This window comes from Aeromonas sp. Lyrl_2 (assembly GCF_051948815.1).
GTDB classification, from domain to species: Bacteria; Pseudomonadota; Gammaproteobacteria; order Enterobacterales; family Aeromonadaceae; genus Aeromonas; species Aeromonas veronii.
This window is the reverse complement of record NZ_JAYJLJ010000025.1, coordinates 1-53,229: the sequence shown is the minus strand read 5'-3', so window position 1 is coordinate 53,229 and position 53,229 is coordinate 1. Positions and strand designations below refer to the sequence as shown.

Annotated in this window: 49 protein-coding genes and 1 rRNA gene; 13 read left to right on the top strand and 37 right to left on the bottom strand. The window is 60.8% G+C overall.

From position 1 onward, the window contains the following. The 3 genes from VF684_RS18305 to trhA form a co-directional block, all read right to left on the bottom strand. Positions 1-852, bottom strand: an 852-nt coding sequence (locus VF684_RS18305; RefSeq protein WP_376899749.1) for a retention module-containing protein, incomplete at its 3' end; no start/stop codon positions are given. A gap of 231 nt (positions 853-1,083) precedes the next feature. Continuing rightward, positions 1,084-2,745, bottom strand: coding sequence for a putative transporter (locus VF684_RS18300; protein ID WP_005335335.1), 1,662 nt, complete (start codon positions 2,743-2,745; stop codon positions 1,084-1,086). A 127-nt stretch (positions 2,746-2,872) separates the two neighbouring features. Further along, a complete protein-coding gene (gene trhA / locus VF684_RS18295; protein ID WP_139441650.1) occupies positions 2,873-3,508 on the bottom strand; it encodes a PAQR family membrane homeostasis protein TrhA in 636 nt (211 codons plus the stop codon). 175 nt (positions 3,509-3,683) lie between these two features. Here trhA and VF684_RS18290 point away from each other — a divergent pair, with 175 nt between their 5' ends. From VF684_RS18290 to VF684_RS18280, 3 genes are all read left to right on the top strand, one after another. Further along, positions 3,684-5,207 (top strand): pyridoxal-dependent decarboxylase, encoded by a 1,524-nt coding sequence (locus VF684_RS18290; protein WP_440174356.1) that lies wholly within the window; start codon positions 3,684-3,686, stop codon positions 5,205-5,207. A 90-nt stretch (positions 5,208-5,297) separates the two neighbouring features. Further along, a complete protein-coding gene (locus VF684_RS18285) occupies positions 5,298-5,861 on the top strand; it encodes a septation protein A (protein ID WP_139441646.1) in 564 nt (187 codons plus the stop codon). Positions 5,862-5,885: 24 nt separating this feature from the next. Continuing rightward, positions 5,886-6,182 (top strand): YciI family protein, encoded by a 297-nt coding sequence (locus VF684_RS18280; RefSeq protein ID WP_005362668.1) that lies wholly within the window; start codon positions 5,886-5,888, stop codon positions 6,180-6,182. A gap of 79 nt (positions 6,183-6,261) precedes the next feature. Here the strand turns inward: VF684_RS18280 and cysQ are convergent, their stop codons facing one another. From cysQ to rpoE, 11 genes are all read right to left on the bottom strand, one after another. Further along, on the bottom strand, positions 6,262-7,029 hold the full coding sequence (cysQ, locus tag VF684_RS18275) for a 3'(2'),5'-bisphosphate nucleotidase CysQ (RefSeq protein WP_139731095.1): 768 nt from the start codon (positions 7,027-7,029) through the stop codon (positions 6,262-6,264). A gap of 191 nt (positions 7,030-7,220) precedes the next feature. Beyond that, entirely contained in the window at positions 7,221-7,958 is a 738-nt protein-coding gene (gene pdxJ, locus VF684_RS18270) for a pyridoxine 5'-phosphate synthase (protein ID WP_139731094.1), read from the bottom strand. A gap of 84 nt (positions 7,959-8,042) precedes the next feature. After that, positions 8,043-8,753: a DNA repair protein RecO gene (gene recO, locus VF684_RS18265; protein WP_201998833.1), complete on the bottom strand. Its 711-nt coding sequence runs from the start codon at positions 8,751-8,753 to the stop codon at positions 8,043-8,045. After that, a complete protein-coding gene (gene era, locus VF684_RS18260; RefSeq protein WP_042053921.1) occupies positions 8,754-9,653 on the bottom strand; it encodes a GTPase Era in 900 nt (299 codons plus the stop codon). Continuing rightward, positions 9,650-10,321: a ribonuclease III gene (gene rnc, locus VF684_RS18255; RefSeq protein WP_005335394.1), complete on the bottom strand. Its 672-nt coding sequence runs from the start codon at positions 10,319-10,321 to the stop codon at positions 9,650-9,652. Before rnc ends, era begins: the two co-directional genes overlap by 4 nt. Then, positions 10,322-11,245, bottom strand: coding sequence for a signal peptidase I (lepB, locus tag VF684_RS18250; protein ID WP_182938141.1), 924 nt, complete (start codon positions 11,243-11,245; stop codon positions 10,322-10,324). Positions 11,246-11,248: 3 nt separating this feature from the next. After that, positions 11,249-13,042 carry a translation elongation factor 4 gene (lepA, locus tag VF684_RS18245; protein WP_005335396.1) on the bottom strand — a complete coding sequence of 598 codons (1,794 nt, stop codon included), beginning with the start codon at positions 13,040-13,042 and terminating at the stop codon, positions 11,249-11,251. A 116-nt stretch (positions 13,043-13,158) separates the two neighbouring features. Continuing rightward, positions 13,159-13,620, bottom strand: coding sequence for a SoxR reducing system RseC family protein (locus VF684_RS18240; protein ID WP_139731097.1), 462 nt, complete (start codon positions 13,618-13,620; stop codon positions 13,159-13,161). Positions 13,621-13,720: 100 nt separating this feature from the next. Next, positions 13,721-14,701, bottom strand: a complete 981-nt coding sequence (locus VF684_RS18235) for a MucB/RseB C-terminal domain-containing protein (RefSeq protein WP_139441642.1) — start codon at positions 14,699-14,701, stop codon at positions 13,721-13,723. Positions 14,702-14,722: 21 nt separating this feature from the next. Beyond that, positions 14,723-15,325, bottom strand: a complete 603-nt coding sequence (locus tag VF684_RS18230; protein WP_139441640.1) for an RseA family anti-sigma factor — start codon at positions 15,323-15,325, stop codon at positions 14,723-14,725. Positions 15,326-15,347: 22 nt separating this feature from the next. Then, positions 15,348-15,929, bottom strand: coding sequence for an RNA polymerase sigma factor RpoE (gene rpoE / locus VF684_RS18225; protein WP_005335411.1), 582 nt, complete (start codon positions 15,927-15,929; stop codon positions 15,348-15,350). A 182-nt stretch (positions 15,930-16,111) separates the two neighbouring features. On the opposite strand from rpoE, the gene nadB reads away from it, so the two are divergent. Further along, positions 16,112-17,719 carry an L-aspartate oxidase gene (nadB, locus tag VF684_RS18220; protein WP_139441639.1) on the top strand — a complete coding sequence of 536 codons (1,608 nt, stop codon included), beginning with the start codon at positions 16,112-16,114 and terminating at the stop codon, positions 17,717-17,719. Positions 17,720-17,873: 154 nt separating this feature from the next. Here nadB and VF684_RS18215 read toward each other — a convergent pair whose 3' ends face one another. Next, positions 17,874-18,266 carry a protein YgfX gene (locus VF684_RS18215; protein ID WP_139441637.1) on the bottom strand — a complete coding sequence of 131 codons (393 nt, stop codon included), beginning with the start codon at positions 18,264-18,266 and terminating at the stop codon, positions 17,874-17,876. Positions 18,267-18,285: 19 nt separating this feature from the next. Next, the gene (locus VF684_RS18210) at positions 18,286-18,555 is read right to left on the bottom strand and encodes an FAD assembly factor SdhE (protein ID WP_005335417.1); all 270 of its coding nucleotides are present in this window, start codon (positions 18,553-18,555) and stop codon (positions 18,286-18,288) included. Positions 18,556-18,666: 111 nt separating this feature from the next. On the opposite strand from VF684_RS18210, the gene ygfZ reads away from it, so the two are divergent. Next, entirely contained in the window at positions 18,667-19,575 is a 909-nt protein-coding gene (gene ygfZ / locus VF684_RS18205) for a tRNA-modifying protein YgfZ (protein ID WP_162516143.1), read from the top strand. A gap of 6 nt (positions 19,576-19,581) precedes the next feature. Here the strand turns inward: ygfZ and VF684_RS18200 are convergent, their stop codons facing one another. Continuing rightward, the gene (locus VF684_RS18200; RefSeq protein WP_139441635.1) at positions 19,582-20,463 is read right to left on the bottom strand and encodes a LysR family transcriptional regulator; all 882 of its coding nucleotides are present in this window, start codon (positions 20,461-20,463) and stop codon (positions 19,582-19,584) included. A 125-nt stretch (positions 20,464-20,588) separates the two neighbouring features. On the opposite strand from VF684_RS18200, the gene VF684_RS18195 reads away from it, so the two are divergent. After that, the gene (locus VF684_RS18195; protein WP_139441633.1) at positions 20,589-21,035 is read left to right on the top strand and encodes a PACE efflux transporter; all 447 of its coding nucleotides are present in this window, start codon (positions 20,589-20,591) and stop codon (positions 21,033-21,035) included. A 162-nt stretch (positions 21,036-21,197) separates the two neighbouring features. Here the strand turns inward: VF684_RS18195 and VF684_RS18190 are convergent, their stop codons facing one another. Continuing rightward, entirely contained in the window at positions 21,198-21,554 is a 357-nt protein-coding gene (locus VF684_RS18190; protein ID WP_069529227.1) for a hypothetical protein, read from the bottom strand. A gap of 244 nt (positions 21,555-21,798) precedes the next feature. Between VF684_RS18190 and cutA the strand changes: the two genes are divergently transcribed. The 4 genes from cutA to VF684_RS18170 all read left to right on the top strand — a co-directional run bounded on the left by cutA (position 21,799) and on the right by VF684_RS18170 (position 24,877). Continuing rightward, positions 21,799-22,116: a divalent-cation tolerance protein CutA gene (cutA, locus tag VF684_RS18185; protein WP_058056979.1), complete on the top strand. Its 318-nt coding sequence runs from the start codon at positions 21,799-21,801 to the stop codon at positions 22,114-22,116. Beyond that, positions 22,113-23,912, top strand: coding sequence for a protein-disulfide reductase DsbD (locus tag VF684_RS18180; protein WP_139441632.1), 1,800 nt, complete (start codon positions 22,113-22,115; stop codon positions 23,910-23,912). The genes cutA and VF684_RS18180 overlap by 4 nt, the downstream gene beginning before the upstream one ends. After that, entirely contained in the window at positions 23,902-24,393 is a 492-nt protein-coding gene (locus VF684_RS18175) for a GNAT family N-acetyltransferase (protein WP_139441630.1), read from the top strand. Before VF684_RS18180 ends, VF684_RS18175 begins: the two co-directional genes overlap by 11 nt. A gap of 70 nt (positions 24,394-24,463) precedes the next feature. Then, on the top strand, positions 24,464-24,877 hold the full coding sequence (locus VF684_RS18170; protein WP_139441628.1) for a hypothetical protein: 414 nt from the start codon (positions 24,464-24,466) through the stop codon (positions 24,875-24,877). Positions 24,878-24,931: 54 nt separating this feature from the next. Here the strand turns inward: VF684_RS18170 and VF684_RS18165 are convergent, their stop codons facing one another. From VF684_RS18165 to VF684_RS18115, 11 genes are all read right to left on the bottom strand, one after another. Continuing rightward, positions 24,932-25,522 carry a hypothetical protein gene (locus VF684_RS18165; protein WP_139441626.1) on the bottom strand — a complete coding sequence of 197 codons (591 nt, stop codon included), beginning with the start codon at positions 25,520-25,522 and terminating at the stop codon, positions 24,932-24,934. Between the two features lie 238 nt (positions 25,523-25,760). Continuing rightward, on the bottom strand, positions 25,761-27,065 hold the full coding sequence (locus VF684_RS18160; RefSeq protein ID WP_139441624.1) for an NAD(P)/FAD-dependent oxidoreductase: 1,305 nt from the start codon (positions 27,063-27,065) through the stop codon (positions 25,761-25,763). Between the two features lie 159 nt (positions 27,066-27,224). Then, positions 27,225-28,304, bottom strand: a complete 1,080-nt coding sequence (fbaA, locus tag VF684_RS18155) for a class II fructose-bisphosphate aldolase (RefSeq protein ID WP_005340963.1) — start codon at positions 28,302-28,304, stop codon at positions 27,225-27,227. Between the two features lie 115 nt (positions 28,305-28,419). Further along, complete coding sequence (locus VF684_RS18150) at positions 28,420-29,583, bottom strand: phosphoglycerate kinase (protein WP_005335436.1); 1,164 nt, start codon at positions 29,581-29,583, stop codon at positions 28,420-28,422. 61 nt (positions 29,584-29,644) lie between these two features. Next, on the bottom strand, positions 29,645-30,655 hold the full coding sequence (epd, locus tag VF684_RS18145; RefSeq protein WP_236382557.1) for an erythrose-4-phosphate dehydrogenase: 1,011 nt from the start codon (positions 30,653-30,655) through the stop codon (positions 29,645-29,647). A gap of 63 nt (positions 30,656-30,718) precedes the next feature. Further along, positions 30,719-31,645: an ROK family protein gene (locus VF684_RS18140; protein WP_376899737.1), complete on the bottom strand. Its 927-nt coding sequence runs from the start codon at positions 31,643-31,645 to the stop codon at positions 30,719-30,721. A 111-nt stretch (positions 31,646-31,756) separates the two neighbouring features. Further along, positions 31,757-32,824, bottom strand: coding sequence for a uroporphyrinogen decarboxylase (gene hemE / locus VF684_RS18135; protein ID WP_376899735.1), 1,068 nt, complete (start codon positions 32,822-32,824; stop codon positions 31,757-31,759). Positions 32,825-32,966: 142 nt separating this feature from the next. Then, positions 32,967-33,746, bottom strand: coding sequence for an NAD(+) diphosphatase (gene nudC, locus VF684_RS18130; RefSeq protein WP_376899733.1), 780 nt, complete (start codon positions 33,744-33,746; stop codon positions 32,967-32,969). Positions 33,747-33,946: 200 nt separating this feature from the next. Next, positions 33,947-37,111: a bifunctional proline dehydrogenase/L-glutamate gamma-semialdehyde dehydrogenase PutA gene (putA, locus tag VF684_RS18125; RefSeq protein ID WP_376899731.1), complete on the bottom strand. Its 3,165-nt coding sequence runs from the start codon at positions 37,109-37,111 to the stop codon at positions 33,947-33,949. A gap of 314 nt (positions 37,112-37,425) precedes the next feature. Continuing rightward, on the bottom strand, positions 37,426-38,031 hold the full coding sequence (locus VF684_RS18120; protein WP_139441613.1) for a TIGR04211 family SH3 domain-containing protein: 606 nt from the start codon (positions 38,029-38,031) through the stop codon (positions 37,426-37,428). Between the two features lie 146 nt (positions 38,032-38,177). Continuing rightward, the gene (locus tag VF684_RS18115; protein WP_005354446.1) at positions 38,178-38,930 is read right to left on the bottom strand and encodes a potassium channel family protein; all 753 of its coding nucleotides are present in this window, start codon (positions 38,928-38,930) and stop codon (positions 38,178-38,180) included. A gap of 101 nt (positions 38,931-39,031) precedes the next feature. On the opposite strand from VF684_RS18115, the gene VF684_RS18110 reads away from it, so the two are divergent. The 3 genes from VF684_RS18110 (at position 39,032) to glnE (ending at position 43,845) form a co-directional block, all read left to right on the top strand. After that, positions 39,032-40,282 carry a methyl-accepting chemotaxis protein gene (locus VF684_RS18110; RefSeq protein ID WP_005335445.1) on the top strand — a complete coding sequence of 417 codons (1,251 nt, stop codon included), beginning with the start codon at positions 39,032-39,034 and terminating at the stop codon, positions 40,280-40,282. A gap of 83 nt (positions 40,283-40,365) precedes the next feature. Beyond that, the gene (locus VF684_RS18105; RefSeq protein ID WP_064339507.1) at positions 40,366-40,812 is read left to right on the top strand and encodes a GNAT family N-acetyltransferase; all 447 of its coding nucleotides are present in this window, start codon (positions 40,366-40,368) and stop codon (positions 40,810-40,812) included. Between the two features lie 159 nt (positions 40,813-40,971). Then, entirely contained in the window at positions 40,972-43,845 is a 2,874-nt protein-coding gene (gene glnE / locus VF684_RS18100) for a bifunctional [glutamate--ammonia ligase]-adenylyl-L-tyrosine phosphorylase/[glutamate--ammonia-ligase] adenylyltransferase (protein ID WP_139731089.1), read from the top strand. An 88-nt stretch (positions 43,846-43,933) separates the two neighbouring features. Here the strand turns inward: glnE and VF684_RS18095 are convergent, their stop codons facing one another. The 8 genes from VF684_RS18095 to rrf form a co-directional block, all read right to left on the bottom strand. Continuing rightward, positions 43,934-44,464 carry a GNAT family N-acetyltransferase gene (locus VF684_RS18095; RefSeq protein WP_041210649.1) on the bottom strand — a complete coding sequence of 177 codons (531 nt, stop codon included), beginning with the start codon at positions 44,462-44,464 and terminating at the stop codon, positions 43,934-43,936. A 95-nt stretch (positions 44,465-44,559) separates the two neighbouring features. Beyond that, positions 44,560-46,761, bottom strand: coding sequence for a glycoside hydrolase (locus VF684_RS18090; RefSeq protein WP_139731088.1), 2,202 nt, complete (start codon positions 46,759-46,761; stop codon positions 44,560-44,562). A gap of 258 nt (positions 46,762-47,019) precedes the next feature. Continuing rightward, complete coding sequence (locus VF684_RS18085) at positions 47,020-47,853, bottom strand: DUF2861 family protein (protein ID WP_139731087.1); 834 nt, start codon at positions 47,851-47,853, stop codon at positions 47,020-47,022. Then, on the bottom strand, positions 47,850-48,497 hold the full coding sequence (locus VF684_RS18080) for a response regulator transcription factor (protein ID WP_139731086.1): 648 nt from the start codon (positions 48,495-48,497) through the stop codon (positions 47,850-47,852). The genes VF684_RS18085 and VF684_RS18080 overlap by 4 nt, the downstream gene beginning before the upstream one ends. Beyond that, the gene (locus tag VF684_RS18075; RefSeq protein ID WP_201998843.1) at positions 48,494-49,882 is read right to left on the bottom strand and encodes an ATP-binding protein; all 1,389 of its coding nucleotides are present in this window, start codon (positions 49,880-49,882) and stop codon (positions 48,494-48,496) included. The genes VF684_RS18080 and VF684_RS18075 overlap by 4 nt, the downstream gene beginning before the upstream one ends. A 145-nt stretch (positions 49,883-50,027) precedes the next feature. After that, complete coding sequence (locus tag VF684_RS18070; protein WP_139731084.1) at positions 50,028-52,190, bottom strand: AsmA family protein; 2,163 nt, start codon at positions 52,188-52,190, stop codon at positions 50,028-50,030. 133 nt (positions 52,191-52,323) lie between these two features. After that, the gene (locus VF684_RS18065; RefSeq protein ID WP_120415486.1) at positions 52,324-52,830 is read right to left on the bottom strand and encodes an NUDIX domain-containing protein; all 507 of its coding nucleotides are present in this window, start codon (positions 52,828-52,830) and stop codon (positions 52,324-52,326) included. Between the two features lie 183 nt (positions 52,831-53,013). Continuing rightward, positions 53,014-53,128 (bottom strand): 5S ribosomal RNA (gene rrf / locus VF684_RS18060). Positions 53,129-53,229 lie beyond the last annotated feature (101 nt).

Genomic DNA, 53,229 nt, shown 5'->3' with positions numbered 1-53,229 from the left:
ATCGTTGGTATCGTCAGTGATCGTGAGGCTCACCGCTGGTGCCGTGGCGTCAACGCTGCCGCCGTCGGTAGCACTACCGGAATTCCCCGCAGGATCGGTCACCGTGGCGGTAACGGTATAAGAACCCTCGGCCAAAGGAGTAACCACATCCACGGTGAAGGTACCGCTGGGTGTGACGATAGCGGTCAGGGTTTGTTGATTACCGTTTGCATCGGTGACCAGCAGGGTGACGATGCTGCCAACAGGAGCATCTGTGGTTCCGGTCAGGGTCGGAGTGGTGTCATTGGTATTGTCTGGCGCGACGACGGAAATGGTAGGGGGCGTAAGGTCAAATACTTCATCTTCGCCAGCAGCACCAAGCGGCGGCTCACCATTGGCGTTGTAGGTGGTATCGAAGGTGGCCTCTGCGATGGTTTCGGAACCGGTACGGTCGATGGTGACAAAACCGCCGTTGCCACTGGCACCGGCGACACCACCAATACCGCCACCACCGGCAGCAGGCGCACCGCCTGCGGCAGATGCTTCAAAGGCCTGGGTCGGATCAGCGCCACCCAAGATCGCCTGTTGCAGGGCATTGATATCATCAGGAGTGCCGGCTGCACCATTTTGCGCCAGCTGGGGGACATCCCCCTCTTCGGCAGGCTCACTCTGTTCGCTGGCCGGTTGCACAGTGAACGACTGTCCGCCCCCCATGAAACTGGCGCCATCCGGCGACATGATCACAGCCCCTTTCGGCAGCACATCCCCTTCAGCCAACAGCTTCCGGCTGCCATCTGCGGCAACCAGATAAATTTGTCCTTTAAGTTGGGTTACGGTTACGCCCTGTTCCAAGGTAACGGCATTGGTAATCATGTTCTCTCCTGAATCCTGATTTGAATGCAACAAGCCACATCTTACTGTGCATACACATGGCAAAAATAACCAGCTCGAAAATTCGAAAGGATAGGGAGATTTGAGGCTGAACTGTTCAGCCAGACAGAAGTGTGTAAAACGAGGTTGTGAGAATAGCAAAAACCAAAATTATCAATAGATTACAGAGTAATGACAGGAGCATGACAAGGCATGCTCCCGTCAGGATGAACCCTATGCTCCCGCCCAGAGGATGATAGCCAGCAGCTGTGGCGAGATGATCCGCAGGAACATCACCAGCGGGTAGACAGTGGCGTATGAGAGCGCACTGGCGCCACTGGTCGGGTGCATGGCGTTGGCAAAGGCCAGCGCGGGAGGATCTGTCATGGAGCCGGCCAGCAAGCCGCACAGGGTCAGATAGTTCATCTTGCCATAGAGGCGCGCCAGCACACCGACCACCAGCAGCGGGATCAGGGTGATCGCCATGCCGTAGAGCATCCAGGCTGGGCCATCACCATTGATCAGGGTATCGACGAAACCGGCACCGGACTTGAAGCCGACCACAGCCAGAAACAGCACGATGCCGATCTCCCGCAGCGCCAGGTTGGCACTGGGGGGCATGAACCAGTAGAGCTTGCCGATGCTGCCAATCCGCGACAGGATCAGCGCCACCACCAACGGCCCGCCCGCCAGACCCAGCTTGAGGGCGGCCGGGAAACCGGGCAGATAGAAGGGGATGGAGCCGAGCAATACGCCAAGGCCAATCCCGATAAATACCGGCAACATCTGCACCTGCTGCAGCTTTTGCTGCACGTTGCCGACCACATTGGTCACGGCCTCGATGGCGTCGAGACGGCCAACCAGGTTGAGGATGTCACCAAACTGCAGGCTGGTCTGGCTGGTCGGCACCAGTTCGATACCGGCACGGTTGAGACGGGAGATCACCACGTCATAGCGTTGTTTGATGTCCAGATCGCGGATCTTCTTGCCAAGAACCTGCTCGTTGGTCACCACAACCCGCTCGACTCGCAGATCGGTGCCGCGGGTCGAGAGCGAGGTCTCCACCTCCTCCCCCAATACCAGCAACACCTTGTGCAGCGCGTGGCGCTCACCCACCAGGTGCAGCAAGTCACCCAGTTCGATACGGGATTCCGGCCGTGGCACCATCAGCTCATCGCCCCGTTTGAGCCGTGAACAGATGACATCAGACTCGTCGAGACTCGGGATCTCGCTCAGCATCAGGCCGTGCATGTTGGGGTTGCGCACCGCGATGTTGATGGTCTGCAAGCTCTCCTTGGTTTTACCGGTTTGTAGCTCGAACTGGGCGGCTTCATCGTCGATCTTGATGCGAAAGAAGACCCTAACCAGCCACATGGTGAGCAAAATGCCACAGATACCAAACGGATAGGCAACCGCATAGCCCATTCCCATCAGGCCGGTCGAACCGGGCGCGGCGCCCAGCTCGGCCAGGATCTGCTGGCCCGCACCGAGGGATGGCGTATTGGTGACGGCACCGGAGAAGACCCCCAGAATGACCGGCAACGGCACATCGAAAAATTGATGCAAGCCTGCGGCCACCACGCAGCCAAGGATGACCAGCAAAGCGGCAAAGGCGTTGAGTTTGAGACCCGAACTGCGCAATGACGAGAAGAAACCCGGCCCAACCTGGATGCCGATGGTATAGACAAACAGGATCAGGCCAAATTCTTGAATAAAGTGAAGCGTTTGTGCATCCAGCGCGAGATCGGAGGCGCCTGCAAAGTGACCCACTATGATGCCGCCGAACAGCACCCCCCCTATTCCCAAGCCAACGCCATAGACTCGCCAGTTTCCCAGCCAGAGTCCTAGCACTGCCACCAGCGACAACATGCTGATGGAAAGCGCGATTTCACTCATTTCGTGCATCCTTTGCGAATTGAACTGGCCCTAGCTTGTCAGCAAACGCTGATGCCAACTGTGTGATACCGCACGAATTTATCCTTTTACGCGCTAAAAATACCAATTAAGGGCTAGTTGCAAGACGTTAGGCGACGTAGCCGTAAATGGCCATAAAGTGACAAACGCTGCCACCCAGCACAAAGAGATGCCAGATGGCGTGGTTATAGGGGATCTGCTTGGCCACATAAAAAATGACCCCGAGACTGTAGATAAGGCCACCAAGCCCGAGCAGCAGCAGCCCCTCACCGGCCAGATGGATATAGAGCTGATAGATGACCACCAGCGACAGCCAGCCCAGCATCAGGTAGGTAAAGAGCGACAACTTCTTGAAGCGGTTGATAAACACCAGCTTGAACACCACACCAGCCAGCGCCAGGGCCCAGATCACCACCATCAAGCCCTTCGCCAGCGGCGTGTCGAGCGCCACCAGCAGAAAGGGGGTATAGGTGCCGGCAATCAGCAGATAGATGGCGCAGTGATCAAACACCTTGCACCAGCGTCTGGCCCGCCCTGACCCCATGCTGTGGTAGAGGGTCGAGGCGAGATAGAGCAGCACCAGACTGCCGCCATAAAGGCTGTAGCTCACCAGCGCCTGCGCACCCTGTCCCCATCCCTTGATGAGCAACAGCACCAGCCCGACAATCCCCAGCAACAATCCCGCACCGTGACTCAGCCGGTTTGCCAGCTCCTCCCGGGGGGAGTAATCCATCACACCACTCATAACATCGACTCCACAATAACTGTGGCTCACTCTACCCAGCGCCATTTCGGAGTACAAGTGTTCGCTTAAAAAATGGAGTGGCTGTCACCTGCCAACCTTTGGTGTATGCTCTGCCGCCGATGCCCGAAAAAAGCGGCATAGACACCTACCCCGGTGACCTGGTCTGGAGAACCTGATGAAGTTGACTGAGCTGTTTGCACAAGCGGATCCCGCCTTTGGCGAGGCGATGAACACCTTGCTGGAGAGCTTCCACCACTCCGACGACAGTCAGGCCCCCTATCAGCGCGACCTGTTCACCCACCAGCTCGATCAATCCCGCATGCCTGCAGTCGGCCAATCTATCGAGGAGTATCTGGCGCGGCTGGCTACTCTGGTGCCCGGCGCCTCGCACCTCACATCGCCACGCTACATGGGCCATATGACGGCGCCACTGCCGGCCTATACCGCCGAGCTGTCGCGCCTGCTGGTGATGCTGAACCAGAATCCGATGAAGATGGAGTCCTCCCGCCTGCTCAGCTTTCTGGAGCGAGAGGTGCTGGCCAAGCTGCACCGCCTCATCTATGGCAGGGACGATGTCTTCTACGGCGAGCAGATGCATGCCAAGGATGCCGCTCTAGGTGTCATGACCAGCGGCGGCACCATCGCCAACGTCACGGCGCTGTGGCTGGCCCGCAACCGCGCCTGCGGCGACAACCTGTTCGCCCTCTATGAGCAGGGCTATCGCGGCGCCGTCATTCTGGGTTCCCGGCTGATGCACTACTCCTTCGACAAAGGGATGGATCTGCTGGGACTGGGCGCCCGCAGTGTCTGGCGCCTTGAGACTGACGAACAGAACCGGCTCAGTCTGGCTGCGCTGGAGCAGGCGCTGCTCCAGTGCAAGGAACAGAAATTGAAAGTGCTGGCATTGGTCGGCGTGGCAGGCAGTACCGACTTTGGCTCCATCGACCCCCTGCCTGAGCTGGCCGCCATCGCCGAGCGCGAGCAGATCCACTTCCACGTGGATGCCGCCTGGGGTGGCCCGACCCTCTTCTCCCCCCGCTATCAAGGTCTTCTGGCCGGCATTGAGCAAGCCGACACCGTCACCCTCGATGGCCACAAGCAACTGCTGGTGCCGCTTGGTACCGGCATGCTGCTCTGCCGCCAGCCCGACCTGATGATGGCAGTCAAACGAGAGGCGCCCTACGCCATTCGCGCCACCTCGTTCGATCAGGGTCGCTTTACCCTGGAGGGCACCCGCCCGGCCAATGCCCTCTATCTGGATGCCGCTTTCCAACTCTTCGGCCAGCAAAGCTACGCCGAGCTTATCGAAGCCAACTACGACCGCGCCCGGCTGATGGCAGATCTCATCGAAAGTGACCCCGCCTTCGAGCTGATGTCGGCACCGGTGATGAACCTGCTCTCCTACCGCTGCATCCCGCCCCATCTGCAGGGCAAGGTGCTGGACGAAGCGGCCAACGAGCAGATCAACGACTTCAACGTAGCCCTGCAAAAAGCCCAGCGCGCCGAGGGGCACAGCTTTGTCTCCCGCACCCAGCGGGCGGTGGTACACTACGGCGCCCAACCGCTCACCCTGCTGCGCGCCGTGCTGCTCAACCCTCTGATTGAAGAGCGCCATATCCGAGACCTGTTGGCCGACCAGCAGCGACTGGGGATCTCCATTGCACGCCAACTGTTTGGCGACAGCACGGAACCGGCGTAAAAATGAGCGGTCTTATTCATTTGCCGTTGTCCGCCATGCAGGTAGACTGGGCGAAATTTGCAGGCCATTTTTGAGGACTAGGCGCCAACAATGAAGCAATTTATTGAATTTATTCCACTTATCGTTTTCTTCGCGGTCTACAAGTTCTACGACATCTACATGGCTACCGGCGCCCTGGTGGTGGTCACCGGTCTGCAGCTCGCCTATAGCTGGATCCGCTATCGCAAAGTCGAGAAGATGCAGCTCTTTACCTTCCTGCTGGTCGGCTTCTTCGGCGGCCTCACGGTTTTCTTCCACGATGACACCTTCATCAAGTGGAAAGTGACTGTCATCAACGTGCTGTTCGCACTAGGTCTGCTCATCAGCCGCTACGGCTTTGGCAAGAACCTGATCAAACAGATGCTGGCCAAGGAGCTGCAAGCGCCCGATGCAGTCTGGGACACAGTCAATCTCGGCTGGGTCGGCTTCTTTACCGTCTGCGGCCTGCTCAACCTCTACGTGGCGTTTAACCTGCCGCAGGAGATGTGGGTCAACTTCAAGGTGTTCGGCCTGCTGGGGATGACGCTGGTCTTTACCCTGCTGAGCGGCGTCTATCTCTATCGCCACATCCCTGTCGAGCAGTTGTCCCAGCAAAAAGACGAACCCAAAGAATAACCCTCATCAGAAAAGGATCCTCTCATGTGGTATCTCATCTACTCCGAAGATGTCCCCGATAGCCTGCCACTGCGCAAGCAAGTTCGCCCTGCCCATCTGGCTCGCCTGCAAGCCCTGCAGGATGAAGGGCGCCTGCTGACCGCCGGTCCTAATCCTGCCATCGATGCCGAGGATCCGGCCGATGCAGGCTTTACCGGCAGCACCGTCATCGCCGAGTTTGCCTCGCAAGCGGACGCCCAAGCCTGGGCCGATGCCGACCCTTATGTGACCGCCGGTGTTTACGCCAAGGTCACCATCAAGCCGTTCAAAAAGGTCTTCTGACCCGAAGCGAATAGCGAAATAAAAAAGGCCGGACTGGAAGTTCATTCCAGTCCGGCCTTTTTGCATCCCGATATCTCGTTTATGCCTTGGCGACAAACCAGGGATTGAGGATATCGAGCTTGTTGTAGGCAAGGGGTGTGCCATCGAGCTGGGTGACGCTGCCACCCGCCCCCTCCAGCACAGCCTGCGCCGCACCGGTGTCCCACTCGCAGGTGGGAGCGAGGCGCGGATAGAGCTCGGCGCCCCCCTCGGCAATAATGCAGAACTTGAGGGAGCTGCCCATGGAGACCAGCTCGAGCTCGCCAAAAGGAGCCAAGAAATCGAGGGTCTCCTGCGACAGGTGGTTGCGACTGCCCACCACTCGCCACGCCTCGCCTTCACGATGAGGCCGGGTCTGGATGGACTCGCACTTGCCATCGGCGATGCGCCAGGCGCCTACTCCTTTGCCGCCATACCAGAGCTTGTCCAGCACCGGCGCATAAACCAGCCCCCAGCGCGGCATACCCTCTTCAATCAGTGCGATATTGACGGTGAACTCGCCGTTGCGGGAGACAAACTCCTTGGTGCCATCGAGGGGATCCACCAGCCAGTAGCGGGACCAGCTGTGGCGCGCCGCCATCACCTCGGACCCCGACTCCTCGGACAATACAGGGATGTCGGGAGTCAGCCGTGCCAACCCCTGAACGATCACCTCATGAGCCCCCTTGTCGGCCGCGGTCAGCGGACTCTCGTCGCTCTTGTACTCCACCGCAAAGGGCTGGCTGTAGATGGCCATGATGGCCGCTCCCGCCGCGCGGGCGACAGGTTCAAGTTCGGTGATATCGGGGTGGTACAGGGGATGGTCCATAACAATCTCGTCCAGCTCGCAGGGTCAACCAGTGTAACCCTTTTGACATCAATTGCTTATAGCCGATTGTGCTGGGTTATTACGGCGCGGGAGTCGCCATCGCTTGAACAGGGCCAAAAACAACAAGGGACGCCGTGGCGTCCCTTGTTGTTTTTGGCGGCCGGTCTCAGGCCGCGGGCCTATTTTGCAACTCAGATCCCCTGACGGGCTTCCTGCATCAGCAGGCGCATGTCGCTCACGGCTTTGGCCAGACCATCGAAGGCGGCGCGGCCGATGATGGAGTGGCCGATGTTGAGCTCATAGAGCTCGGGGATGGCGGCGATGGCCTTGACGTTGTGGTAGTGCAGGCCGTGGCCGGCATTGACCTTGAGCCCCTTGCCAGCAGCATAGGAGGCACCGGCGGCGATGCGCTTGAACTCGGCGTTGCGCTCGGCATCGGTGGTGGCATCGGCGTAACGGCCGGTGTGGATCTCGATAAAAGGGGCGCCACTCTCGGCGGCCGCATCGATCTGGATGGGATCGGCATCGATAAAGAGCGAAACCTGAGCCCCCACCGCGGAGAGACGGGCAACGGCGTCAGTCACCTTGTCCAACTGGCCGGCCACGTCCAGACCGCCTTCGGTGGTCACTTCGGTGCGCTTCTCCGGCACCAGACAGACGAAGTGGGGCTTGATGCGGCAGGCGATGCCGATCATCTCTTCGGTCACTGCCATCTCCAGGTTCATTCTGGTCTGGATAGTCTGGCGCAGGATCTCCACATCGCGGTCGGTGATGTGGCGACGATCTTCACGCAGATGCACGGTAATGCCATCGGCACCGGCCTGCTCGGCCACGAACGCGGCCTGTACCGGATCCGGATACTGGGTGCCACGGGCGTTGCGCAGAGTCGCGATATGGTCGATGTTCACACCCAGATAGATTTCACTCATTGAGAACTCCTTGAAAGGCTTCATCTGTTGACTGCGCGGTCAGCGAATCCCCCCGCGCCAATATCCGTATGTCTGTAATCTGTGTCAGCCTTGCATGCTGGCTTTGCGTTTTAAAAACAGCTCCCGGCTCTTTAGCTGGCGCTTGCCCAGATAGGGTTGCAACGCCAATCGGCTGAAACGTTTGGCCGCCTGCAGCAAGGGAGGGGTATCGAAACGTCCCTCGGCAAAGGCGAGCAAGTGGGCACCGAGAAACAGGGTACGGGGATCCGGCGCCCGCTCGCAAGCAACAAAGCCCAATTCCCGCTCGAAGCCATAGAGCAGGGTTGGCTCGATGGGCGACTCATCGTCCGCCGTGTATTCGAAATCGACCGCATAACCCAGCGCCTGCAGCAGCAGAAACTCGAAGCGGCGCAGCGGCAGCTCAGGCGTCTCGCCGTCGGCCAGCGCCATGATGGCACGAGCATAGGCATCGAATACTTCGGGGAACGGGGTGTGCGCTTCCAGCAGGTAGTAAACCAGCTCGTTGAGATAGAGGCCGTAGAAGAGGCGATCGCCGCCGAGACGCAGGGAGTGATCCGGGCATTCGACCTGGGTGAGGTTCTTGAGATCAGCCTTGCCGCGCCAGGCGATGGTGAGCAGGGTAAAGGGTTGCAGCAGCCCCTTGAGAGGGGAGCGTGGCCCGCGAGAACCGCGAGCCACCAGAGTAAATCGGCCACTATCCTGGGTGAAGACCTCGACCAGCTGGCTGGTCTCCCGATAGGGCCGACTATGGATGACGAAAGCCGGGGTCAGCAATCAGTCGTCGCCATACCCGAGGCTGCGCAGGGCGCGCTCATCATCGGCCCAGCCCGACTTGACCTTGACCCACAGCTCCAGGTGCACCTTGTTCTGGAACAGACGTTCCATATCGAGGCGCGCCTCGGTGCCGATGGTTTTGATCTTCTCGCCCTTGTTGCCGATGACCATCTTCTTCTGGCCATCGCGCTCGACCAGGATGAGGCCGTGGATGTGGTAGAGACCGTTCTCTTCCACCTTGAAGCGTTCGATCTCCACCGTCACCGAGTAGGGCAGCTCCTCACCGGTGAAGCGCATCAGCTTCTCGCGGATGATTTCGGAGGCCATAAAGCGGGAGGAGCGGTCGGTAACGTAATCTTCCGGGAAGAAATGGACGTTTTCCGGCAGCAGATCCTTGGCCCACTCGCGGATCTTCTCCACGTTGGTGCCCTTTTCGGCACTGATGGGCAGAATATGGGCGAAGTTCATCTGTTGGCCCAGCCACTCGAGGTGGGGCAGCAGATCTTCTTTCTCTTTGACGTTGTCGATCTTGTTGACCGCCAGCACCACAGGGCACTTGAGATTGCGCAGCTTGCCCAGCACCATCTCGTCGTCTTTGGTCCAGTGGGTACCGTCGACCATGAACACCACCATGGCCACATCACCCAGCGAACTGGTAGCGGCACGGTTCATCAGGCGGTTGATGGCCCGTTTCTCTTCAATGTGCAGACCCGGGGTATCCACATAGATGGTCTGGTAGTTCTCCTCGGTATCGATCCCCAAAATCCGGTGACGGGTGGTCTGGGGCTTCTTCGAGGTGATGCTGACCTTCTGGCCAAGTAGCTTGTTGAGCAGGGTGGACTTGCCCACATTCGGGCGGCCCACGATGGCAACAAAGCCGCAGTAGGTGGTATCTGTCATGACAGTTTTTCCAATGCTTGCTGCGCAGCGGCCTGTTCGGCCTTGCGACGGCTGGTGCCGACCCCGACGAGGGGACCATCCAGACCTTCCACGTCACACTGGACGGTGAACTCCTGGTTGTGGGCCTCGCCCTTGACGTTGGTCACAGTGTAGGTCGGCAGGGATTTGCGGCTTCCCTGCAAAATTTCTTGCAGACGGGTCTTGGGATCTTTCTGCTCGATGCCCGGCTTGATCTCTTCCAGGCGGCTGGCATACCAGCTCAGCAGCAGTGTCCGCACCGTCTCAAGATTGGTATCCAGATAGACGGCACCGATCACCGCCTCGACCGTGTCGGCCAGAATGGATTCGCGGCGAAAACCGCCGCTCTTGAGTTCGCCGGGGCCGAGGATCAGGTGATCACCAAGGTCAAACTCCCGGCCCAGTTCGGCCAGGGTCTTCTCGCGCACCAAGGTGGCGCGCATCCGGCTGAGATCCCCTTCCGCCGCTTGCGGGAAGCGGTGGAACAGATCGTCGGCAATCACCAGACTCAAAATCGAGTCACCCAGAAATTCCAGTCTTTCATTGTGACGGGAACCGGCGCTGCGGTGAGTCAGCGCCCGGGTCAGTAGTTCCAGATCCGCAAAGACATGCCCGAGACGGGACTGCAGTCTGTTCATCTTGATATTCATTTACTTGATTCCGCCAATGCGGTTGAAGCGCACACCTGTCGGTATCCAACTTGGCAGCAGGGAGCCTTCTTCGCGCTCGAATTCAAAACTTATCCAGATAGCGACCGCCTTGCCGACCAGATTCTGCTCGGGCACAAAGCCCCAGAAGCGGCTGTCGGTGCTGTTGTCGCGGTTGTCGCCCATCACGAAATACTGGCCTTCCGGTACCACCCACTCGTCGGGGTAGGTGCCGGGCTGGCGATAGTAACGGCCAACCATGTCGGGCATCAGCGGATTACGCAGGGTCTCGTGGGAGACATCACCCAACTGCTCGGTATAGCGGTCAAGGGGGATCCCCATCTGGGTAAATTCGCCTCTTTGTTCAAACTTGACGTCGAGCTTCTTGAAGCCCGGGCACGTTTTCCCTTCCTGCTCTTCGCACTTGGGCCGGATCATCAGCTCCTTGTTGCGATAGATAACCCGATCACCCGGCATGCCGACCACCCGCTTGATGTAGTCAACGCGCGGTTCAAGGGGATACTTGAATACCACCACGTCGCCACGCTTGGGCTCGCCAGTCTCGAGGAACTTGGTGTTGGTCACCGGGTCCCGCAGACCATAGGCAAATTTTTCCACCAGGATGAAGTCGCCCACCAGCAGGGTGGGCATCATGGAACCTGACGGGATCTGGAACGGTTCAAAAATGAACGAACGCAGGATCAGCACAAAGGTGATGACCGGGAAGACCCCGGCGGTCTGCTCAATCCAGACCGGCACGGGGGCCACCTTGGCCAGGGTCTTCTCATCCAGGTGGGCACCGCCATGGGCACGAGCCACGGCAATCTTGGCGGCGCGCTGCTTGGACCAAATCATCTTGTCCAGACACCAGATAACACCGGTGATCGCGCAGACCACCACCAGGATCAGGGAAAACGTGCTTGCCATCTATTAATCCTTTCCGACGTGGAGAATCGCGAGGAAGGCTTCCTGCGGCACGTCGACACGGCCGAGGGACTTCATCCGCTTCTTACCTTCTTTCTGCTTGTTCAGCAGTTTTTTCTTACGACTCACGTCACCACCGTAACACTTGGCGGTTACGTCTTTACGCAAAGCCTTGACGGTGCTGCGAGCGATGATCTGGTTGCCGATGGCTGCCTGAATGGCGATATCGAACATCTGGCGCGGGATCAGCTCACGCATCTTCTCCACCACCTGACGACCGCGATACTGGGCGTTGTCCTTGTGGGTGATGATAGCCAGGGCATCGACGCGCTCACCGTTGATCATGATATCCAGACGGACCATGTCGGAGGTTTCGAAACGCTTGAAGCCGTAATCCAGCGAGGCGTAACCGCGACTGGTGGATTTCAGACGATCGAAGAAGTCGAGCACCACTTCCGCCATCGGGATTTCATAGGTCAGTGCCACCTGCTTGCCGTGGTAGACCATGTTGGTCTGCACGCCACGCTTCTCGATACAGAGGGTGATCACGTTGCCCATGTACTCCTGCGGCAGCAGGATGTGACACTCGGCGATCGGCTCGCGCATCTCCTTGATGCTGGTGATGGCAGGCATCTGGGCCGGGCTGTCGATATGGATGGTGGAGCCGTCGGTCAGCTCGATCTCATACACTACGGTCGGCGCCGTGGTGATCAGATCCAGATCGTATTCACGCTCCAGACGCTCCTGAATGATCTCCATGTGCAGCATGCCGAGGAAGCCGCAACGGAAGCCGAAGCCCAGCGCAGTGGAGCTCTCCGGTTCGAAGAACAGGGAGGCATCGTTCAGGGAGAGCTTGTCGAGGGCGTCACGGAACGACTCGTAGTCATCGCTGGAGATAGGGAACAGACCCGCATAAACCTGCGGCTTCACCTTCTTGAAGCCAGCCAGCGCCTTGTCGGCACCGTTCTTGGCCTGAGTCAGGGTATCGCCCACCGGCGCGCCGTGGATGTCCTTGATACCGCAGACAACCCAACCTACCTCGCCGCAACCCAGACCCTGGGTATCCACCTGCTTGGGTGTGAAGATACCGATACGATCGACACCCCACACCTGACCGGTGCTCATCACCTTGATCTTGTCGTTCTTCTTCAGGGAACCGTTCTTGATCCGCACCAAAGAGACAACGCCCAGATAGGAGTCGAACCAGGAGTCGATGATCAGCGCCTGCAGCGGGGCATCCGGGTCACCTTCCGGCGCCGGGATCTTGGCGACGATCTCTTCCAGCACCAGATCAACACCCAGACCAGTCTTGGCGGAGCAGCGCACCGCATCGACCGCGTCGATACCGACGATGTCTTCGATCTCCTCGGCAACCCGCTCGGGTTCTGCGGCCGGCAGGTCAATCTTGTTCAGCACCGGCACCACTTCCAGATCCATTTCCATGGCGGTATAGCAGTTGGCCAGAGTCTGTGCCTCAACCCCCTGGCCGGCATCCACCACCAGCAGCGCCCCTTCACAGGCCGCCAAAGAGCGGGAGACCTCGTAGGAGAAATCCACGTGGCCCGGGGTGTCGATAAAGTTCAGCTGGTAGGTGTTACCGTCTTGTGCCTGGTAGTTCAGGGTCACACTCTGTGCTTTGATGGTAATGCCGCGCTCGCGCTCCAGATCCATGGAGTCAAGCACCTGAGCCTGCATCTCGCGGTCGGACAAGCCACCGCAAGTCTGGATCAGACGGTCCGACAGGGTCGATTTACCGTGGTCGATGTGCGCAATAATCGAAAAGTTACGAATGTGTTTCATCGAGCAAGAGTCACTCAAAATTAGTTAAGGTCAGTTATGGAGGCGCGATTTTACTGGATAACCCGGCTGACGGCCATTCTTTAGTCGCCAGCGCCAGTGAAATAGCGCCTGTTCAGTCAGGGGAGGATGCGGACAGGGACGACAACGCCGAGCATCTGCGGGCCGTAGCGCCCCTGATCCAGGCGGTTGGAAAAGTAACGAACCAGTAAAAAGCCCAGCACGCCCCCCAGCAGGCAACAGAGAATGGTAATCCCCTCCCCGCCCGAGAGCAGCGGTGCCAGCCAGAGCTGCCCCAGCAAGGCGCCGGCCAACAGGCAGAAAAGCGGCAGCACATAGACCAGCGCGGCCCCGCGTAGCAGGCTCTCTTGCGGGATGCCGAGCCGAATCTGCTGGCCAACGCTCACCTCGGCAGTCAGCCTGACCCGCAAGCGGGGAGCTTTCAGGGGAAATGCCTTGGCCACGGTGCCGGTACCGCAACCGGATTGCTGCTGGCAGCCGCTGCAGGCAGAGCGCCGTTCGCACTCCACCCAGGCATGATCACCCTCAATGGCTACTACGGTCGCCAGCTCTTCACTCATCTCGTTCACGGCAACACCTCGTGCTCATGCAATGGCTGGATCTGAACACGACTTACAGCCAACGGCAAGCAGCGCACCAGTGTGAGCCCAGAGCATGGACTCACTGCACGGCCTCGTTGCGAGCCAGCGGCTGCACCGACTCCGCAATCCGTTTCGCTGTCTCGGCAGGCACTTCCCCAACCACGGTGATCTCAACCCCCACCTCGTTGACGAAGCTCACCAGCGAGGTGGCGCCCTGGCGGATCAGCTGCTGGCGCACAGCCTGCTTGGGATCCACCCGGGAGACATAGACCGAGAGATCCACCAGCCCGTCGGAGAGCATCATGTAATCCACCGGCATACTGGTGGTCACCAGCTGGTGCCGGTCTTGCGACAGCACCTTGAAGCCATCGGGCAACCAAGTGATCTGCCAGTTCAACTGCTGTTGCGGCGCCGGATAGGCATCCTCCAGCGCCAGCGCCGGAGGCTGCTTGCTGTTGGCCAGCTTCACCAGCCAGGGGGCCGGTTTGCTCTGCAGATCCAGCTCGACACCAAGTACCTGCTCCACCAGATTGCCTTCCCGCTCGACCATGTCGATCCGCAGCAGCAAGTGGCTCTGCTCGTCAATCCAGAGCACGAAACCATATTTATCGGCCTCTTTAGGCACCAGCCTCACCACCTGTGCCACCACACCGGCGACCCGGCTGCGACCGGCCAGCACTGGATCATAGCTCTCCAGCACCTCCGCCAGCGGCATCTTCACCAGGGTCGACCAGATGCCGGGGAAGCGGGCATCCTTTAGGGTGTAGGGATCGTGGCTGTTTTCAAAGAAGGTGTATTCATTCTGGCGCTGGAGATACTCGATCGCCTTGCCGTCAAGGTAACTGAGGTGGGCAACTTCCTTGCCGTTGATGACGGCATGGCTGATCCGGATCGGTTCAAGACGCCCCTGACGGGCCTTGACCATGGACAACTCGAAATTCTGTTGCTGCACGGCACTCTGCATCTGCTGCAACAAGGCCTCGGCCGACTTATCGTCGGCCGAGGCCTTGGCACTGATCAGCAGGAGAGAGGCCAGCAAAATACGGCTGGACTGGCGCACGTTTGTATCCCTGACAATTCGTTATTGTTGGATCTGTCTGTCTTGCAACAGGCGCTGCTGCAACTGGTGGTCACGCAGGAAGGCGTTAATCCGCTCCCGCTGCTCCTGCATCTGCTGTTCGGTCAGCCCCTGCTGACGGGCACGGGCGCCATCCTGTTGCGGATAGTGAACACTCACAGGTGCAGCACTGCCACCGATTGGAATGGTATTGAGCACCGGATTGGCCGGAACGCCATCCTGTCCCTGATACTGCTGCACCCCGAAGATAACGGCAGCGGCCACAGATGCCGCAATGGCATATTGACCCAGTTGCTGACCGACACGGCGGAACAACGGAACCACATTGGCATCTGTCTTGACCGGCGCAACGGCAGGTTGCAGCACGGGAGCCGTCTCGACCGGCTTGCGTGCCAGTATGGTGGGCTCATCCTCCAGCGCAGCCATGATGCTGTCACTGAGATCCAATTGCAGATTGACCGGCAGGTCACCCCGCATGGCATCGCCGATCAGGTGGTAACGACCCCAGGTATCTTGCAAGTCGGAGTCCATCTCCAGCTCGTTCAGTACCTCTGCGTCACTCAGGTCACCATCCATCAGGGCAGAGATTTGCTCTTTATTTGCCATAAGTTAACCCGTCTTTCCCCAGTTAATTCTCGATCAGAGGTTGCAGCTTTTTATCGATTGCTTCCCTCGCCCGGAAGATACGGGATCTGACCGTACCCACTGGGCAATCCATGATTTCGGCAATCTCTTCGTAGCTCAGCCCTTCCAGTTCGCGAAGGGTGATAGCTGTCCTCAGGTCTTCCGGCAACGCCTCTATGGCTGAAAACACGGTGCGTTTGATCTCGTCAGTCAGCGCCAGGTTTTCGGGGGTTGAGACCTCTTGCAAGGCTTCACCACCACCATAAGACTCCGCTTCGTCAGCCTCCACATCACTGCTAGGCGGCCTGCGCCCCTGGGAGGTGAGATAATTCTTCGCCGTGTTCACGGCAATTCGGTACAACCAGGTGTAAAAAGCACTTTCGCCACGGAATGTCGGCAATGCACGGTAGGCTTTTATAAAGGCCTCTTGCGCCACATCGGGCACATCACCGGGATTGTTGACATACCTGGCAACCAGGTTGACCACCTTATGCTGGTATTTTTTTACCAACAGGTTGAAAGCTGCTTTATCGCCGCGCTGGACCCGTTCAACCAGCTGTTCGTCCAGTAGATTCTGGTCGCTCATCAGAGCCGTAAAACCCCCATCAGGTTATCGTTTTTCTTTTCCGGCCCTTCCTAAGCGCACAAGTTCAGACAGGGAGAATCAGAGAAAGTTCGCTTCAATTGAAAAAAATGTGATGCAGGCTGCATCCTCGCCCTCGCTTGGGCTACCATGGTGCCAGTTCTTAATCCAGGCCAATGATACTTATGAAAGCAAGTGTTGAATACCTTTGCGATGTACTGATCATTGGCAGCGGTGCCGCTGGTTTGTCCCTCGCGTTGCGATTGGCAGACCACGCCAAAGTCCTGGTTCTGAGCAAGGGGCCCATCAGTGAAGGGGCCACTTTCTATGCGCAAGGAGGCATCGCTGCCGTTTTCGACGAAACCGACAGCATCGAATCCCACGTGAGCGACACGCTCAACGCGGGCGCCGGGTTGTGTGACCCGGCAGTGGTGGAGTTCACCGCACGCCACGCCCGCGAGTCCATCCAGTGGCTCATTCAGCAAGGGGTCCCCTTCGATCAGGAGGAGAACGCCGACGGCGAGTCCCAATACCACCTCACCCGCGAAGGAGGCCACAGCCATCGCCGCATCTTCCACGCAGCGGATGCCACCGGCAAGGCGGTGCAACTGACCCTGATCGATCAGGTGCGCGCTCACCCCAATATCCAGCTGATGGAGCGCTTCAACGCAGTCGACCTCATCACCACCCGCAAGCTCAACCTGCCGGGCAACAAGGTGCTGGGGGCCTACGTCTGGAACCGCAACGCCGAGCAGGTCGAGGTGATCCGTGCCCGTTTCGTGGCGCTGGCCACCGGTGGTGCCTCCAAGGTCTACCAGTACACCTCCAACCCGGATGTGAGCTCTGGCGATGGCATCGCCATGGCATGGCGGGCCGGCTGCCGGGTGGCGAACTTGGAGTTCAACCAGTTCCACCCCACCAGCCTGTTTCACCCGGACGACCCCAACTTCCTGCTGACCGAAGCGCTGCGTGGCGAGGGGGCCTATCTGCGCCGCCCGGACGGCAGCCGCTTTATGCCGGAATTTGACGAGCGGGCCGAGCTGGCACCGCGCGATATTGTCGCCCGCGCCATCGACCACGAGATGAAGCGGCTCGGGGCGGATTGCATGTATCTGGATATCAGCCACAAACCGGCCGATTTCATCATCAAGCACTTCCCGACCATTTATGAGCGCTGCCTCGCGGTCGGCATCGACATCACCAAGGAGCCGATGCCCATCGTGCCGGCCGCCCACTACACCTGTGGCGGCGTGATGATCGACAACAACGGCCAGACCGATATTCCCGGCCTCTACGCCATAGGTGAAGTGACCTACACCGGTCTGCACGGCGCCAACCGCATGGCCTCCAACTCCCTGCTGGAATGCGTGGTCTATGCCCATCAGGCGGGGGCCGACATTCTGGCCAAGCTGCCGATGAGCGTGGAGCCGCCGCACCTGCCGGTGTGGGACGAGAGCAAGGTGGAAGATTCCGACGAACTGGTGGTGATCCAGCACAACTGGCACGAGCTGCGGTTGATGATGTGGGACTACGTGGGGATAGTGCGTACCAACAAACGCCTCGCCCGCGCCAAGCGCCGCATCGACCTGCTCAAGCAGGAGGTGCAGGAGTACTACGCCAACTTCCGCGTCTCCAACAACCTGCTGGAGCTGCGCAACCTGCTGCAGGTAGCCGAGCTTATCGTCAACTGCGCCCTGCAGCGCAAGGAGTCTCGCGGCTTGCACTACAACCTGGATTATCCGGATATGCTGCCGGACTCCAAACCGACCGTGCTGACCCCGGAGCGGGATTAATCCCCCTTCCTGCCAAGCGTTGCAGCAATCAGTGACCCCGCCCCGGCGGGGTCACTTGTTTTCAACCGCTTTTCAGCCACAAAAGAGTGTCGCCAGCCACATGGCAACAGCTTATCGCGATAAATCAGCGCATGGTCATCACGGAAAGCAGGCGTCAGCGCCGGGACGGCAGAAAGTGGATGGCTCGCGCCAGCAGGCGGTAATGTTCGGGGGGAAGGGCATCGGAGAAGAGCCACAGTTGCCGTGGCGACACGGCTCCACTCTCTTGCGGATCGGGACAAAGCACCAGCCTGAGCACGCCGGGCAGAATGCGGCTTTTCTTGTCAAGCTGATAGCGACGACCTTGCCACTGCAACCACTGACCATCCCAAACGAGCTCGAACGGGGGCTCGGCGAGCGCACGCCAGCTCAACCAGAGCGCCGCCAGCCAGACGGGCAGCAACAGCGCCCACTGCCAACCGGCAATCAGGCCAGCCACCGGCCAGAGCAGCAACAGAAAGAGGGCCACCAGCAAACATTGCTGATGGCGGGAGGGGTGAACCGTCATGATCACCCGCTCCACGGTATTACCCCTGGCGGTCGTGGCGCGCCTGATTGCGCTCCAGGATCATCGGGATCATGGCGGCAAATGCGGGATCGGCAGGGACACCATGACCCATGCACCATTTGAACAGATCCGGATCGTCGCTCGCCAGCAGGCGGATAAAGGTCTGCTGATCGGCTTCGCTCAGGGAGTCGAACTCGTGTTCGAAAAAGGGCATAAAGATCACATCCAGCTCGAGCATACCGCGACGGCAGGCCCACTTCAGGCGGGATTTTTCAACTGGGCTCAACATGGCACTCTCCTTACAAAGACCGGGGGATGGTACCAGCTGGATTTTCCGGCTGACAAACATTAGTTACGTCTTTACCATGCAGCTCACATACTTTCTCTCTGGAATACCATCGTGAGCCTGCAACCACCTGTTTTTCCTGCCGAGCCGACCCGCTTCCCCCTGACCAAGCTGGCCATCACCCGTATCAGCGGCCAGGATCGCGCCAAATATCTGCAAGGTCAGGTCACCTGTGATGTCAACGCCCTACAACCGGGGCAACAGACCCCGGGTGGCCACTGTGATCCCAAGGGCAAGCTGTGGAGCAATTTCCGCCTGCTCTGCCTCGACGACAGCCTGCTGCTGCTGACCAGCCCCTCGGTGCTGGAACGTCAGTTGCCGGAGCTGAAGAAATTTGCCGTCTTCTCCAAGGTCGAGATCACCGCCGATGAGCGTCACGCTACCGGGATCGCCGGTACGGGCAGCGATGGCTGGATCGCCGCGCAGTTTGGCCTTGAGCAGAGCGGTCTGATCGATGGCGGCATGGCGGTGAAGATTGAGCAGGATCGCTGGCTGCTGGTGAGCAATCAACAAGCCGACGCCCTGCCGCAAGGTGACGAGTCACTCTGGTGGGGGCTCGAGATCAAGGCGGGTCTGCCGCACATGGAAGCGGTGCATCAGGGGGAGTTCATCCCGCAGATGCTCAACCTGCAGGCACTGGACGGCATCAGCTTCAACAAGGGCTGCTACATGGGGCAGGAGACCGTGGCCCGCGCCAAGTATCGCGGCGCCAACAACCGTGCCCTGTTCCTGCTGGCGGGCACTGCCGGCGAGCCGGTTGCCAGCGGCGATACCCTGGAACTGCAACTGGGTGACAACTGGCGCCGCAGCGGCATGGTGCTCAACGCCTGGCAACAGGCTGGGCAGGTGTGGCTCACCGCCGTACTGCCGAAAGATACCGAGGCTGACGCCCAATTCCGCCTCAAGCAGGACGAAGGCTCCCGCCTCACCCTGCAGCCCCTGCCTTACGCCCTGACCGAGTAAGGTCGGCTAGCGAGGCACCCGCGCCAGCAGTGCCTCCTTCAGCCAGCGCCCCGCCTGCCCCAGCGGGCGGGCGCGATGCCACTGCAACTCCAGCGCCAGCGCGTGGCTGGCGATAAAGTCCGGCTCCAGCACCACCACTTCGCCGCGAGCCAACGGCTGATGCAGCAGAAATTCCGGGATGGCGGACCAGCCAAGGCCCCGCTTGACCAGCTCCAGCACCCCGAGATCCCCCTCGACCCACCACACCTGAGCCGAGATGCGAAAACGCTGGCGCTCGCTCCCTTCCCGTCGGCCGGTGACCATCAGCTGGCGTGCCCCCTGCAGATCGACCTCCCGCAGCGGCTGCTTGCGGGCCAGCGGATGATCCGGTGACACCACCAGCGGCATGGTCACCTCCCCCAGCGAATGGGCGACAATCTCCCGCTGGGGATGCACCTTCTGATAACTGATGCCGAGCTGGGCCCGACCGGTCACCAGCATCTCGGTCACATCCTCCATCAGCGGGAAGAGCAGCTCCAGCTCCACGGTCGGGTAGCGAGTGGCGAACTCCTCCAGCAGGGTGCCGAGCCAGGGGAGGTGGGAATCATCATCGATGGCCAGAGTGAGCCGCGTCTCCACCCCGGCCGCCAGCTCCCCGGCAATGGATTGCAACCGTTCACTCTGCGCCAGCAGGATCCCCGCCTCCAGCACCATGCGGGCCCCCGCCTCCGTCAGTTGCGGATAGCGGCCGCTGCGGTCAAACAGGGTGAGCGCCAGATCGATCTCCAGATTGGCGATGGCGCTGCTCACCACCGACTGCGCCTTGCCCAGCTTGCGGGCGGCAGCGGAAAACGAGCCGGTTTCGGCGGCCGCCAGCAAGATCCTCAGTTGTTCCAGTGATAGCGTCATCTTATGGCCCTCCGGCAAGCTCTCTAATCCATCTATTTTAGCGATGGATACCAACATGAATCTATCGCTAAAGTTCTATAGATTAACCAGCAATCCGTGAATAAATCTGATTGAGAGAGTGACTTATGCGTACCCGTAACGATCGCCTGCGCCATGCCATTGGCTTTGAATTCATTGGCCTGCTGATTGCCGCCCCGCTGGCCAGCTGGGTTACCGGGGTCGGGCTCAACCATATGGGCCCGCTGGCACTGTTCTTCTCGGTGCTGGCCACCGTCTGGAACTACATCTACAACATCGGGGTCGACAAGCTGCTGCTCAAATATCAGGGCCATACCCACAAAACCCTGTGGCAACGGGTGCTGCATACCTTCGGCTTTGAGGGCGGTCTGCTGATCGTCGCGCTGCCGGTCATGTCCTGGTGGCTGAGCGTCAGCATGCTGGAGGCGCTGGTGCTGGATCTGGGCTTCGTCGTCTTCTACCTGATCTATGCCTTCGTCTACAACTGGGGCTATGACAAGGTGTTCCCCATCCCCCGCGAAGTGCCGCAGGGCATGCCACAAGAGGCGCGCTAAGGCACGAATCAGTTGGATTGAAACCGAGAAGTGAAGGTCAACAAGGAAAGACTACAGAAGAAACGACACGGCCCCATCATGGCAGACATGATGGGGCCGCAAGAGGGATCAGTGCTGGCAGGCCGGCTGATTCAGAGGTAAGGATTCAGGCCTGCCCGTCGCTCAAGCCTGGGCCTTGAGCTCTTCGCCGCTCTCGTCAGTTGCAACAGCCTCTTCAGGCTGGGCCTGGGCTGCCTGCAGCGCTTCCAGCTCGCTCTGATAATCGCTCAGGATCTGCTGGGCAACCGCCATATCTCCCTTGTGTTTGCGCTCGAACAGATGGTGCTGCACCACGCCGTTGAGATACTCCACCGTGATGGGCTGCTCCAGGGTGGCCATCAGCTCCTCTTTCTCCAGCTCGGCATTGATTTCATCGGCGGTCGTGCGCAGCAGCCCGGCCAATTGAACCAACATGCGGCGCTCACCTTCGCGCAGCAGGCTCAACATGCGGTTTCTCTGCTGCTCATTCTGTTGGGTCATACATTTCCTTACGTCAATTGGGAACAAGCCCGCTCATTCTGCCCTGTCCCCATGACAGCGTCTATCTCATGCCCCCCACAAATTTTTGGCGCTGGCTCACAAATGGCTACAGATGCTATTTGAAGCGCCTCTGGGGTATAGTAGCCGCTGATTTTCGGGCGCTTTTTTCACCTTCATCCGCAGACAGGGATGAGACGGCAAGGGCGCCTGCCCGGTTTACCCCAACGAGGTGAAGATCCGCTTTATGACCGACGCCATTGTGGTGCTCTGCACCTGCCCAGATCAAACCAGTGCCGACCTTCTCTGCGAACAGCTGCTGAACCAGCGGCTGGCCGCCTGCATCAATCAACTGCCGGGCATTACCTCCGTCTATCGTTGGCAAGGCAAGGTGGAGCGCGCCACCGAGATCCAGCTCATCATCAAATCCCGCCAGTCGCGCTTTGCCGAGCTGCAGGCATGCATTCAGGCCAATCACCCCTATGAAGTGCCCGAGCTGCTGGCCCTGCCGGTGAGTGCCGGACTACCCGCCTATCTCGACTGGCTCAATGGGGAGACCTCATGACGTTCACCCGCTTGCTCTCTCCCCTGCTGCTGCTCTGTGCCCTGTTGACGACAGCGGTGGGCAGCGCCCCTGCCCACGCCAGCGGCGCCGATCTGCTCAGCTCGCTAGGCATTGAGGCCAACGCCAAACCCAAATTTTTACAGGTCGATGAGGCCTTTCAGATCGAGAGCGAACAGCGTGGCGATCAGCTGCTGCTGACCCTTCATATCGCCGACGACTACTACCTCTATCGCCACAGCCTGCGCTTCAAGGGGAACAACCTCACCTTCAGCGAGCCGACCCTGCCGGAAGGCACCGAGCACGAGGATGACTTCTTCGGCAAGACCCGGGTCTACTACCAGCAGGTGAGCATCGCGGTGCCGCTAAAGGAGGTGGGGGAAAATGCCACCCTGCGGGTGCGCTATCAGGGCTGTACCGACGGCCTCTGCTATCCACCGACCGACAAGCTGATCGATGTGGCTCCGCTGGTCACGGCAACCACAGCGTCCACTGTTGAAACGGCACAAAGCGTCGCACCGGTTAGCCAGCAGGATCAGCTGGCCGCAGCCCTCGGCAATCAGGGGTTCTGGCTCAGCATCGTCGCCTTCTTCGCACTGGGGCTGGGGCTCGCCTTCACCCCCTGCGTCTTCCCCATGTACCCAATCCTGACCGGCATCATCGCCGGTGCCGGCGATCGCCTCTCCACCGGTCGCGCCTTCCTGCTCTCTCTGGTCTATGTGCAGGGGATGGCGGTCACCTACACCTTGCTGGGGCTGGTAGTCGCCTCGGCAGGTCTTAAATTCCAGGCGGCGCTGCAACACCCCTATGTGCTGATCGGCCTCTCGGTGATGTTCTTGCTGCTGGCCCTCTCCATGTTCGGGCTCTACACCCTGCAACTGCCGAGCAGTTTGCAAACTCGGCTCTCCAGTCTCTCCAACCGCCAGCAGGGCGGCTCGGTAGTCGGGGTCGCTATCATGGGAATGATCTCCGGGCTGGTCTGCTCACCCTGCACCACGGCGCCGCTCTCGGGGGCACTGATCTACGTGGCCCAGAGCGGCGATCTCTGGCTCGGCGGGGCGGCGCTCTATGCGCTGTCACTGGGGATGGGTCTGCCGCTGCTGCTGCTCGGCACCTCGGGTGGCAAGCTGCTGCCCAAGGCGGGCGCCTGGATGGATGTGATCAAGCAGCTGTTTGGCTTCGCCCTGCTGGCAGTGCCGATCCTGCTGCTGTCACGGCTCTGGAGCGATCAGATTGCCACTCTAGCCTGGCTCGGCTGGGGGCTGCTGCTGTGCGGTTATCTCTATCACCACAACCAGCACCAGCCCCACTCGGTGGCCAAAAGCGTGCGCGGCTTCGTGCTGTTGCTGGCGATGATCAGCGCCGTGGTAGTGGGCAAGGATCTGCTGCAACCGGCCCCCCCTGCTGCCATCACGGCGGATACCAGTCAAACGGCACCGCAGTTTATCCGCATCAAGACGCTGGATGATCTCAAGGTGCAGCTGGCAGCCGCCCGCGGCAAGCCGGTGCTGCTCGACCTCTACGCCGACTGGTGCGTCGCCTGCAAGGAGTTCGAACACAAGACCTTCAGCGACCCGGCTGTGCGGGAGCGCTTCGGCCAGATGGTGCTGCTGCAGGCGGATGTTACCGCCAACGACGATGCCGATGTCGAGCTGCTCAACAGCCTCAATGTGCTGGGCCTGCCGACCCTGATCTTCTTCGACCGCGAGGGCAAGGAGCTGACAGGGCAGCGGGTCACCGGTTTTATGGGGCCTATCCCCTTTGCCAAACATCTCGAGATGGTAAGTGATGCACACTGAGTTGCGTCGGCTGCAGACAAGCGATGCACCTACCTTGCAGCGGCTGTTCGAGCAGGCCCCCTCCTATCAGGCGGCGGTGAGCAATGACCCTCTCTCAGCACAGACAGGGGAAGAGGAACTTGTCGCCTGCCCATCCGGCCTGCCTCTCTCCGACAAACATCTCATCGGCCGCTGGGAGCAGGGAGAACTCACCGCTGTCATTGATCTGCTGCGCGGCTACCCCAATCCAGACACCGCCTATCTGGGTCTGTTACTGGTGGGGGAACCCTGGCAAGGGAGTGGCCGTGGTCAGTCGCTCTATCTTCACGCCTGCAAGCTGGCAAGCTCATGGGGGGCTACCCGGCTTCGCCTGTCAGTGATTGCCAGCAATGAGAGTGCTCTATCCTTCTGGCTGCGCAGAGGGTTCACCGAGTGCTATCGCCGCGAGCTGGCTGGTTATCGGGCAGAGGCCATCGTGCTGGAACGTTCACTGGAACCGTGAGCCGAGGTTTGCCGCCGCGCATTCGCGTGGCACAATCGCCCCTCTCGTTTTGCACTTGTCCGGAGTTTTGATGAAAAAGTGGTTCATCCCCCTGCTAGCCCTCTGGCTTTATGGCTGCAGTGCAGGGCCCGGTGAAGAGGATATCCGGAGCCAAGTTACCGCCAGGTTGCTGGCCGAGACAGACGCCAACCTGTTCGAAATCAGCAACTTCACCATCCTCGGCAAGGAGGAGCGGATGGAGGGGGTCTATCTGGTCAAGGTGAGTTACCAGCTCCACTTCAAGCAGGGACTCGATCAGTTGCAGGTGTTGCACGACGAGGACCTGGTCTACGACCGGGTTGGCCCCTTCCAGCAGGAGATGGGGCTGATGGAGCTCGAGCGCAAATATGGCGAGTTCGAGGCGGGCCAGGTGCTGCCACAAGAGGCCGAGGTGTGGATGATGAAGGACGAACAGGGGTGGCGACTGGCGGAACCGGCCCAATAAAGGGCTGCCCGCCCCTTACGCACTGCAACGACTGGCCTGCCGTTGCCAACTACCTCAAACCTGGGTATCGACCCGATACCCTTTTCGCTCGGCGGGTTCGCTCGGCAGCTTGCTGGCCAACCCTGACAGCACCTCCTTGAGGGTGACCCCGCTCTCTGCCGCACCACTGCTCTCCAGCAGCTTGGTCAGCTGGCTCTGCAAGGGGTTGACCGCTTCACGCTCGGCTCCTTGCTCGCTCTCTTTTTCCTGTCCGCCCTGCTGATCCAGCGTCTCCAGCAGGCGCTCCAGATCCCGCTTGAGCGGGTTCTCGCTGCTGTCGGCGATGGAGAGTTTGCGCTGTTCCTGCTCTTGCCGCTGTTGTTGTTGCAATGCCAACTGTTGCTCCTGCTGCTGTTGCAGGGAGCCCATCATGGTGTTGATGAACGCTTCCAGCGAGTCCCTGATTGAAACAGTGCCACCGCCACTGCTCTCCCCTTGCGGTGACAGCCCCAGCTCATCCAGCACTGCGCCAAGATCGCGTACCATCCGGCTGTCGCTGCCCGTTGATGGTGAAGTTGCAGCCCGCTCCTGTGCCTGCACAGCAGGAGAACCCTGCCGTTGCGACAGCGGGGTGAGCCCGCCTGACGCGACTACATTTATCTCCATCTTGGCCCTCCTCTCCCCGTCCTCAGCTCTTTCTCGGCAACTATTCCGGCAAGCAGACACACCCTCGTCCCCTTGGCAGATAACCGCTCTCACACCTAAAGGATAGCGCCAACCGGACGAGATTGGCGCGAATGCATCTTTTGGTCTATCAGGCGGAACGATAGTGCCAACCCGCTATAAACAAGGGCTGGCAAGGAGGCTAGCGTTCAGCCATCACTGCGCAGGCTGACAATGGGGGTCAGAAGATATCCTTCATCCGGTGCCACAACATTCCCAGTGCCAGCAGCGGGGAGCGCAGCGCCGGGCCGCCGGGGAAGGTGATGTGAGGCACGCTGGCGAAGAGATCGAAACCCCGGCTCTCGCCGCGGATCGCCTCGGCTACCAGCTTGCCCGCCATATGGGTAGCGTTGAGGCCGTGACCCGAATAGGCCTGGGCGTAGAACACGTTTGGGTATTCCTTCAAGCGGCCAATCTGCGGCAGCCGGTTGGCGCCGATCCCGATCATGCCGCCCCACTGGAACTCGATGGCAGTGCCAGCCAGCTCGGGGAAGACTCGCAGCATCTTGGGCAACATAAAGGCCTTGATATCCTTCGGGTCTCGCCCCGAATAGTTGCAGGCGCCGCCAAACAGCAGGCGGCCATCGGCAGAGAGGCGGTAGTAGTCGAGGGCCACGTTCTGATCGCACACTGCCATGTTTTGCGGCAGCAATCGCTGGCGCAAGCGGCGATCGAGCACCTCGGTGGCGAGGATGTAGGAGCCCGCGGGCAGCACCCGCCCCCCCAGCTCCGGATTGAGGTCGTTGAGATAGGCGTTGCAGCCGATCACCAGATAATCAGCAGTGACCCGGCCGTGGGCGGTGGTCACCTCGACCTGCTTGCCGTAGTCGATATGGGTCACTCTGGAGTGTTCAAACAGGGAGACCCCGAGGCTGGCGGCGGCGCGCGCCTCGCCGAGCGCAAGATTGAGAGGATGCAGGTGGCCGGAGCCCATGTCGATAAGGCCGCCGATATAGCGATCCGATCCCACCACGCTATGGATATCTTCCCGCGGTACCAGCTTGAGTTCGTGCTCATAGCCGAGGCTCGCCAGATGGTCGAGATCCTCCTCGAAGCCAGCCAGATGACGCTGACGGGTGGCGAGGTCGCAGTAGCCCCAGGTGAGATCGCACTCGATGTTGAAGCGCTCAACCCGCTCGCGCACCAGCTGCACCGCCTCCAGCCCCATCAGGTCGAGCTCGCGAACCCCCTCCTCACCAATCCAGCGGACAAACTGGCTGGTATCGTGGCCGATACCGCGAATAAGCTGGCCACCATTGCGCCCGGAGGCGCCCCAGCCGATGCGGTTGGCCTCCAGCAAGGCGACCTTGTAACCGGCATCAGCCAGATTGATGGCGGTATTGAGACCGGTAAAACCGCCGCCGATGATGCAGACGTCAGCCTTGTGCTCCCCCTCCAGCTCGGGCCACTGTTGCCAGTCGTTGCGGGTGGCCGCGTAGTAGGAGGCGACATGCTCCTGATATCCGTTGTGCTTTCCTGCCTGCATACTCAGCATCCTGCCTTGGTTGCAAATTGTTTAATAAAATAAGCAAAGTTGTTTCGATAATACCCAGTTCCTCCTCCACTCACCAACCGGTGCGGATCACAGAAATGCAAAAGGCGCCCCGAAGGGCGCCTTTTCATGCAATCAAGGTGCTGTAACGAATTACAGTACGTCGATGGCGTTCAGGTCGGAGAATGCTTTCTCCAGGCGAGCGATCATGGAAGTCTGACCTTCACGCAGCCATACGCGCGGATCGTAGTACTTCTTGTTCGGCTTGTCGGCGCCTTCCGGGTTGCCCAGCTGGCCTTGCAGGTAAGCTTCGTTCTTCTTGTAGAAGTTCAGCAGACCTTCCCAGGTTGCCCACTGGGTGTCGGTGTCGATGTTCATCTTCACTACGCCGTAGGAGATGGACTCGCGGATCTCTTCCAGAGTGGAACCTGAACCACCGTGGAATACGAAGTCCAGAGACTTGGCTGGAACGCCAAACTTCTCAGAAACGTACTTCTGGGAAGCGTCCAGGATGGACGGGGTCAGCTTGACGTTACCCGGCTTGTATACACCGTGTACGTTACCGAAGGAGGCAGCGATGGTGAAACGCGGGCTGATCTTGGACAGACGCTCGTAAGCGTAAGCAACATCTTCCGGCTGGGTGTACAGAGCGGACTGATCCATGTGGCTGTTGTCGACGCCGTCTTCTTCGCCACCGGTGCAACCCAGTTCCAGCTCCAGAGTCATGTTCATCTTGGCCATGCGGGTCAGGTACTCGCAGCAGATGTCGATGTTCTCTTCCAGAGACTCTTCGGACAGATCCAGCATGTGGGAGGAGAACAGCGGCTTGCCGGTTTCAGCAAAGTGCTTCTCGCCCGCTTCCAGCAGACCGTCGATCCACGGCAGCAGCTTCTTGGCAGCGTGGTCGGTGTGCAGGATTACCGGCACGCCGTAGGCTTCGGCAACAGCGTGAACGTGCTTGGCACCAGAGATGGCACCCAGGATGGCAGCTTTCTGACCTTCCAGCTTCAGACCCTTACCGGCGGTGAACACGGCACCACCGTTGGAGAACTGAACGATAACCGGCGCTTTAACCTTGGCGGCAGCTTCCAGTACGGCGTTAACGGAGTCGGTACCAACGCAGTTTACGGCCGGCAGAGCGAAGCCGTTCTCTTTAGCGATGGCGAACACTTTCTGAACGTCATCACCAGTGATCACGCCGGGTTTTACGAAGTCGAAAATTTTCTTAGACATGTTTAATCGTCCTGTCTCGTATGCCGTTAATAAAAAATGGGGGGTTCATCATGAACCGGCACAGCGGGCACATGATAAACGAAACGGGAGGCTTTTGCCCCCCGTTCCGGGTCAATTAGGCTTTGGCGCGCTGTTCCAGAATCGCAACAGCCGGCAGTACCTTGCCTTCTACGAACTCCAGGAAGGCGCCGCCGCCAGTGGAGATGTAGGAGACTTTGTCAGCGATGCCGAACTTGTCGATAGCAGCCAGGGTGTCACCACCGCCAGCGATGGAGAAGGCCGGAGAAGCAGCGATGGCTTCAGCGATAACCTTGGTGCCTTCAGCAAACTGGTCAAACTCGAATACACCAACTGGGCCGTTCCACAGGATGGTCTTGGCGTTCATGATGATGTCAGCCAGGGCCTTGGCAGAATCCGGGCCGATGTCGAAGATCATGTCGCCGTCGGTCACGTCAGAGACGGACTTGATGGTCGCCGGAGTGGATTCGGAGAACTCGGCACCTACAACCACGTCGGTGGTCACAGGAATGTTGGTCTCGGCAGCCAGTTTCTTGGCGGTGTCGATCAGATCGTGCTCGCACAGGGACTTGCCGACGTTGTGACCGGCAGCAGCGATGAAGGTGTTGGCGATGCCACCACCGACAACCAGCTGGTCAGCGATTTTGGAGAGGGATTCCAGAACGGTCAGCTTGGTGGAGACCTTGGAGCCGCCAACGATGGCAACCATCGGGCGCTCGGGCTTCAGCATGGCTTTGCCCAGCGCTTCCAGTTCACCCGCCAGCAGCGGACCGGCACAGGCGACCGGAGCGAACTGAGCCACACCGTAGGTGGAACCTTCGGCGCGGTGAGCAGTACCGAACGCATCCATTACAAAGACGTCACACAGGGCGGCGTATTTTTTGGCCAGCTCTTCGGTGTTCTTCTTCTCGCCTTTGTTGAAACGGCAGTTTTCCAGTACAACCAGCTCACCGGCAGCGACTTCTACGCCATCCAGGTAATCCTTGGCCAGGCGAACCGGGCAGGACAGAGCGTCTTTCAGATAGTTGACAACCGGAGCCAGGGAGAATTCTTCGTTGTATTCACCCTCGGTCGGACGACCCAGGTGGGAGGTGATCATCAGCTTGGCACCCTTTTCCAGAGCCAGCTTGATGGTCGGCAGAGTCGCAACGATACGTGCATCGGAGGTGACCTTGCCGTCTTTTACCGGTACGTTCAGGTCAGCACGGATCAGAACGCGTTTACCCGCCAGATCCAGGTCAGTCATCTTGATAACAGACATATTCAGTCCTCTATATTTTCCAGGTAATGTTAAAAACAGTAACCTTTCGCCCGGGGCAGGCTCAGCCTGCGGCCATCATGGCCCGGGTGGTATCCAGCATCCGGTTCGCGAAGCCCCATTCGTTATCGCACCACATCAACATCTTGACGAGGTTGGCATCGCTCACCCGGGTCTGGGTACCATCAATGATGCAGGAGTGTGCATCATGATTGAAGTCTACGGAGACCAGAGGTTCTTCCGTGTAATCCAGAATACCGTGTAATGTACCTCTGGATGCCCGTTGCAGGGCTTGATTTACGTCAGTAACTGTCACTTTTTTACGAACAGTAATACTGAGATCCATCGCTGTTACATTGATGGTCGGCACCCGCACCGCGATCGCCTCGAACTTGCCGGCGAAGTGGGGCAGGATACGCTCCAACCCCTTTGCCAGCTTGGTATCCACCGGAATGATGGACTGACTGGCAGCGCGGGTTCGGCGCAAGTCACTGTGGTAGGCATCGATGACTTGCTGATCATGCATGGCCGAATGAATTGTCGTAATAGTACCACAATTTATCTCGAATTCTCGATGCAATGTTTCAATCACCGGCACCACGCAGTTGGTGGTGCAGGAGGCGTTGGAGACAATCCGCTCCACTCCGGTGAGGGTATGATGGTTGACCCCGTAGACCACGGTGGCATCCACATCCGCATCCGCCGGGTGGGAGAAGAGCACCTTGCCCGCCCCCGCCGCCAGATGCAGCTCGGCATCGGCCCGCGAGCCGAATACCCCGGTGCAATCGAGCACCACATCGACCCCCAGCGCCCGCCACGGCAGCTTTGACGGATCCCGCTCGGCAAACAGGGAGATGAGATCCTCCCCCACCAGCATGCTGTTGCCCGCCAGTTGCACAGGATGGTGGAAGCGACCGTGACTGGTATCGTAACGGGTCAGGTGCACCATGGCCTCGGGGGCCGCCAGCTCGTTGATGGCGACGATCTTGATGGTCTTGTCGCGCCCGCTTTCATAGAGGGCTCGCAACACGTTGCGACCGATCCGCCCGTAACCATTGATGGCAATCTTGATCATCGAGAATCCGTTTCCTTGAACCAGCAACAGGGCGGCGCACCGGCCGCCCGGGAGCCCCGGCTACTACAGCAGGGCCTCCTTGAATTCACCGCGGGCCAGCAGTGCCGCCCCGAATACCCCGGCACTGTCGCCAAGGGCAGGAGCAATAATGGGGGTTGCGAAGCGGGGATTAAAGAGGAAGGGCAAAATTCTCTGCCGTCCGGCGCTGTAAAGGCTCTGCACATTGCCCACCCCGCCGCCGATGACGATCACGTCCGGATCCAGAATGTTGACCACGTTGGCCAGCGCCTGACCAAACAGCAGATGCAGCCGGTCGATGGTGAGCTTGGCCACATGATCGTGAGCCGTGGCGGCCGCGATTTGGGCGAGCGAGAGGCGGCGCTTGGCCTTGGCCTCGTACCAGGCCTCCAGCGCCGGGCCGCTGATCAGGGTCTCGACGCAGCCGCGCTTGCCGCAGTAGCACTCGGGGCCATCAGGGGAAAGCACGTTGTGGCCCCACTCACCGGCGATGCCGTGGTGACCATTGAGGATCTGGCCGTTGATGACGATGCCGGAGCCGACCCCGGTGCCCATGATGATGCCGAACACCACTTTCGCATCAGGATGGTGCTGGCGCACTGCACCGAGATGGGTTTCTGCCAGCGCAAAGCAGTTGGCATCGTTGGCGATCAGCACCGGCACACCCAGCTTGCGCTCCAGATCCTCCTTGAACGGCTTGCCGTTGAGCTCGGTGGTGTTACAGTTCTTCATCAGGCCGGTCTGCGGATCCCGCGCCCCCGGCGTGCCCATGCCGATGACGGTCGGGCGCTGGCCAATCTTCTCGGCGCACTCTGCTACCAGCTTGGCGATCTGGCCGATCATATGCTCATAACCGCCAGCCCGCTCGGTGGGGATGCGATGGCGCAGCAGCACCTCGTCGCCATCCAGCACCACGCATTCACACTTGGTACCGCCAAGATCGATACCCCAATCCAGTGACTTGCTGCTCATCTTGCCTCCTGCACGGCCGCCACGTTCTCGTCGTTGCAGCGCCTATTTCAATGTAAAACGGGGCCTGACGGCCCCGGATATCCAACACACTCTTCTTCTCTCGCCCCGGCCTTAGCGACCGTGGTACTGGGTGGAGAGCTCGTGTACCGCGTTGACGAACACGCCAGCGTGTTCCGGGTTCACATCCTGATGGATGCCGTGGCCGAGGTTGAATACGTGACCATTGCCGTGGCCGAAACCGGCCAGAATGGAGGCGACCTCTTCACGGATGCGAGCCGGAGTGGCGTAGAGCATGGAGGGATCCATGTTGCCCTGCAGCGCCACCTTGTCGCCGACCCGACGCTTGGCGTCGGCGATGTCGGTGGTCCAGTCCAGACCCAGCGCATCGCAACCAGTGGCGGCGATCTGCTCCAGCCACTGGCCGCCGTTCTTGGTGAACAGGGTGACCGGCACGCGGCGACCGTCGTGCTCGCGGATCAGGCCATCGACAATCTTGTGCATGTACTGCAGGGAGAAGTCGCGGTAATCGCGCGGGGTGAGCACGCCGCCCCAGGTGTCGAACACCATGACCGCCTGCGCACCCGCCTTGATCTGGGCGTTGAGGTAGGCAATCACGCTGTCGGCCAGCTTGTCGAGCAGCAGGTGCAGGGTTTGCGGCTCTGCATACATCATCTGCTTGATCTTGGTGAACGCCTTGGAGCTGCCCCCCTCCACCATGTAGGTGGCCAGAGTCCATGGGCTGCCGGAGAAGCCGATGAGCGGCACTTCGCCCTTCAGCTCGCGGCGGATGGTGCGCACCGCATTCATCACGTAGCCCAGCTCATCTTCCGGATCCGGAATGGGCAGCGCCTGCACGTCGGCCATGGAGGTGATCGGACGCTCGAAGCGCGGGCCTTCACCCTGCTCGAAGTAGAGACCCAGCCCCATGGCATCGGGCACGGTGAGGATGTCGGAGAAGAGGATGGCGGCATCGAGCGGATAGCGGCGCAGCGGCTGCAGGGTGACTTCACAGGCCAACTCGGCGTTGCGGCACAGGGACATGAAGTCCCCCGCCTGGGCGCGCGTGGCCTTGTATTCCGGCAGATAGCGGCCAGCCTGGCGCATCATCCATACCGGGGTCATGTCCACTTCCTGGCGCAGCAGGGCACGCAGGTAACGATCGTTCTTCAGCTCTTTCATCCCAGTTCCTGAGTCATATCCAGCATAAAATGGCGGATATGATACCACTTTGTGCGCGGCGGGGGGCGGCTCAAACACCTGCCGCCGCCGTTGGAGTGCAAAGATGTGAAGGGGCGCAAACAAGCACCCCTCTTTGCCTCCCTTAAGCTTGGTCGTCGAGGCAGAGCGCGATAAGTCGCCGCGCTATGGTGCCGTGAGGCGGCAGCCGTGGCAGCCCGTCGGCCTCGAAGAAATCGGCCGCCACCAGCTCTTCGTCCTGCACCCGGATCTCGCCACTCTCATAATCGGCGGTGAAGCCCATCATCAGGCTGTGGGGAAACGGCCAGGGCTGGCTCGCCACGTAACGCACGTTGGTCACCCGGATGCCGCTCTCCTCGAACACCTCCCGCGCCACGCACTGCTCGAGATTCTCCCCCGCCTCCACGAAGCCGGCCAGCACGGTATACATGGGATCCTCGGCCTGATAGTGACGGCGGTGGGCCGCGAGCAAGATAGCGGGCCCCTTGCGCACCGCCACGATGATGCAGGGGGAGATACGCGGATAGACGACGTGGCCATGGCGGCACCCTTGTGCCCACTCCCCCGCCTTCGGGCTCATGGGGGCGCCGCACTCGCCGCAGAAGCGGTGGGTCCGGCGAAAGGTGGCGAGTTGCCAGGCGCGGCCAGCCAGCTGAAAGCCCGCTTCATCCCCGGCCACCATCAGCTGGCGCAAGGGAGTCAGGGTTGCGGTGTCGGTCGCTTCCCCCAGATCCAGCAGCAGGCAGGGCAGCCCGTCCCACTCGTCAAAGCGCTCAAAGGCGGCATGCTGCAAGTGGCTGGGCAGACAGGCACGGGGGCCTTGTGGAATGCACCCCTGGTCATCCAGCAGGACGAGGTGATCGCCCCCCAGCACGAACCAGCGGGCCTGTTCGGTTAATGGCATAGATGCAGCACTCTTTGTTGTGACGTCGGTCGGAATGCGCGCCCGGGGCTGGGCGGCGGTGACGGATGAAAGCGACAACCGGCCACCATATTAAGACGCGGCAGGCCGGGTGGCGACCCCAAGATGGCGGCTTTTCAATGCTCATGAGAACGCCCATGAAAAAGGCCGCCCGCAGGCGGCCTGATGTTGGTCACGGTCGATCAGGCGTCGCCCATCGCCAGCAGGGAGGCGTTGCCGCCCACCGCCGTGGTGTTGATGGTGCGGGTCTTCTCGGTAATGAAACGGCTCAGGTAATGGGGGCCGCCCGCCTTGGGACCTGTGCCAGAGAGGCCCTGCCCGCCGAACGGTTGCACCCCGACCATGGCGCCGATCTGGTTGCGGTTGATGTAGACGTTGCCCACGTTGATGCGACTCGCCAGCTCCTCGGCATGGGATTCGTTGCGGCTGTGGATCCCCAGTGTCAGGCCGTAACCGGTGCCGTTGATATCCGCGATCACAGTGTCCAGCTCTTTGGCGGCGTAGCGCACCACGTGCAGGATGGGGCCGAACTGCTCGCGGGTCAGCTCGCGGATGGAGCCGATCTCCAGCGCGGTCGGCTGCACGAAGTGGCCCCCCAGGGTCACGGCCGGCATCGGCGCCTGGGCAATCAGGCGAGCGCGCGGGATCATGTAGGCGAGGTGAGCATCAAGACCGGCCTTGGCATCGGCATCGATCACCGGGCCGACGTCGGTGTTGTGCTCGGCCGGGTTGCCCACTTTGAGCTCCTGCATGGCACCGGTGAGGATCTCCAGCACCCGCTCGGCAATCTCCTCCTGCAGATAGAGCACCCGCAGGGCCGAGCAGCGCTGACCAGCGCTCTGGAAGGCGGCGCTCACCACGTCGCGCACCACCTGCTCCGGCAGGGCGGTGGAGTCGACGATCATGGCGTTCTGGCCGCCGGTCTCGGCGATAAGCGGCAGGATGGCGCCATCGCGCTGGGCCAGGGTCATGTTGATCAGCTTGGCGGTCTCGGTGGAGCCGGTGAAGCAGACGCCGCCAATGCGCGGATCCGCCGTCAGCTTGGCCCCCACGGTAGCACCGTCACCGGGCAGCAGTTGCAGCACGTCGCCCGGAATACCGGCCTGATGGGCCAGCGTCACCGCAAGATGGGCGATAAGGCCGGTCTGCTCCGCCGGTTTGGCGATGACGGTGTTGCCGGTGGCCAGCGCCGCAGCGATTTGGCCGAGGAAGATCGCCAGCGGGAAATTCCACGGGCTGATGCAGACAAACACCCCACGCCCCTGCAGGAACAGCTCGTTCTGCTCGCCGGTGTAACCGGGCAGCAGGGTCGCCTGCCCCATCAGGCCGCGCGCCTGCACCGCGTAGTAGCGGCAGAAATCGACCGCTTCACGCACCTCGTCGATGCCATCTTGCAGCAGCTTGCCCGCCTCGCGGGTACAGAGGGAGACAAACTGCTCGCGGTTCGCCTCCAGCAGATCCGCCAGCTTCTCCAGCGCGGCAGCACGCTCGCTCACCGGGGTTTCACGCCAGCGCGGGAAGGCGGCGTGGGCAGATGCCAAGGCCTGCTCCACCGCCTGCTCGTCGGCCCAGTGGATCTTGCCGACGGTGAGGCTCACATCCTGCGGGCTCAGCACGGTTCGTGCCTCGCTGCGCTTGAGGGTCTCGCCATCGACGATGGGGCCGGCCAGCCACTGCTTGCTCTCCAGCTCTTTCAAGCGGGCGAAGAAAGGGCGCTGGATGGAGAGGATGTTCATGTTGACGCCGCTGGAGTTCTTGCGGTCGCTGAACAGATTCACCGGCTGCGGAATGCGGTCGTTGGCAAAGCCGGAGTAGCGCTTGAGGGTGCGCAGCGGATGCTCGGCCAGCGAGTCCACCGGGGTATTGGGATCCACCAGCTTGTGAACGAAGGAGGTGTTGGCCCCGTTCTCCAGCAGGCGGCGCACCAGATAGGGCAGCAGATCCTTGTGCGCGCCGACCGGCGCGTAGATGCGGCAGTGTAGACCGGGATTGTCGCTCAGCACGGCGTTGTGCAACTCCTCGCCCATGCCGTGCAGACGCTGGAATTCAAACTGGCGATCACCGGCAATCTCCAGAATGCTGACCACGGTATTGGCGTTGTGGGTGGCGAACTGGGGAGCGATAAAGCCGCGAGTCGGCTCGCTCAGCAGGTAGCGGGCGCAGGCGAGGTAGGATATGTCGGTGCCCGCCTTGCGGGTAAAGAGCGGGTAGCCGGGCAGGCCAGCCTGCTGGGCATATTTCAGCTCGCTGTCCCAGTAGGCGCCTTTGACCAGTCGCACCGGAATGAGGTCACCCTGCTCGCGGGCCAGGGCGGTGAGCCAGCAGAGTACCGGCAGCGCACGCTTGGAGTAAGCCTGCACCACCATGCCGAGCTTGCCCCAGCCACGGTTGGCATCGGAGCGGTAGAGCTGCTCGAACAGGTCCAGCGACAGCTCGAGGCGGTCCATCTCCTCGGCATCGATGCTGATGGCCACATCCTTGTCGCGGGCCAGACGCACCAACCCCACCAGCCGCTCGCACATCTCGCCGAGCACCCGCTCGCGGTTGGCCACGTCATAGCGCGGATGGAGCGCCGAGAGCTTGATGGAGATCGAGGGGGCCGGGCCGCCGTCGCTGATCCGCTCGTTGCCCACCGCCTCGATGGCGTTGCGGTAATCGGTCAGATATTTATCGGCATCCTGCATGGTCAGCGCCGACTCACCCAGCATGTCGTAGGTGTGGGTGTAACCCAGCTCGCGGGATTTGCGGCTCGCCTTGAGCGCCTCTTTCATGTCGCGCCCCAGCACGAACTGCTTGCCCATGATCTTCATGGCGGCGTACATGGCGGAGCGCACCACCGGCTCCCCCAGCTTGTTGACCATGCGCCCCAGCAGGTTGGCCGGGTTGCCGTCGAGCTTTTTATCGAGCTTGATGATCTTGCCGGTCAGCATCAGCCCCCAGGTGGAGGCGTTGACCAGAGTAGAGTCGCTCTTGCGGAAATGGGATGACCAGTTGGCGCCGGAGAGCTTGTCCTTGATCAGGGCGTCGGCGGTCTCGGCATCGGGAATCCGAAGCAGCGCCTCGGCCAGACACATCAGGATGATCCCCTCCTGGGTATCCAGGCTGTACTCCTGCAGGAAGGCGTCGATACCGTCACCGGAGCCGCTCTCCTTGCGCACCTTGGTCACCAGAGTACGGGCACGCTGGGTCACCTGCTCCAGCGAGGCGCCATCCCCCGGCAACATGGCCGACAGTTCGGCCAGATAGGCATTTTCATCCACCACGTAGTTTTGGGTGATGGCTTCGCGCAGGGCGGCCAGATCGGAGGGGATATAGTCAGCGGCAAGCACTTGAGTAGCTTTGAACATATGGGGTCTTCCTGTACGCCCTAGGGCTGATATCGACAAAGGCGGACGCGCCGCCGAAACGCCGATAATGTATACAATGTTGCGCCCTATATGAAATGAATTTGTTGCCACTCTTTAACAAAGATCGCTCATTCCCCCCATGAATTCCCTTTTGAAGCCAATACGCCAGCAAGCGTGAGGGTCATCTGACTTCATTTTGTATACGATCTGCCGCCGCTCTATCGCAAAGCAGGCACGCATTCCGCCCAATACGCCCCAAAAAAAGAAGGGCCGCCACGGCGACCCTTCTCAGCAATTCATTCAGCCAGATGCTGTCAGTTCATCCAGCGATCGCCGCGGCTGCGACGACGGGGCAGCATGGGCAGCAGGATGCCAAGCAGAATACCGGCCCCCACCATAGCACCACCACGGATAAACCAGTCCATCTGCATGTCGTGCTCCTGGTTGTCGTAGCTTTGGGTCAGGGCATCATTCTGCTCTTTGAGATTGCTCATCTCCTCACTCTGACTGACCAGCTGGGCCTTGAGAGCGGCGATCTCCTTGCTCTGGGCAGCGATCTGGCCATCCTTCTCGGTGAAGCGTTTCTCGTTGTCACCGTTAAGGTTCTGCAAGCGATCTTTAAGCTCATCGCGCTCTTTTTCCACCTGGGGCAGACGCTCGCGCAGGCTGATCTGGCTCTGCAGTTCGCTGTTCTTGATCCACCCCTCGCGGCCACGACCGTCCACCACCTGGGTGAAACCGGCCTCGCTGTTCACCGCCTTTACCTCCAGCGGTTCACCAGCCTTGACGCTGCCAAGGATCCGGTACTGGGTACCCGGGCCATTGTGGATATAGGTAAAGATGTTGTCTGAAACATAACGGGTATCGGCCAGTGCCTGTTGGGCACACAAGCAGATCAAAATCCCGAGAAGGGCGCGCATGGTCGATCGGTTCTCTTTTTCAGGTTTGGACAAGAGGTTGAATGTTAAGCCGCCAGCAGGTTAAAGGACAAGCAAAGAAAAAGCACCTCCCCCCAGATAAAGAGCGCAGAGTTGCGAGTCACCTCGCAACTTGCCCGTCTGCGGTCTCACTTGTTTTTCAGCTCCTGCACCTCGCTGCGCAGAGCGCGGATCTCCCGCAGCAGCTCCTCTTGCTGGTTGTTGTAGTGATGACGCCACTTGTCGGTCTCGCCATCCCCCTTGTTGGGCTGCAAAAACAGGCTGGCCATGAAACCGCTGATGGCACCGAACAGACCGACTCCGAACAGGATCAGCAGGCTGGCGACAAACCGCCCCTCCTCGGTCTTGGGCACCAGATCGCCATAACCCACTGTCGAGAGGGTTACCAGCGTCCACCAGAACGCATCGTAAGGTGTCTCAATCTGGCTGCCGGGCTGGCCTGACTCAATCCAGTACATGACGCCGGAGCCCACCCCCAGCAGCAGGAAGAAGAGGAACAGGATGCCAGAGAGAGTAGTCTCGTTGCGCTCGCGACGAAACATGGCCCAGAGATCCGGGTGCTCCTTGAACAGCTGATAGACCCGCCACAACTGGATCAGCCGCGCCCAGCGCAGTTGCTCCGCCATCGGCAGGCTACCCGGCAGATAGATCCAGTTAGCCTTGAAATAGGCCTTGCGATCGGAGGCCCGGATCCAGCCATAAGCAAAGTGCGCGAGGAAGAAGTAGCAAATCAGACTGTCGAGGTCATAGAAGAGCTGCAGGGTCTGTGGTGTCAGGCTCTCATGGCCCCACCAGCGGGCCGTCACCAGCACAACCGAGATAATCGACAGAAATGCCATCAACAGATCCATCGCCCGCAGATGAGTTAAGTGATGTCGCATACATTTTCCAACTTTAAGCACAGTGCAAATTAATAAAAGAGAAGATAATGCCGATAGTCCTGAGGGCAAAGGAAAAAACGGCTTTTAAAAGGAGAATGACAATGCAGCTGAACCTGCTGGAGAAAAGAATGAGCAACATCCGGTTGGTACCCAAAGTGGTGCTGCTGATGGTGTTCAGTACCCTCCTGCTACTGACAAAACTCTGGTTTGACGCCAACAATCTGGAAGCGACCCTGCTCAGCGAAGGGCTCGATCCCGCCAAGGCGGATGCGATCTCCAATCGCCTGCTCTGGACCGGTCTGATGGAGACCGCCATCATGGGGCTGCTGTTCGTGATCCTGCTGCTCACCGGCTCCCGCCTGATGGTCAAGCAGGTGCACTATCTGGTGGGCCTGCTGGAACGCTTCGCCAAGCGGGACCTCAGCCACAAGGTACTGCTCAAGTCTCGTGACGAATTCGGTGACATCGCCAAGGCGGTCTCTCACTCGCAGGAGAACCTCAAAGAGGTGTTTGGCAACCAGCGCGCCGCCTGCAAGGAGCTCAACGACATCGCCTCCCAGGTGACCCTTTGCATGGAAGAGGCCAACGAAGCGATCAACGAAGAGTTCACCCAGATCGAACAGCTGGCCAGCGCCATGAGCCAGATGGTCGGCGCCATTCGCGAAGTGGCCGCCCATGCGGATCAGGCCTCTCACGCCACCGCCGAAACCAGCCAGCTGGCGGAAGAGGGGAGCCGCTGCGTCGCCGATACCGTCAGCACCATCGACACCCTCTCCGGCAACATCCAGCGCTCCGCCACCGTGGTCAACGAGGTGGAGCAGGGGGTCGAGCGCATTGGCTCTGTGGTCGACACCATTCGCGGCATCTCGGAGCAGACCAACCTGCTGGCACTGAACGCCGCCATCGAAGCGGCTCGCGCCGGTGAAGCGGGTCGTGGCTTTGCCGTGGTGGCCTCCGAAGTGCGTGAACTGGCCAACCGGGCTCAGGCCGCCACCGTCGAAATCCAGAAGATGATCGAACAGCTGCAGGGCAATGCCCACCAGGCTGGCGAACTGATGGCCCAAAGCGTACAGCAGGCCGACAAGGGGGTGGAACAGGTGACCCAGGCCGGTACCCAGCTCGCCACCATAGTGCAGCGGGTACAGGGTGTCGCCGACATGAACCGCCACATCGCCGCGGCCTCCGAGCAGCAGAGCTCGGTCGCCGAAGAGATGCGCGGCAATCTGGAGCAGGTCAAGCAGATCGCCGAAGGCTCCGTCGTGGTGCTGCGCGAACTGCAAGAGGCCTCCGAACTGGTCGAGCAGCACAGCAAGGAGCTCGACAGCCAGATCCAGTCCTTCAAACTCGTCTGACTGTTTTCATGCCCCAATCCGGTTAGACTGGAAGGCCCCTTGAGGGGGCCTTTCTCATTTCCAGCGCACGGCAAGGAGCCAATATGCAGCAGAATGCAACGCACCCACCACTCGAGCTCAGTGACGACAAGGGGCGGCTCGATGTGCCGCTGATCCACCGTTTTCTCTCCGAAGAGGCTTACTGGTGCCGTGGTATTCCCCACAGCACTGTAGTGCGGGCCATCAACCACTCCCTCTGCGTTGGCGGCTATGTCGATGGTCAGCAGGTTGCCTTCGCCCGGGTCATCACCGACAAAGCCACCTTTGGCTATCTGGCCGATGTCTTCGTGCTGCCTGAGTACCGCGGCCGGGGTTACAGCAAGGCACTGGTGGCAACCATTGTCGACCATCCCGAGTTGCAGGGATTACGGCGTCTCGCTCTCGCCACCTCTGATGCTCACGGCCTCTATGCCGGTTTTGGCTTTGCGCCCCCAGCAAGTCCAGACAGCCTGATGGAGATCTACAACCCTGCCATCTACCAGCGCACCTGATTGACTGGCGGCCAATAATTCCCACCGGATCATGCTTCTCGCCCCTGTGCTGTGACGCGGGGGCCTGACAGTGCTAGATTGGCAGCCACCATTTTGAACCGGCAGCGTTGTTAACCCCGTGTCGTTAACCAGCTGTCGTGAACCACAAGGACGGCAACCGTGGCCCAGCATTCTCCCTCTTTCTCTGCCCTCTCCCCCCTGCTGCAAGAACAGGCCGAGCGCCAATGGCAACGGCTGATCGAACTGGCCCCCGACTATGGCAACCAGCCCGAGCCCGTTCGCCAGCCCCTGCTGACCCTGCTTGGCCTCTCCGATTTTGTCGCCGACTCCCTCTTCAAACAGCCCGAGTTGCTGACCGAACTGCTCGCCTCCGGGGATCTGGATCAGGCCGAGCGCTGGCCCGCCTACCAGAGCGATCTGACCGCCCTGCTCGCCGAGGTGAGTGATGAAGAGGCGCTCAAGCGTATCCTGCGCCAGTTCCGCCGCAGCCGCATGCTGGTGATCGCCTGGCGCGAGCTGCTGGGCCATGCGGCGGTGGAAGAGAGCTTTATCCACCTCACCAAACTGGCGGATGCCCTGATCTGCTCTGCCCGCGACTGGCTCTACGCCAAACAGTGCGGCGAACTGGGCACCCCGATGGATGGCAATGGCAACCCGCAGCCGCTACTCATTCTCGGCATGGGCAAGCTGGGAGGTGGCGAGCTGAACTTCTCCTCGGATATCGATCTTATCTTCACCTTCCCCGAAAACGGCTACACGGTTGGCGGGCGACGCGAGCTCGCCAACCAGCAATTCTTCATCAAGCTGGGCCAGCGCATCATCAACGCCCTCCACCAGCCCACGCAGGATGGTCAGGTGTTCCGGGTCGATATGCGACTGCGCCCCTTTGGCGATGCGGGGCCGCTCGCCATCTCCTTCGCCGCCATGGAGGATTACTACCAGCACCACGGCCGCAACTGGGAGCGCTACGCCATGGTCAAGGCGCGGGTACTGGGGCACCAGTGCGAACACGCGGTGGAGCTGGCCGAGATGCTGCGCCCCTTCGTGTTTCGCCGCTATATCGACTTTGGCGTTATCGACGGCCTGCGCCAGATGAAGGCGATGATCGCCGCCGAGGTGCGCCGCAAGGGGCTGGAGGGCAACATCAAGCTGGGGGCTGGCGGCATTCGTGAAGTGGAGTTTATCGCCCAGGCGCTGCAGCTTATTCGCGGCGGTCGTGAACCGGCACTGCGGGTGCGTCACCTGCCGGAAGCGCTGGCCGCCATCGCCCAATGTGGCGCCCTCGAATCCGCCCATTGCGACCGCTTGCTGGCGGCTTATCGCTCCCTGCGCCGGGTCGAGAACATCTTGCAGGAGATCGGCGATCAGCAGACCCAGACCCTGCCCACCGAAGAGCGGGATCGCCAGCGGCTGATCGCCGCCCTCGGTTTTGCCGACTGGGGCGCCTTTATGGCTCATCTCGATGAGGAGATGGCCGCCGTCCATCAGGAGTTCGCCGCCGTGGTGGGGGAAGAGAAAGAGGCCCCCGCCCATCTGGAGCAGCTCTGGCTCGATCTGTGGCGCACCGAGCTCGACGCCGCCGAGCTGGAAAAACTGCTGACCGCGCAGGGGGTGGCCGAGTCCGCCCCGCTCTGCGCCGCGCTGCTGCGTTTCAAGGAGGAGTACAAGCGCCGTCAGGTGGGCCCGCAAGGGCGCATCGCGCTGGACTGGCTGATGCCGGAGCTGCTGCGGCTGGTTGTCGCCAGCGAGCAACCCGCCCGCCTGTTCGAACGGGTCTGTGAGCTGCTGACCCGCATCTTCACCCGAAGCGCCTATCTGCAGCTGCTGGCGGAGAACCCGGGCGCCCTGCGCCAGCTGGTGCGGCTGTGCGACGCCAGCCATCTGGTGAGCGAGCAGTTGGCCCGCTACCCGATTTTGCTGGACGAGCTGCTCGATCCCCAGCACCTCTACCACCCCACCCCGCTCGATCAGTACAAGCCCCAGCTGCGCCAGTTCCTGCTGCGCATCCCCGAAGAGGATGTGGAGCAGCAGATGGAGGCGCTGCGCCAGTTCAAGCAGGTGCAGCTGCTGCGCATCGTGGCGGCCGATATCGCCGGCGCCCTGCCGCTGATGAAGGTGAGCGACCACCTAACCTGGCTGGCGGAGGCGATCACCGAGGAGGTGGTCAATCAAGCCTGGGCCCAGATGAGCGAGCGCTACGGGGTGCCGCCAGAGGTGGCGCTGAGCGGCCAGCGCGGCTTTGCGGTGGTGGCCTATGGCAAGCTGGGCGGCATCGAGCTCGGCTACGGCTCGGATCTCGATCTGGTGTTTCTGCACGGCGGCGACCCCAACAGCTACACAGATGGCCGCAAGCCCATCGACAGTCGCCAGTTCTACCTGCGTCTGGCGCAGCGGATCCTGCACCTGTTCAGCACCCGTACCCCATCCGGCATCCTTTACGAGATAGATATGCGGCTGCGTCCCTCCGGTGACTCCGGCCTGCTGGTCTCGTCCCTCTCGGCCTATGAGCAGTACCAGCAAAACGAGGCGTGGACCTGGGAGCATCAGGCACTGGTGCGGGCCCGCCCCATCTATGGCGATGATGCCATCGTTGCCGAGTTTGCCCGCATCCGCCGCGATGTGCTGGCCAAGGAGCGGGAGCTGCCGACCCTGGCCCGCGAGGTGCGCGAGATGCGCCACAAGATGCGGGATCACCTGCTGAAAGCGGGGGCTGGCGAGTTCGACCTTAAGCAGTCCCCCGGCGGCATGGTGGATATCGAGTTTATCGCCCAGTATCTGGTGCTGGCCCACGCCTGCGGCGAGCCCGATGCCCTCACCCGCTGGTCCGATAACGTGCGCATCTTCGATGAGTGCGTCATGGCGGGGGTGCTGACCCTGGAGCAGGCGGAGGGGCTGAAGCAGGCCTATCTGGAGATCCGCAACCTCGGCCATCGCCTCAACCTCTCGGAGATCTCCCGCAAGGTGAGCGACGACCAGTTACTGACCGAACGAGGCCATGTGCTGGCGGTCTGGCAACTGCTGCTGGGGGAGTAATTCCCGCCAGCGGCAATGAAAAAGGGCCCGCCTGAATTGCTTCAGGCTGGCCCTTATCTTATCGGTAAAACAGCATTCTTGCGGCTGCTCAGCCGTGATCCATCACCGTCTCTACCAGCATCTGGTTGAAACGCTGATAGGCCTCTTCCTCAAGGAGCCCCGGATAGCTCAACACCCGCAGGGCATGACCTTGATAGTCAGGATGATAGGGTGGGTGGAGATGGGCATAGTCGTTTAGACAAAAGCCCAGCCCCTGATAGAAGCGCAGACGGCGAATGGCAATCTCATCCTCTGGCGGATCGATCTCGAGAATGACGGTTTTGCCTGCCCGCTCGCAAAATTCGGCCAGCAGGCGGCTGCCGTAGTTGCGGCCGCGCAGCGCCGGATTGATGGCCAGATGTTCGATATAGATCTGCTCGCCACACGCCCACCAGAAGATGAAACCGAGCAGCAGGCCGTCCTGATAAAAGATTTGGCAGTGATAGCGAGGATCCCGCATCTTCTGTGGCTGATGCTGTGACTGGCGCTGCTCGTAGCGGGGAAAACTCTCGCCATAGATCTGCCAGACCAGCGGCCACGCCGGGTGGTTTACCTCTCTAATCACTTCACTCTCAATCATCAGAACTACCTCTCCTTTATTTTGCAGAACGTTCATCTATACATGAAAAGTTCTGCCACATCATCCTCTGATGAAATAAAAGCCAGAACGCCAGATTAGTGGGCGCCATCCGGTTGCGAGACAAACTGCTGCTGGCTGCCATCGGGCAGCAGCGCCAGCACGCTTTGAGCGGACAGTTTGATCCCTGCCAGCTCGGTAGCCGGGCCGAAGTTGGCAATCAGTCGAGTGCCATCGGCAAACTCGCTCTGTTGCACAACTCCTCTTTTATCGAGCCAGCGAAAACCGGTGAGTGGCTGGTTGTAGAGCCGCTCATGCAGCGGGCGGAAGAAGGCATCGAGCCCCTTGAGATAGGGAATGCGCACGCTGGCACTATCCAGACTGAGGTTGAGCAGGGGCGGCACGTTGTAGAGCTGCTGCAACAGTTCGGTCACCTGACGGCTCTCCCTGAATTTGAGACTGTCCATCGTCCAGTGGTGGGTGGTCACTATGCTGTCGTGAAAGACGCTCTGGAACAGCGGCAACCGCAGCGCCGGATCGAAGTAGAGCCCCTGATACTCAGGTTTTAGGTGGCTCTGGCGAAAGAAGAACGCAGGCTGATAGTCGGGATACCAGACCCCCAGATAGTAGGGAGAGCGCTTGTTGCGGCGCATATCGGGATCCTGCCAGCCAAAGCCGCTGGTCTGGGGGCCGTGGGCAAAGGCCGCGGTGCGGTTGGCAACCGAGCCGCCCTCCTCGGAGCCCACCAGTACACCCTGACTCCTGGCAATCCACGCCATTCCCGCCATCCGGTTCTGTGCATCCTGCGCCTGACTGGTCGGCTTGGCCGGGTCGAAGTCGTCAAACACCATGCCGGTCGCCGCCACATCGAGGAACCAGCTGTTGTAGTGGCTCGCCTGCTGCAATTTGGGCACTCGCTGCTCCATCACCGGGCGCACACAGGCCTGATTGGTGTAGACGCCGCTATTTTGAAAGCCGCTCTTGCGCCGTCCGTTCTCCTGCATGATGCCGCAGCGCAGGTAGATATCCTGCCCCATCTGGGCGGTGAGCCAGCTCTGCTGGCGATTCCCCTCCGGCAGCGCGGTATCGTAGGAGTCGTAGGGAGCGATGAGATAGCCCGCCTGTTTGGCAAGTTCAATCCCCTCTGGCGCAGCAAAACCGGCGGTCCACTGGGGCAGACCCAGCCAGAGTTTGGGTAGTTCAGCCTGCTTGAGAGCAGCGATCATCTTGGCCGAACTGCCATCGCCCCAACTCTGTGGCTCGTTGAGTGCAGCCCCCAGTTGCGTGGCAGCCAGCGTTCGCCGGGCGGCGAAATCAGCCGGTTGCTGACCCGGATGGCGCAGCGCCCGCGCCAGCTCAACTCCGGTCAGCACCAGATTTTGCAGATAGCGGTTGCGAGCCAGATCGGGCGCTTGCAGCGCCGTTTTACTCTCCCCCTTGAGCCAGTCGGCAGGGATCAGGCGGCGCAGCGCGGGCCAGCTCTTCACATCCTGTGGCACCAGCAGTCGTTCGCCCCAGAGGTAGAGGTGAGAGGCACCGATCAGCCGCTTGCCATCCTTTACTGCCGCCAGCTTGCTCTCGAGCGAGACCAGCTCGCCCCGCGCCTGCAGCCAGCTGCGATAGGCCTTGCCCGCCGCCAGCCAGTCGTTGCCCGGTTGTAGCGAGACCGCCACCTCATAGGGGGCGGCCAGATTGAGGCGATTGACGCTATGGGTCGCCGTAAGGGCAATGCCATCTTGCTTGGGCGCAAAGGTGAGCCGGTTGTTGAAGGGGTTAGCAAAGAGGATCGCCAGCTGCTGATCGCCGTGATCCAGCCCAACCACCGGCAGGGTCAGATTATCCGTCGTGTTGATCCCCTGATACTCCTGCGCCAGCGCCTTGCGCCACGCAGTGTGCGTAGTCGGAATGCGAAATCCCTCGTGGATCGGCAGTATCAGCGCCTGCGCACCTGACGGCACCCGCGGCCACACCAGATCGCCAGCACTCGCACGGCTCAGGGTGAGGATCAGACGGTTGCCCTCAAGGCGAGCCAAGGCCCGCATCTCGCCATCGGCACGGGTCAGCCAGCTGGCGCGCTCCCCCTCCTGCTGCAGAGCGGTGACCGGCTGGCGCGGGCCGGGGGAAGAGATGGCAAGATGCTGGCCCGATGGCAGCACAGCCTCGGCCGCCAGGGTGGCGGGATCCAGCTCGATACGCCACTGATCGTTGGCCAGGGTCAGCGCCTCGGCAGGCAGGGAGAGCAGCGGCATCAACAGCAGCAGCGAGCGGATCCGGCTCGCTAATTCGGGAAGAAGAGTCATGGTCGGTGATTCCTGATAAAAACGGGAGCCGCCATTGCAGCAGATCGGCAGGCTCAGATTGTCAGGGCAATGTCAGGATTAAGCCCAGAACAAAAACGGAGAGGCTGCTCTGCCATTTCCTGTTTAATAGCCACCACCATCCACTGGCCAATTGTTGCAAATAACATCAGTAAAAAGTGACAGCCATTGCACCAGCGAAACAATCTGTGACTGAGGCAGCTCATCCATCGCTGCCTGCAACGACTCAACCCCTTGGCATCACTCCACCGGCCCTGCCTGACTGTGGCTTAGCTGCAACACCAGCTGGCCGCGCTGGCTGGTCTGCACCAGCGAAAGGGTACGCCAGCTGTCGGGCGTGGCAGCAGGCCAGTTCACCGGCTCATCGGGCGCAATGCGGTGCCACCAGAGCAGGGAGTATTGCGGGCGAGCCAGCACAGCCTGATCGAGCCAGAGCGGCGTACAAGAAGCGGGATTGGCGGGGGGATTGGCCACCGTCTGCGGCGAGCGGGAGAGCCAGTCCAGATCCTGCACCGCAGGCAGCGGCAGCACTACCTGCCACTCCTTGCCAGCCACCGCCAGCCGCAGCTGATAGAGCCCGGCTGGCAAAGGCGTCGGTAGATCGGCCCCCACGACCCTGACCCCTTTATTCTCTTCCGCCTCCCACTGGGCACCTTCCAACCGGTTGCGACCAGCGGGATCGACAAGTTCAGCTGCGGTGATGGACCCCTCCCCGGTCAGCTGCACCCGATAGTCCCGCAGCAGCGGCGCATCGCGCTGGATCAGCTCAAGACGCAGCTCGCTCACCCCATCAGGCAAGGTCAGCGGGAAATCCTTGCCGCAGTGTTGGGCACTCAGCGCGGCCAGCATCCGCTGCCAGCTGCGGCGCTCGGCATCGCTGTTGAGGGCAGGCCATGCCTGCTGCAAAGATTGCCAGGCGTGCCGGTTATCACCCTGCAACAGCGCCAAAGTAGCCGGTTGCAGCGGGTCGGCGCGTTCGGTGTCCTGGAGGCGTTCGGTTGCCATCACGCAGCTTGCGTTCAGCAAGCCGACGCTTAGAGCCAACAGCAGAGCGGCCAACGTTACACGCTTCACGCTGTCACCTCCAGTCGGTAGCCGATGCCGCGCACCGTCTCGATAGCCAGCCCAGGCAGCTTCTGGCGCAGTTGCAGAATATGGGTATCGACGGTGCGGGTGGAAGGAAACGCCTGATAGCCCCATACCCGGTTGAGGATCTCCTCCCGGCTCAGCACCCGCCCCGCCATTCGCACCAGCAGGGTGAGCAGGGCAAACTCGGTAGGGGTAAAGCTCACCTCCGCATCCTGCCAGCTCGCCTGCATCCGGGCGGGGTGGAGCTGCAAGCCGCCCACCGCCTGAGTGCCATCCCCCAGCTGGCGCAGCTGGGCCCGGATCCGCGCCAGCAGCTCATCGTGGGAGAAGGGTTTGGTCAGGTAGTCGCGCGCCCCCGCATCGAGCCCGGCCACCCGATCGCTCACCTCCACCCGGGCGGTGAGCACGATCACTGGCAGCGCCTTTCGTGCCAGCCACTGGGGCAGCCAGTCGAGGGCATCCCCCTCCGGCATGGAGCGATCCAGCAGCACCAGATCCGCCGCCAGCCACTGCTGCTCCGCCGCAGCCAGAGTGTCGCACCAGAGGCAGCGATACCCTTCGCGTGTCAGATAGCGTTGCAGGTTCTCCGCCAGCAGCGCCTCGTCTTCGACAAGCAGGATGGTCTTCATGATTCGGTGTCGCTCCAGAGTTGGCAGGGCAGCGTCAGGGTAAAGGTAGTGGGCGGGCCGGATAAGGCGAGGTGCCCGCCAAGGCGGCGCAACAGATGGCGCACGATGGCAAGCCCCAGCCCCAAACCATCGGCACGGGCACCACGGCGCAGCAGGGTGGCGAGCCGGTAACCCGGCAGCTCGCCGCCATCGCTGACCGCGAGGTTCAAACGCCCCGCCTGCCAGCTGGCACAGATCCGAACCGGTGCGCGGCCATGCTGACTGGCGTTGCGCAGCAGGTTGTCGAGGGCGAGATCGAGCCAGTAGAAGGGGAGCGCCAGAGTCATCTCCCGCTCAAGGCAGAAGGCGGCACCATGCCGCTCGCAAGCCAGGGTGAGCCACTCGGTGAGACTGACCGCCACCCGCTCATCCTCGAGAGTCTCAGCCGCCAGATAGTGGCGACTGGCCTGCGCCAGTTGATGCAGGCGGGCGACACTGCCCAGCAGCTGACCCACGCTCTGCTGGGCGGAAGGGGGCAGCCGGTCGAAATCGTGGCGCAGCTCCTCGCTGATGCCGGAGAGCGCCATGATGGGAGTACGCAGCTCGTGGGTCAGCATCTGCAACGCGACGCGCCGCTCCCGCAGCAGACGCCAGCGCTGCCAGCTGGCCCACCCCAGCAGCAGGATGAAACCAAGAGAGCTGGCCAGCGCCAGCCACTGCCAATGCCAATGCAGCGTGGGGCGAGTATTGAAGCAAATCGCTCCGACTCGCTCTTCACAAGTACCAGCAGTGCGGCTATCCAGCGTCATGCCAAGCCGCTCGGCCAGCGGCTGCCACTGCCCGGCGCCGTAACGACGCCACTGCCCATCGGCAAGCAGCCAGAGCTGACCCGATTGCAGCAGCCAGCGCTCCCCCCGCAGCAGGGCATCGAGGTTGTCATCGCCGAGCTCGCCAAGCAGCCCCAACCGATCGCGCCGCTCCCGCACATGGAGCAGAGCGTCGAGCCCCGCCGCCGGATGACCAGCCAGCCAGCGGGCAGCGCTGGAGCCACCCAGCGGATAGATTGGGTGAGCGGCAAACCAGCGGGCCGAGGGTACAGCCCCTTGGCCGCAAAGCGCCCGCAGCAGCGGCAGCCACTCGGCAGGCAACTCATTCTCTGCCCCGCACTCCTGCTGATAGCGATAGATGGCCTGCAGTTGACGCAGCGGATAGCGCTGCCAGGCAGGATGAAGGGGATCGGGAGCAATCAGGCGACGGTCGAGCCGCTGCACCTCGTCAAGAGGCAGCGCCTGTTCGGGTGCCTGCTTGGCCAGCTCGCCCGCCAGGCGATCCGCCAACGGCCCGGCCTGCGCGGGATTCGCCATGCCATAGCAGATCAGGGAGCAGAGCAGCAGGATCAGGCGCATGGGTTCAACTCGAGATGACTCCGGATGAAGGCGCAACAGATCACTGCGCCATAAAAAATGTCAGCGCCATTTTTCAATGGCGCTGACATCCGGTCAACCGCTAACGGCATTTGCGCGGCTCCCGCCAGCCCATGTGAACCGTCACCTATTTGAACAGTCCCTTGAGCAGCTGGTCAGCCACCCCTTTGACGGCTTCATTGTCGGCCTTGTCCCCCAGCAGCTTCTTGAGGCCGCGTTCGGCCTCCTTGCGCGCCTTATCCTCCAGCAGCTTGTTGTTGCTAAGCAGCGCCTTTACGTCGAGCTGGTAGCTGGGGGCTTGCCAGTGACCGCCGATGCGCACCGGAATGGTGATCTCCTTCAGCTCATCCACATCCTTGCCCCCCTGCCCCTTGCTGCTCTCGACAATGGAGGTGAGGAACAGGAAGTCGAGGCTCTCCGGCACCAGCGCCGTCTGCCCATCCCCCTTGACCCGCAAGGCGGGGGCAAAAAGCTGGATGTCGTTGCTGCGGGCGATGCCGTCGGCAATCTGGAAGCTGGCGGTGAGGGCGCTGAAGTCGGTCTTGCGCGCCTCCTTCACCTGCTCGGCCCCCTTGCCGGTGAGGGTGGCCCGCGCCTCGCGGATCATCTCCGGCAGGTTGATGCCATGCAGGGCGCCGTCACTCAGCTTCAAGGTGACCTTTCCCCGCATCCCGTTGCGCAGTGCCAACGCAGAGAGACCGCGCCCCTGCACCTGCACATCGAGATCGCCCTTACCCTCCAGCAGATCGCTCTGGGCCAGAGTCTGCAGCAAGGGACGAATGTTCACCCCGGCCACCTGATTGTGCACCTTGTAGGTCGTGGGTTGCTGGCGCGCGTCGAGAACTCCTTTCGCGTTTACCTGACCGCCAGCCACGGTCGCGCTGAACTGTTTGAGCGTCAGCAGTCCCTTGGCCAGAGCCACCTGCAGATCGACAGCGCCGAGATCCAGCCCTTTCAGGCGCAGGCTGCCAAGTTGCAGCCGACCATCCAGATCCACCCCCTTGAGCGCGCCCAGATCCGGTTCAACCGCGGAGAGGGCTTCGCTCTTGCCGGTTGCCGCTTTATTGCCACTTGCAGCGGTATTGGAAGCACCGACCGCCGGTTTGTCCTCTTTCGCCTGTGCGGTCGTGGTCGGTGCCGATTTGGCGAGCCATTTGTCGAGATCCAGCTTCTCCCCCTTGAGATCGAAGCTGATCGAGGGAACAGCGCCAAGCTGCACGCTTCCATCACCATTCAACAGCGCCTCATCGGCACTCATCACCAGCTTGCTCAGGGTAATCAACTGCTTGTCGAGCTCGGCACGGGCAAAACCGGCCAGTTTCAGCTTCATCTGCGGGCGTGGCAGCGCATCACCTTCCAGCGCGGCGGTCAGCAGCACATCGGAGAGCTCGGCAAGCTTCATCTCTTTATCGAGCCGTCCCTTGAGCGTTCCTTCCAGCGAACCAGCCAGTGAAGCTTGCTGCCCCTCTACCTTGGCCCCCTTCAGCGCCAACGTGAGGTTGCTCCACTCACCCAGGGCCAATCGGTCCCCCTTGATGGAGAAACTATCGAGTCGCAGGGACGGGTCACTCAGGCTGCCACTGAGGCTCAGATCTTTCAGTTCACTGGCCATCACCTCCTGCGCCAGCTTGATCTGGGTCTGCCCTTTAACGTCGAAAGCGAGCTTGTCGGCACTCCCCTTGGCGGCCAGCGTCACGGGTACCCACTGACCGGTGGCCAGCTGCCCCATATCGAGATCGAGGCGATCCAGTCGCAGCGAGGTGCCGCTGCGATCATCCTGTATCAGCGCACTGGCCTGGGAGAGCGCGACACCCTGCAAGCTGATCTGCCAAGGCTTGCTATCAGCGGTTGGCGCAGGGGTTGCGGGGACGACCGGTTCGCTTGCATCAGCAGCGGCATCCTTGAACAGTCCGCTCAGATTGGAGCTGCCATCCACCTTGGTCTGGATAAAGAGATGGGCGCCACTCAGGGTCACCTTGCCGATCTCCAGGCGATGGGAGAGCAGCGGCAACAGGGCAACCGAGGCCTCCCCCTGTTCGAAACGAACCAGATCCGGCTCGACAAAACCGGCCGGATTACGCAGGGCGACCTTTTCCAGCGAGAGGCCGAGACTCGGCCAGAAACGCCAGTCAATCCCCCCCGCCATCACCAGTTCGCGCCCCGTGCTCTTGCGCACCTGTTCAGCCAGTTGGGGCTTGAATTGATTGGGGTCGATGAGGCTTATCAGCGTCACTATGGCCAGCAAGGCCGCCACGGCGATGCCGAGCAAGATGAGAACTATCTTCTTCACGATATGCTCCTTGAATCCGGATCCACTGCTGACTATACCACTCACCGTCTGACGAATGGCGTCTGCGGGACAAAAGCGGACAAGGATGAGACAGGGATGGTCGCTGCCAATCCCCCATCGTCATCAGCAGGGATCAGGCTTGCAAAGAGGATTGCTGCAGCCGCGCCATCGCAGTGCGCGTCGACTCGAAAGCAAAGCGGGACAAGGGGACATCGCGGATCTTCAACCACTGACAGGCGGCCACATCATCAGCTGGCTGGATGAACGGTTTTTCACTCAGCCTGATGGCGAAAAAGGTGTCACAGGTGTGATAGGTGATGCCATCGTAGGGGTAAATATTGGGGAATGAGCCAAGATAGGTGCAAGGATGAGCGCTGACATCGAGCTCCAGCTCCTCCTGCAACTCGCGCACCAGTGCCCCCTCCAGCGACTCGCCGGGATCGACAAATCCGCCCGGCAGATCCAGCAACCCCTTGTCCGGATTGCGGGCGCGTACCGCAACCAGCACCTCATCCTGCCAGCAAAGCGCCACCATCACAGTCGCCGCGACATTCTGGAAAAAATGAAAACCGCAGCCACAGCGAAACTCTTTGGGGCTGACGCTCTGCAGGGTTTGACCGCCACATTTTGGACAAAACATGGGCTATCTCCGACCAGATAAAGCGCTATTTTACGCTGCCATCGCTGTTTTTATGAGTAAAAACGACAGGAAGAGGGGAAGTTGGGGGGAAGGAAAAAATATAACGGGTCAATTATCAGACGATTTAATAAATTGCAGGCAATAAAAAACCCCGCTCGATGAGCGGGGTTTCTTGTATTGGGTGCCTGGCAGTGTCCTACTCTCGCATGACGAATGCCACACTACCATCGGCGCTACCGCGTTTCACTTCTGAGTTCGGCATGGGATCAGGTGGTTCCACGGCGCTATTGCCGCCAGGCAAATTCTTCAATCTGTGAAAGCTGACGTGAGTAGTGATGTTGCGCTTTGCTTGTCACTATCACTGAATTAGTAGTTCGTTCTATTTGCTACAAGGCCAGA

Bases quoted from the DNA above. Each gene is read 5' to 3' on its own strand.
- VF684_RS18120 (WP_139441613.1), bottom strand. From the start codon at position 38,031: ATGCGCGCCCTTCTCGGGATTTTGATCTGCTTGTGTGCCCAACAGGCA.
- VF684_RS18190 (WP_069529227.1), bottom strand. From the start codon at position 21,554: ATGACCCAACAGAATGAGCAGCAGAGAAACCGCATGTTGAGCCTGCTG.
- VF684_RS18215 (WP_139441637.1), bottom strand. From the start codon at position 18,266: ATGACGGTTCACCCCTCCCGCCATCAGCAATGTTTGCTGGTGGCCCTC.
- VF684_RS18230 (WP_139441640.1), bottom strand. From the start codon at position 15,325: ATGGCAAATAAAGAGCAAATCTCTGCCCTGATGGATGGTGACCTGAGT.
- hemE (WP_376899735.1), bottom strand. From the start codon at position 32,824: ATGAAAGAGCTGAAGAACGATCGTTACCTGCGTGCCCTGCTGCGCCAG.
- pdxJ (WP_139731094.1), bottom strand. From the start codon at position 7,958: ATGAGTGAAATCTATCTGGGTGTGAACATCGACCATATCGCGACTCTG.
- VF684_RS18175 (WP_139441630.1), top strand. From the start codon at position 23,902: ATGCACACTGAGTTGCGTCGGCTGCAGACAAGCGATGCACCTACCTTG.
- VF684_RS18110 (WP_005335445.1), top strand. From the start codon at position 39,032: ATGCAGCTGAACCTGCTGGAGAAAAGAATGAGCAACATCCGGTTGGTA.
- VF684_RS18140 (WP_376899737.1), bottom strand. From the start codon at position 31,645: ATGAGCAGCAAGTCACTGGATTGGGGTATCGATCTTGGCGGTACCAAG.
- lepB (WP_182938141.1), bottom strand. From the start codon at position 11,245: ATGGCAAGCACGTTTTCCCTGATCCTGGTGGTGGTCTGCGCGATCACC.
- rpoE (WP_005335411.1), bottom strand. From the start codon at position 15,929: ATGAGCGACCAGAATCTACTGGACGAACAGCTGGTTGAACGGGTCCAG.
- VF684_RS18300 (WP_005335335.1), bottom strand. From the start codon at position 2,745: ATGAGTGAAATCGCGCTTTCCATCAGCATGTTGTCGCTGGTGGCAGTG.
- VF684_RS18150 (WP_005335436.1), bottom strand. From the start codon at position 29,583: ATGTCTGTTATCAAGATGACTGACCTGGATCTGGCGGGTAAACGCGTT.
- rnc (WP_005335394.1), bottom strand. From the start codon at position 10,321: ATGAATATCAAGATGAACAGACTGCAGTCCCGTCTCGGGCATGTCTTT.
- VF684_RS18195 (WP_139441633.1), top strand. From the start codon at position 20,589: ATGCGTACCCGTAACGATCGCCTGCGCCATGCCATTGGCTTTGAATTC.
- putA (WP_376899731.1), bottom strand. From the start codon at position 37,111: ATGTTCAAAGCTACTCAAGTGCTTGCCGCTGACTATATCCCCTCCGAT.
- VF684_RS18160 (WP_139441624.1), bottom strand. From the start codon at position 27,065: ATGCAGGCAGGAAAGCACAACGGATATCAGGAGCATGTCGCCTCCTAC.
- nadB (WP_139441639.1), top strand. From the start codon at position 16,112: ATGAAAGCAAGTGTTGAATACCTTTGCGATGTACTGATCATTGGCAGC.
- VF684_RS18290 (WP_440174356.1), top strand. From the start codon at position 3,684: ATGAAGTTGACTGAGCTGTTTGCACAAGCGGATCCCGCCTTTGGCGAG.
- VF684_RS18240 (WP_139731097.1), bottom strand. From the start codon at position 13,620: ATGAGTGAAGAGCTGGCGACCGTAGTAGCCATTGAGGGTGATCATGCC.
- VF684_RS18280 (WP_005362668.1), top strand. From the start codon at position 5,886: ATGTGGTATCTCATCTACTCCGAAGATGTCCCCGATAGCCTGCCACTG.
- VF684_RS18090 (WP_139731088.1), bottom strand. From the start codon at position 46,761: ATGACTCTTCTTCCCGAATTAGCGAGCCGGATCCGCTCGCTGCTGCTG.
- VF684_RS18105 (WP_064339507.1), top strand. From the start codon at position 40,366: ATGCAGCAGAATGCAACGCACCCACCACTCGAGCTCAGTGACGACAAG.
- VF684_RS18065 (WP_120415486.1), bottom strand. From the start codon at position 52,830: ATGTTTTGTCCAAAATGTGGCGGTCAAACCCTGCAGAGCGTCAGCCCC.
- VF684_RS18075 (WP_201998843.1), bottom strand. From the start codon at position 49,882: ATGCGCCTGATCCTGCTGCTCTGCTCCCTGATCTGCTATGGCATGGCG.
- epd (WP_236382557.1), bottom strand. From the start codon at position 30,655: ATGATCAAGATTGCCATCAATGGTTACGGGCGGATCGGTCGCAACGTG.
- VF684_RS18285 (WP_139441646.1), top strand. From the start codon at position 5,298: ATGAAGCAATTTATTGAATTTATTCCACTTATCGTTTTCTTCGCGGTC.
- VF684_RS18170 (WP_139441628.1), top strand. From the start codon at position 24,464: ATGAAAAAGTGGTTCATCCCCCTGCTAGCCCTCTGGCTTTATGGCTGC.
- era (WP_042053921.1), bottom strand. From the start codon at position 9,653: ATGACAGATACCACCTACTGCGGCTTTGTTGCCATCGTGGGCCGCCCG.
- trhA (WP_139441650.1), bottom strand. From the start codon at position 3,508: ATGAGTGGTGTGATGGATTACTCCCCCCGGGAGGAGCTGGCAAACCGG.
- VF684_RS18080 (WP_139731086.1), bottom strand. From the start codon at position 48,497: ATGAAGACCATCCTGCTTGTCGAAGACGAGGCGCTGCTGGCGGAGAAC.
- VF684_RS18115 (WP_005354446.1), bottom strand. From the start codon at position 38,930: ATGCGACATCACTTAACTCATCTGCGGGCGATGGATCTGTTGATGGCA.
- cysQ (WP_139731095.1), bottom strand. From the start codon at position 7,029: ATGGACCATCCCCTGTACCACCCCGATATCACCGAACTTGAACCTGTC.
- VF684_RS18095 (WP_041210649.1), bottom strand. From the start codon at position 44,464: ATGATTGAGAGTGAAGTGATTAGAGAGGTAAACCACCCGGCGTGGCCG.
- VF684_RS18165 (WP_139441626.1), bottom strand. From the start codon at position 25,522: ATGGAGATAAATGTAGTCGCGTCAGGCGGGCTCACCCCGCTGTCGCAA.
- nudC (WP_376899733.1), bottom strand. From the start codon at position 33,746: ATGCCATTAACCGAACAGGCCCGCTGGTTCGTGCTGGGGGGCGATCAC.
- VF684_RS18200 (WP_139441635.1), bottom strand. From the start codon at position 20,463: ATGACGCTATCACTGGAACAACTGAGGATCTTGCTGGCGGCCGCCGAA.
- cutA (WP_058056979.1), top strand. From the start codon at position 21,799: ATGACCGACGCCATTGTGGTGCTCTGCACCTGCCCAGATCAAACCAGT.
- lepA (WP_005335396.1), bottom strand. From the start codon at position 13,042: ATGAAACACATTCGTAACTTTTCGATTATTGCGCACATCGACCACGGT.
- VF684_RS18180 (WP_139441632.1), top strand. From the start codon at position 22,113: ATGACGTTCACCCGCTTGCTCTCTCCCCTGCTGCTGCTCTGTGCCCTG.
- fbaA (WP_005340963.1), bottom strand. From the start codon at position 28,304: ATGTCTAAGAAAATTTTCGACTTCGTAAAACCCGGCGTGATCACTGGT.
- VF684_RS18210 (WP_005335417.1), bottom strand. From the start codon at position 18,555: ATGTTGAGCCCAGTTGAAAAATCCCGCCTGAAGTGGGCCTGCCGTCGC.